The organism is Arcobacter sp. CECT 8989 (assembly GCF_004116715.1).
Taxonomy (GTDB): domain Bacteria; phylum Campylobacterota; class Campylobacteria; order Campylobacterales; family Arcobacteraceae; genus Halarcobacter.
Window position 1 is genome coordinate 172432 of sequence record NZ_PDKE01000004.1, and the last position, 49129, is coordinate 221560.

At 30.4% G+C, this 49129-nt stretch carries 43 protein-coding genes (1 of these 43 cut by a window edge); 15 read left to right on the plus strand and 28 right to left on the minus strand.

Annotation, left to right across the window (positions count from 1 at the left end; all coding sequences use genetic code 11):
* Positions 1-288 carry the beginning of a glycosyltransferase gene (locus CRV02_RS05695; protein ID WP_129089515.1) on the minus strand. It extends 825 nt beyond the left edge of the window, so only the first 288 of its 1113 coding nucleotides appear in the window; it begins with the start codon at positions 286-288; its stop codon lies off the left edge, out of view.
* A 242-nt stretch (positions 289-530) separates the two neighbouring features.
* On the opposite strand from CRV02_RS05695, the gene CRV02_RS05700 reads away from it, so the two are divergent.
* From CRV02_RS05700 to CRV02_RS05740, 9 genes are all read left to right on the plus strand, one after another.
* Positions 531-1259, plus strand: a complete 729-nt coding sequence (locus tag CRV02_RS05700; RefSeq protein WP_129089552.1) for an amino acid ABC transporter ATP-binding protein — start codon at positions 531-533, stop codon at positions 1257-1259.
* A gap of 12 nt (positions 1260-1271) precedes the next feature.
* On the plus strand, positions 1272-2087 hold the full coding sequence (locus CRV02_RS05705) for a transporter substrate-binding domain-containing protein (RefSeq protein WP_129089516.1): 816 nt from the start codon (positions 1272-1274) through the stop codon (positions 2085-2087).
* A gap of 3 nt (positions 2088-2090) precedes the next feature.
* Positions 2091-3059 (plus strand): amino acid ABC transporter permease, encoded by a 969-nt coding sequence (locus tag CRV02_RS05710; protein WP_129089517.1) that lies wholly within the window; start codon positions 2091-2093, stop codon positions 3057-3059.
* 1 nt (position 3060) lies between these two features.
* Positions 3061-3681 carry a MarC family protein gene (locus tag CRV02_RS05715; RefSeq protein ID WP_129084647.1) on the plus strand — a complete coding sequence of 207 codons (621 nt, stop codon included), beginning with the start codon at positions 3061-3063 and terminating at the stop codon, positions 3679-3681.
* Positions 3681-4295: a LysE/ArgO family amino acid transporter gene (locus CRV02_RS05720; RefSeq protein WP_129089518.1), complete on the plus strand. Its 615-nt coding sequence runs from the start codon at positions 3681-3683 to the stop codon at positions 4293-4295. Before CRV02_RS05715 ends, CRV02_RS05720 begins: the two co-directional genes overlap by 1 nt.
* 159 nt (positions 4296-4454) lie before the next feature.
* Positions 4455-5513 (plus strand): FIST N-terminal domain-containing protein, encoded by a 1059-nt coding sequence (locus CRV02_RS05725; protein ID WP_129089519.1) that lies wholly within the window; start codon positions 4455-4457, stop codon positions 5511-5513.
* Positions 5504-6682 carry a sensor histidine kinase gene (locus tag CRV02_RS05730; RefSeq protein ID WP_129089520.1) on the plus strand — a complete coding sequence of 393 codons (1179 nt, stop codon included), beginning with the start codon at positions 5504-5506 and terminating at the stop codon, positions 6680-6682. Before CRV02_RS05725 ends, CRV02_RS05730 begins: the two co-directional genes overlap by 10 nt.
* Positions 6683-6734: 52 nt before the next feature.
* Positions 6735-7484 carry an NUDIX domain-containing protein gene (locus tag CRV02_RS05735; RefSeq protein WP_258239237.1) on the plus strand — a complete coding sequence of 250 codons (750 nt, stop codon included), beginning with the start codon at positions 6735-6737 and terminating at the stop codon, positions 7482-7484.
* A gap of 22 nt (positions 7485-7506) precedes the next feature.
* Positions 7507-7893, plus strand: a complete 387-nt coding sequence (locus tag CRV02_RS05740; RefSeq protein ID WP_129089522.1) for a RidA family protein — start codon at positions 7507-7509, stop codon at positions 7891-7893.
* Between the two features lie 11 nt (positions 7894-7904).
* Here the strand turns inward: CRV02_RS05740 and CRV02_RS05745 are convergent, their stop codons facing one another.
* Positions 7905-10031 carry a helix-hairpin-helix domain-containing protein gene (locus CRV02_RS05745; protein ID WP_129089523.1) on the minus strand — a complete coding sequence of 709 codons (2127 nt, stop codon included), beginning with the start codon at positions 10029-10031 and terminating at the stop codon, positions 7905-7907.
* Positions 10024-10758: a phytanoyl-CoA dioxygenase family protein gene (locus CRV02_RS05750; RefSeq protein ID WP_129089524.1), complete on the minus strand. Its 735-nt coding sequence runs from the start codon at positions 10756-10758 to the stop codon at positions 10024-10026. The genes CRV02_RS05745 and CRV02_RS05750 overlap by 8 nt, the downstream gene beginning before the upstream one ends.
* A gap of 177 nt (positions 10759-10935) precedes the next feature.
* On the opposite strand from CRV02_RS05750, the gene CRV02_RS05755 reads away from it, so the two are divergent.
* Positions 10936-11361, plus strand: a complete 426-nt coding sequence (locus tag CRV02_RS05755) for a hypothetical protein (protein WP_129089525.1) — start codon at positions 10936-10938, stop codon at positions 11359-11361.
* A gap of 12 nt (positions 11362-11373) precedes the next feature.
* Here the strand turns inward: CRV02_RS05755 and sucD are convergent, their stop codons facing one another.
* Both sucD and sucC read right to left on the minus strand, forming a co-directional pair.
* Positions 11374-12243 carry a succinate--CoA ligase subunit alpha gene (gene sucD, locus CRV02_RS05760; protein WP_129089526.1) on the minus strand — a complete coding sequence of 290 codons (870 nt, stop codon included), beginning with the start codon at positions 12241-12243 and terminating at the stop codon, positions 11374-11376.
* Positions 12243-13412 (minus strand): ADP-forming succinate--CoA ligase subunit beta, encoded by a 1170-nt coding sequence (gene sucC / locus CRV02_RS05765; protein WP_129089527.1) that lies wholly within the window; start codon positions 13410-13412, stop codon positions 12243-12245. Before sucC ends, sucD begins: the two co-directional genes overlap by 1 nt.
* A 177-nt stretch (positions 13413-13589) precedes the next feature.
* Between sucC and CRV02_RS05770 the strand changes: the two genes are divergently transcribed.
* Positions 13590-14936 carry an MBL fold metallo-hydrolase RNA specificity domain-containing protein gene (locus tag CRV02_RS05770; protein WP_129089528.1) on the plus strand — a complete coding sequence of 449 codons (1347 nt, stop codon included), beginning with the start codon at positions 13590-13592 and terminating at the stop codon, positions 14934-14936.
* 30 nt (positions 14937-14966) lie between these two features.
* Here the strand turns inward: CRV02_RS05770 and CRV02_RS05775 are convergent, their stop codons facing one another.
* From CRV02_RS05775 to CRV02_RS05880, 22 genes are all read right to left on the minus strand, one after another.
* A complete protein-coding gene (locus tag CRV02_RS05775; protein WP_129089529.1) occupies positions 14967-16358 on the minus strand; it encodes an aldehyde dehydrogenase family protein in 1392 nt (463 codons plus the stop codon).
* 29 nt (positions 16359-16387) lie between these two features.
* Positions 16388-18043: an acetolactate synthase large subunit gene (locus CRV02_RS05780; RefSeq protein WP_129089530.1), complete on the minus strand. Its 1656-nt coding sequence runs from the start codon at positions 18041-18043 to the stop codon at positions 16388-16390.
* Between the two features lie 217 nt (positions 18044-18260).
* The gene (locus CRV02_RS05785; RefSeq protein WP_129089531.1) at positions 18261-20279 is read right to left on the minus strand and encodes a dynamin family protein; all 2019 of its coding nucleotides are present in this window, start codon (positions 20277-20279) and stop codon (positions 18261-18263) included.
* A complete protein-coding gene (locus CRV02_RS05790; protein WP_129089532.1) occupies positions 20279-22612 on the minus strand; it encodes a dynamin family protein in 2334 nt (777 codons plus the stop codon). The genes CRV02_RS05785 and CRV02_RS05790 overlap by 1 nt, the downstream gene beginning before the upstream one ends.
* Before the next feature lie 90 nt (positions 22613-22702).
* A complete protein-coding gene (locus CRV02_RS05795; protein ID WP_129084664.1) occupies positions 22703-23437 on the minus strand; it encodes a fumarate reductase iron-sulfur subunit in 735 nt (244 codons plus the stop codon).
* Complete coding sequence (locus tag CRV02_RS05800; RefSeq protein WP_129089533.1) at positions 23437-25422, minus strand: fumarate reductase flavoprotein subunit; 1986 nt, start codon at positions 25420-25422, stop codon at positions 23437-23439. Before CRV02_RS05800 ends, CRV02_RS05795 begins: the two co-directional genes overlap by 1 nt.
* 1 nt (position 25423) lies before the next feature.
* Positions 25424-26212 carry a fumarate reductase cytochrome b subunit gene (locus tag CRV02_RS05805; protein WP_129084666.1) on the minus strand — a complete coding sequence of 263 codons (789 nt, stop codon included), beginning with the start codon at positions 26210-26212 and terminating at the stop codon, positions 25424-25426.
* Between the two features lie 217 nt (positions 26213-26429).
* Positions 26430-27938 carry an NADH-quinone oxidoreductase subunit N gene (locus CRV02_RS05810; protein WP_129084667.1) on the minus strand — a complete coding sequence of 503 codons (1509 nt, stop codon included), beginning with the start codon at positions 27936-27938 and terminating at the stop codon, positions 26430-26432.
* The gene (locus CRV02_RS05815; protein ID WP_129089534.1) at positions 27935-29416 is read right to left on the minus strand and encodes a NuoM family protein; all 1482 of its coding nucleotides are present in this window, start codon (positions 29414-29416) and stop codon (positions 27935-27937) included. Before CRV02_RS05815 ends, CRV02_RS05810 begins: the two co-directional genes overlap by 4 nt.
* 1 nt (position 29417) lies before the next feature.
* Positions 29418-31304 (minus strand): NADH-quinone oxidoreductase subunit L, encoded by a 1887-nt coding sequence (nuoL, locus tag CRV02_RS05820; protein ID WP_129089535.1) that lies wholly within the window; start codon positions 31302-31304, stop codon positions 29418-29420.
* Positions 31304-31618 carry an NADH-quinone oxidoreductase subunit NuoK gene (gene nuoK, locus CRV02_RS05825; RefSeq protein WP_129008480.1) on the minus strand — a complete coding sequence of 105 codons (315 nt, stop codon included), beginning with the start codon at positions 31616-31618 and terminating at the stop codon, positions 31304-31306. The genes nuoL and nuoK overlap by 1 nt, the downstream gene beginning before the upstream one ends.
* Positions 31615-32133, minus strand: coding sequence for an NADH-quinone oxidoreductase subunit J (locus tag CRV02_RS05830; protein WP_129084670.1), 519 nt, complete (start codon positions 32131-32133; stop codon positions 31615-31617). The genes nuoK and CRV02_RS05830 overlap by 4 nt, the downstream gene beginning before the upstream one ends.
* The gene (locus tag CRV02_RS05835; protein ID WP_129089536.1) at positions 32126-32632 is read right to left on the minus strand and encodes an NADH-quinone oxidoreductase subunit I; all 507 of its coding nucleotides are present in this window, start codon (positions 32630-32632) and stop codon (positions 32126-32128) included. Before CRV02_RS05835 ends, CRV02_RS05830 begins: the two co-directional genes overlap by 8 nt.
* A 1-nt stretch (position 32633) precedes the next feature.
* Positions 32634-33917, minus strand: a complete 1284-nt coding sequence (locus tag CRV02_RS05840) for a complex I subunit 1 family protein (protein ID WP_129089537.1) — start codon at positions 33915-33917, stop codon at positions 32634-32636.
* Entirely contained in the window at positions 33914-35350 is a 1437-nt protein-coding gene (locus CRV02_RS05845; protein ID WP_129089538.1) for a 2Fe-2S iron-sulfur cluster-binding protein, read from the minus strand. The genes CRV02_RS05840 and CRV02_RS05845 overlap by 4 nt, the downstream gene beginning before the upstream one ends.
* Before the next feature lie 29 nt (positions 35351-35379).
* The gene (locus CRV02_RS05850) at positions 35380-36666 is read right to left on the minus strand and encodes a citrate synthase (RefSeq protein ID WP_129089539.1); all 1287 of its coding nucleotides are present in this window, start codon (positions 36664-36666) and stop codon (positions 35380-35382) included.
* Between the two features lie 20 nt (positions 36667-36686).
* On the minus strand, positions 36687-37946 hold the full coding sequence (nuoF, locus tag CRV02_RS05855; protein ID WP_129084675.1) for an NADH-quinone oxidoreductase subunit NuoF: 1260 nt from the start codon (positions 37944-37946) through the stop codon (positions 36687-36689).
* Complete coding sequence (nuoE, locus tag CRV02_RS05860) at positions 37946-38422, minus strand: NAD(P)H-dependent oxidoreductase subunit E (protein WP_129084676.1); 477 nt, start codon at positions 38420-38422, stop codon at positions 37946-37948. Before nuoE ends, nuoF begins: the two co-directional genes overlap by 1 nt.
* Complete coding sequence (locus CRV02_RS05865; RefSeq protein ID WP_129089540.1) at positions 38422-40056, minus strand: NADH-quinone oxidoreductase subunit D; 1635 nt, start codon at positions 40054-40056, stop codon at positions 38422-38424. The genes nuoE and CRV02_RS05865 overlap by 1 nt, the downstream gene beginning before the upstream one ends.
* Entirely contained in the window at positions 40049-40564 is a 516-nt protein-coding gene (locus tag CRV02_RS05870; protein ID WP_129084678.1) for an NADH-quinone oxidoreductase subunit B, read from the minus strand. The genes CRV02_RS05865 and CRV02_RS05870 overlap by 8 nt, the downstream gene beginning before the upstream one ends.
* Positions 40555-40917, minus strand: coding sequence for an NADH-quinone oxidoreductase subunit A (locus CRV02_RS05875; RefSeq protein WP_129084679.1), 363 nt, complete (start codon positions 40915-40917; stop codon positions 40555-40557). The genes CRV02_RS05870 and CRV02_RS05875 overlap by 10 nt, the downstream gene beginning before the upstream one ends.
* Positions 40918-41047: 130 nt before the next feature.
* Positions 41048-42196, minus strand: coding sequence for a MalY/PatB family protein (locus CRV02_RS05880; RefSeq protein WP_129089541.1), 1149 nt, complete (start codon positions 42194-42196; stop codon positions 41048-41050).
* A gap of 84 nt (positions 42197-42280) precedes the next feature.
* On the opposite strand from CRV02_RS05880, the gene CRV02_RS05885 reads away from it, so the two are divergent.
* Positions 42281-44095 carry a menaquinone biosynthesis decarboxylase gene (locus tag CRV02_RS05885; RefSeq protein ID WP_129089542.1) on the plus strand — a complete coding sequence of 605 codons (1815 nt, stop codon included), beginning with the start codon at positions 42281-42283 and terminating at the stop codon, positions 44093-44095.
* Between the two features lie 13 nt (positions 44096-44108).
* Here the strand turns inward: CRV02_RS05885 and CRV02_RS05890 are convergent, their stop codons facing one another.
* The gene (locus tag CRV02_RS05890; protein WP_129089543.1) at positions 44109-46385 is read right to left on the minus strand and encodes an ABC transporter substrate-binding protein; all 2277 of its coding nucleotides are present in this window, start codon (positions 46383-46385) and stop codon (positions 44109-44111) included.
* Between the two features lie 93 nt (positions 46386-46478).
* On the opposite strand from CRV02_RS05890, the gene CRV02_RS05895 reads away from it, so the two are divergent.
* Genes CRV02_RS05895 through CRV02_RS05905 form a run of 3 tightly spaced genes read left to right on the plus strand, consistent with a single transcriptional unit; the run spans position 46479 to position 48860 of the window.
* Complete coding sequence (locus CRV02_RS05895) at positions 46479-47048, plus strand: aminodeoxychorismate/anthranilate synthase component II (protein WP_129089544.1); 570 nt, start codon at positions 46479-46481, stop codon at positions 47046-47048.
* Positions 47045-48250 (plus strand): glycosyltransferase family 39 protein, encoded by a 1206-nt coding sequence (locus CRV02_RS05900; RefSeq protein WP_129089545.1) that lies wholly within the window; start codon positions 47045-47047, stop codon positions 48248-48250. The genes CRV02_RS05895 and CRV02_RS05900 overlap by 4 nt, the downstream gene beginning before the upstream one ends.
* Positions 48240-48860 (plus strand): type II secretion system protein, encoded by a 621-nt coding sequence (locus CRV02_RS05905; RefSeq protein ID WP_129089546.1) that lies wholly within the window; start codon positions 48240-48242, stop codon positions 48858-48860. The genes CRV02_RS05900 and CRV02_RS05905 overlap by 11 nt, the downstream gene beginning before the upstream one ends.
* Positions 48861-49129: the final 269 nt, after the last annotated feature.

The window sequence follows — 49129 nt, forward strand, 5'->3', positions numbered from 1 at the left end:
ACTTTGTTGTAAAACTGCTTTTAAAATATCCGCATTATTTCTAACTATAATATAGTCATATTCACTTGGACTAATACCTGCATTTTCAAACAAATTTAAGATTTTTGTCTCTTCTTGTTTTGGTAAAACAAAACGTCTATCATCTTTTTTTTCTAGTTCAGTTTTAAATTCACTGAAGTAAACTATATCAGTATGGATATAATTATTTAAATGTTTTTCAAACAAAGGGCCAATAAAACTGTGGTCAGTGTACTCATCTTGGTCTGTAATATAAAGAAGCCTATTCATAACTACTCCTTGCTAGAAAATTGTAACATTCTATCATAAACAAGTAGCATTAAAGAAGCACTAATATTATTTTTTTAAATAACTAGTTTAATGGGAGTTTAATTTAAATTTTAAGTATTTGTTTTTTTAATGTAAAACAGTTAATTGTACTAAAATTATACATTAATTTTTATTTAATTGGTATTATTATAATATAATAGCTTGAATCTAAAAAAAGAGAGATAATGGGTAATAGTAGTAACATTATTAATATGAATAAAATTAATAAATTTTATGACGACTTTCATGTTTTAAAAAATATTAATTTTTATGTAAAGAAGGGTGAAATTGTTGTTGTTTGTGGACCATCAGGTTCTGGTAAATCAACACTAATTAGATGTATCAATGGACTAGAAGACATCGATGAAGGTGAAATCATAGTTGATGATATCGACATTCATAAAAGTAAAAAGAACCTACAAGAGATTAGAGGTGAAGTTGGAATGGTTTTTCAGCACTTTAATCTATTTCCTCATTTAACTATTTTAGAAAATATTACACTAGCTCCATCTTTAGTTAAAAATGTAAATAAAGATGAAGCAAAAAAGATTGCTTTAGAACTACTTGATAAAGTAAAACTAAAAGATAAAGCTAACTCATATCCTGCTGATTTAAGTGGTGGACAAAAACAAAGAGTTGCCATAGCAAGAAGTTTAGCAATGAAACCAAAAGTTATACTTTTTGATGAGCCTACATCAGCTCTTGACCCAGAAACAATTGGTGATGTACTTGCAGTTATGAAAGATTTAGCAAAAGAGAACTTTACTTTAGTTTGTGTTACTCATGAGATGGGTTTTGCAAAAGAAGTAGGGGATAGAATTGTATTTATGGACCAGGGAGTTATCGTTGAAGAGAATACTCCAGAAGAGTTTTTTGCACACCCAAAAAGTGATAGAGCAAAGAAATTCTTAAAAGAGATATTAACACATTAATAAGGAGAGAGAGTGAAGAAATTAGTATTAGCTTTAATGGTATTTGCAACTATGAACTTACTTGCAGATGACATTAATCTTTGGAAGAAGTCTACGTTAAATGAGATTGTTAAAAGAGGGGAATTAAGAGCTTGTTTAGACCCAGGGTATATGCCTTTTGAAATGAAAGACAAAAGAGGTAGAATCATTGGTTATGATATTGATTTTGGTAAAAAAATGGCAAAAGAAATGGGTGTGAAATTTGTACCTGTATCAACTGCATGGGATGGAATTATTGCATCACTTTTAACAGGAAAATGTGATATTATCATGTCTGCAATGACTATTACTCAACAAAGAAACTTAAAAATTAACTTTGCTGACCCATATGTTGTAATTGGACAAACTGTTTTAATTGACAAAAAATTACAAGGTAAAATTACTGATGCTAAACAATTAGACAAAAAAGGTTATACGATAGTTACTAAACTTGGTGTAACTGGTGAAATCGTTGCAAAGAAATTCTTCAAAAATGCAAAAGTTGTTACTTTTGAAACAGAAGCAGATGCAGCAGCAGAAGTATTAAATGGAAAAGCAGATGCATTTATCTATGATCAACCATATAATATTCTATTTATGTCTGATAAAGGTAAAGGTAAATTAGTACATTTAGATACTCCATTAACTTATGAGCCATTAGGGTGGGCTATTAGAAAAGGTGACCCTGATTTCCTTAACTGGTTAAACAACTTCTTAAGACAAGCAAAAGAAGACAAACTTGTTGATTTCCATGGAAAATTAAATAAGAAATGGTTACAAGATACAGATTGGTTAAAAAGAGTTCAATAATATATGAGTAAAAAACATCAATCTTGGGCACAAAATAAAAATCTAGGGCATTTAATTGCTCTAGCTTTTTATATAGCAGTTGGATATTTCTTTTATCTAGCAGCAGCAAACATGAACTATGTTTGGAAATGGAACTCTATCCCTAAATACTTTGTTTATGAGCAAAGTGTAAATATTGAAGCTCCTATAGATGGAAAACTAGTATTAAAAGATGAAAACTATTTTATTGAAGGAACTGATACAGTTCAGTTAGAAAATTTAGATAGTAGTTTTTTATTAGAGTATAAAGTAGGAGAATATGTATATCAGTTTGATATTGTTGCATCAAAAAGTGAAACTAAAATTGGTCCTGTATTAGAAGGACTTTGGGTAACACTTAAGATATCATTCTTTGCCGCAATTCTTACTTTTATAATAGGTATTATAGTTGCACTTATGAAACTATCTACTTATCAGTTCTTAAAAGATATTGCGACGGTTTATATTACACTAGTTAGGGGAACTCCTTTACTTGTGCAAATCTTCTTATTCTATTTTATAGTTGCAAATATTTTTGAGCTTGATAGATTTATTGCTGGTGTATTAGCCCTTGGGATTTTCTTTGGTGCTTATATGGCAGAGGTTTTAAGAGGTGCTATTCAATCTATTGATAAAGGACAACTTGAAGCTGCTAGTTCATTAGGTATTTCTAAAACTCAGGCTATGAGATATATTATTTTACCTCAAGCATTTAAAAGAGCTTTACCAACATTAGTTGGTGAAATGATTGCTTTAGTTAAAGATTCATCTTTAGTTTCTGTAATTGCAATTACAGATTTAACTAAAGTAGGTAAAGAAATTGTTGCAAATACTTTCTCTCCCTTTGAGACTTGGATTGTGGTTGCTTTAGTTTATCTAAGTATTACTTCTTTATTAAGTTTCATAGGACATAGATTAGAGAAAAAAATGGCTTTAAAAGGCGGAATGAGTTAACTTGGAAATATTATCTAATTTTATCCAACAAACTATTACTATCTTTGCTATTATGGACCCAATAGGGATTAGTGCATTAGCACTATCTTTATTGAGTCCAAATATTACAAAAACACAAATATCTACAATTGCTAGAAAATCTACATTTACTATTATTATCGCATTTTTTGTAGTTTTAATTACAGGTGATGCTATCTTAAAGATTTTTGGTATTGGTGAAAATTCACTTAAGGTTATGGGTGGAATTATTCTACTTATGATGGCAATTTCAATGGTAAATGGTAGTGCAAAAGAGGGTAAAAAAGATGATGACAAAAGTGACGAAGAACTTTCTGTTATTCCAATAGGTATTCCTATTGCTTTTGGGGCTGGATTATTTACTACTATTATTATTTTTAAGCATGATGCTGAAACATTTGTTGATTTAGTATCTATTACTCTTGCGTTTTGTATAAATGCATTTTTATTTTATCTGATATTAAAAAACTCAATTTATATTAGAAAATTCTTTGGTGCTACAGGACAAAATGTAGTTACTAAACTTATGGGATTGATTGTTGGAGCTATTGCAGTACAATTTATAATCTCAGGAATTGTTAGCCTAACTAAACTCTATTTATAATGTTTTTAGATGTCTTCTTAAAAGGTTTTATTGTAACAATATCTTTGATTGTTGCAATAGGAGCTCAAAATGCATATATTTTAAAACTTGGGCTTTTAAAACAACATGTTGGAAAAGCTGTACTATTTTGTATTCTTTCAGATATTTTACTTATTTCATCAGGGGTATTAGGTTTAGGCTTTTTTATAAAAGATAATCAAATTCTTATAAACTCTATTGCAATTTTTGGAATCATATTTTTATGTTATTACTCTTTTTTATCTTTTAAATCTGCACTTAAAAATGAGAGTTTAAAAATTGACGATGAAGTAAAAACAAATCCTTTAAAACAAGTATTAACTTTACTATTTATTTTTACATATTTAAATCCACATACTTATCTTGATACTATTTTATTAATAGGTGGAATTGGAGCAAATATTGAAGACAATCTAAAACTATATTTTCTACTAGGTTCTTTATTAGCTTCATCTTTTTGGTTTTCTACTTTAGGTTTTGGTGCAAGATTTTTAATTCCATTATTTAAAAAGCCAATTACATGGAAAATATTAGATATTTCAATTGGTCTATTTATGTTATTTATCGCATATTCATTGATAGATATAATTAAATAAAATATATTTTAAGGTTAGATTAAAGCCATCAACTAAAATTATTTTAAATAATAAAACTTAATATAAGAAATTATAATTTAAGTCACCTGATAAAAATACTCCCTAAGTAATTGTTTTTGAAAGGTTCTCTAAAAATTATTTAAAAAGTGGGTCTTAACTATGAATGTAACAGTTGCCTTTTTAGAAACATCTAAACAGTTAGAAAACTTCAACTTTTCAAATAAAAACAAATACTTAATTTTATGTACTCAAAATAGTAAACTTGATTTAGAAAAACTCAATAGTTTAAATATAGAATATTATGGTGCAATCTTTCCTAAACTAATATTTAAAAATAAAATATTTGAAGATGGTTATTTGATTTGTATTTTGAAAAACAATGTTCATATTGAGTTTATTGAAGATATGAATACCCATGAGTTTGATAACTCAACACTAAGTAATTATAATACTTTGATTACGATTATTGATGGACTATCAGATTATAATACAGCTTTCTTAGAAAATATGTATGAACATACAAATATCAATTCAACTATTATTGGTGGTGGAGCTGGAACATTTGAAGAGAATAAAAAACATCTTTTTAACAATAATGGCTTTTATTCAAACTCTTCTATTATAGTGATGATTGATAATATTATAGATATTGGTGTAAGTGGAGGGTGGCAAGTTTTAGATGGACCTTTTGTTGTTACATCATCTAAAGGAAAACTTCTTAAAGAGTTGGATTATAAAAGTGCTTTTGAATTGTACAAAGCTGCAATAGAAAAAGACCTTGGCAAGAAGGTTGAAGTAAAAGATTTTTATAGTTTAATGAAAGATTATCCTCTTGGAATAGTAAAAAATGATGAGAAATATATATTAAGAGACCCAATCTCTTTTCAAAAAGATTTTTTACATTTAGCAGGAGATATTGAAAACAATAGTGTAATCAATATCTTAAAAGCAAAAGAGAGTGATCTTTTAGAGTCAACAGCAAGTACAAGAAATCAAGTACTACAAAAAGGTGCTAAACACTTAATGATATTTGAGTGTGTATCAAGACTAGAATACTTAACTGTAAATAGCTACTCTAAACAATTAAGAGAGCTAAACAAGTGTGAGTCAATAAAAAGTGTCTTTGGTGTGATTAGTATAGGAGAAGTAGCAAACTCTGGTGAAAAATATATTGACTTACTAAATAAAAGTTGTGTAATAGGTGGAATATGTCATTAACAAAACTGTCTGTATCTTATAAGTGTGTAAACTCTATAGGAAATAGTTTAAATCTTGAAGAGATGATGGAAGAGTTCTTAAGAACTTTTATTAAAGAAACAGGTGCGATAAGTGGTTCTTTTTTTGTAAATAGAAGTTTAGATTTATGTGAAGAAGTTGCCTCATTAGGAAAGAAGAATCTTTTTAATATAGAAAGTATTAAAAAAAGACTAGAAGATGAGACTCTTATTTTAGAAGAAGTGGATAAGAGTATAAAACTATTAGCATATAAGGTAAAAAAAGGCTGTTTGATTTTTCTTTATTCTTGTGAGAATGATTTTGATTTTATTACTTCTATTTTAGAGAGTCTAAAAAACAAAATAGAGATAAATATTGACTCATGTTTAAATGTTGAAAATCTAAAAGAGCAAATAGAAGAAGCTACAAAAGAGAACTTAGAAAAAGAGAGACAACTATTTGAACAACTAAAAATGTCACAAATGGGTGAACTAATAGGAAATATTGCCCATCAATGGAGACAACCATTAAATATCATCTCAACTGCAACAAGTGGAATGCAAATCAAAAAAGAGCTAGATATACTTACTGATGAAGATTTTAAAGAGTACACAAAAAGTATTTTAGAAAACTCAAGTTATCTGTCTGGAACAATAGATGAGTTCAGAGACTATATAAAAGATAGTAATAAAGAAAAAGAGATAATCGTACAAGATAGATTAAAAATGGCAACTGAGATGTTAAGGTCATCTTTTAGTTTAGAAAGTATAAATATCATAGAAGAGTTTGTAGAAGAAGAGAAACTACACTTTAAACTTGTATTAGGTGATTTACTACAAGTACTAATTACTATTTTTAACAATGCAAAAGAAGCCTTAGTAGAAAAAGATGATTTAGAATACAAATGGATAAAGTACAGTTTACGAAAAACAGACTATACGATAAAGATAACAATAGAAGATAACGCAGGTGGAGTAAATGAAAAGATAAAAGATAAAATCTTTAATCCATACTTTACTACAAAACATCAAGCAAGGGGAACAGGGATTGGTCTTTACTCTGCATATGGTATAATCGTAAATAAACTAGATGGTAAGCTGTATTTAAAAAACACTGAATTTGGAGCGAAATTTTATATAGAGTTACCACTAAATGTAAATTATATTATATAAAGGTAATCCTATCTTACAAAATTCTGTAGAGACAATTGGCTATTTTAATGCCATCTTAGACCCATACAATGGAATAACTATTAATAAAGAAAACCTTCCTGATACTAAAGAAGAGTTTGAATTAAATCTTGATTTACTAATAGATGAAGTTAAATCAAGAAGAAATCTTATTTGGATGTATATAGATATAAAAGATTCGCAGTTTATTCCTCTTGCTACACAAAGAGGTTTTTTCTTTCACTCTTGTGATGAAGATTATGTATTAGTAGTAAAAAGATTAAAAGAGAATGCAATAGTTCCAACACCTGCAAATCATACTTTAGGAGTAGGGGCAGTTGTAATAAATGAAAACAATGAAATACTTGTAATAAAAGAAAAAATATCAACTGTAGGATATAAACTACCAGGTGGACATGTAGATAACGCAGAGATGATTTCTAATGCACTTGCAAGGGAAGTTTATGAAGAAACAGGGATAAGAGTAGAGTTTGAGTCAGTTGTGTCTTTAGGGCACTTCTATCCTCACCAATTTCATAAATCAAATCTTTATGTACTGTGTTTAGCAAAACCTCTTACCCATGAAATAAATATTTTTGATACAGATGAGGTAATAGATGCTAAATGGGTAGATTTAAATGAGTATCTAAATGATGAGAATGTATTAACTTACTCAAAAGCGATAGTAAATGCTGCATTAAGTACTAAAGGTTTTAAAATAGATAATGAACCTCTTAGTCATATAAAAAAAGAAATGGAATTATTCTTTCCTTTAGGAAAACAGAGTATAATCCAAAAAAAATAAATTATAATAAAGGAAATTAAAAATGAAAGAAATTATCTCAACACCAAATGCACCTTCAGCAATTGGACCATATAACCAAGGAACATCTTTTGGAGACTTAGTATTTTTATCTGGACAAATTCCATTAGACCCAGAAACTATGGAACTAGTTGGAGGAGATGATGTACAAGCTCAAACAAAACAAGTAATGGAAAACTTAAAATCAGTATTAGAAGAAGCAAACTCATCTTTTGATAATGTACTTAAAACAACTTGTTATTTATCAGATATGGATAACTTTGTAGCTTTCAATGAAATCTATGCACAATACTTTAAAGCTGAAACAGCTCCTGCAAGAGCTACAGTTGCAGTTAGAACTTTACCTAAAAATGTATTAGTTGAGGTAGATGTAATAGCTCATAAAAACTAGAAGATTTTCTTCTAGTTTTTTAAACTTAGACTCACTCTTTGTTTCTCTAAATCAACACTTAGAACTTTTACTTTTTCTAAATTCTGATTGATACTTAAAACCTCACTTGGATGAGAGATTCTTTTATTTGATATTTGTGAGATATGAAGTAGGGCATCATTTTTTAATCCCACATCAATAAAAGCTCCAAAGTCAGTTATGTTTCTAACTATTCCAGATAAAACAAAACCTTCTTTTAAATCCTCAATTGAACTTACATCACTAGCAAATCTTACTTGATTGAAGTTTTCTCTAATATCAAACCCTGGTTTTTTTAGTTCTTCAATTATATCTTTTAGTTTTAGTAAAGAAGAGCCAAGTTCATTTGCTATAGTTTGTATTTGTGAATCTTTTATATCTTCTATCTTATAGTTTTTTTGCAAGTTTTTTGTTACTTCATAATCTTCTGGGTGAATAGCAGTATTATCTAAAATAGATTTGCCATCTTTTATTCTTAAGAAACCAACTGCTTGTTCATAAGCTTTTGCTCCTATTCCTTTTACTTTTAGAAGTTCTTCTTTTGAAGTAAATTTTCCTATCTTTTCTCTATGTTCTACAATATTTAATGCTAATTTTTCAGTAATACCAGAAACAAAAGATAGTAGTTTATATGAAGCTGAGTTTAAATCAACACCTACTTTATTTACTAAGTCAATTGTTGTGTTTTCTAATTTTTGTGCTAACTCTTTTTGATTTACATCGTGTTGATATTGTCCAATACCAAGTGATTTAGGGTCTATTTTTACTAAGGCTGCCATTGGGTCACGAAGTCTAGCTGCAATAGAAATAGCACCTCTAATAGTTACATCAAGATCAGGGTACTCTTTTTGTGCGATTTTAGAAGCAGAATAAACACTTGCACCTATTTCACTAACAATTGCATAATTTATATTATAGTCTACATCAAGATTTTTCTCTTTGATTAAAGTTGCTATAAAATCAGCAGTTTCCCTTGAAGCAGTTCCATTTCCAATAGCTATTGCTGTGATATTATATTTTTCAATTAAAGAGCAAACTACTTTAGAAGAGTTTGCGAAGTCCTCTTTTGGTTTTGTAGGATAAATCACATTTGAGTCAAGGTATAAACCATCTTCATCTATAACAGCTAATTTACAACCAGTTTTATACCCAGGGTCAACTCCTAAAATAACTTGATTTACTAATGGAGCTGTTTGAAGTAACTCTTTTAAGTTTTTACCAAAAAGCTCAATAGCTTCGCTACTTGCTTTTTCTTTTAAAGTTGTAAGAGCCTCTCTTTTTAAACTAGGAAGTAAAAGTCTTTTTAGTCCATCTTTATAGGCATCAAAGACTATCTCTTTTGAAGTATTTGCCCAAGAAGGGATTTTATATTTTTTAATATTCTCTAAAATATGTTTTTCATCAATATTTACTTTTATAGCTAGTTGTTTTTCATTTACAGCTCTTAATATTGCTAAAGTTCTGTGAGATTTGATATATTTTATTTTCTCTTCTTTTTGAATAAAGCTTGAATAAAGACCATCTTTTTGAAACTCTTCACCTTCTTTTATCTCTATAGTTCCCCAGTTTGAGATTAGCTTTCTTATTATCTCTTTTGATTTAAAATCATCGGCATATCTTTGAGCTATAATATCTTTTGCACCAGTTATAGCATCTTCACAAGATGTAACTTCTTTATTTAAAAACTGTTTTGCTTTTTGTGAAACTTCTTCTTTAGTATATTTTAGACTTTGAATAATATTTGCTAATGGTTCTAAACCATTCTCTATAGCCTTACTTGTTCTTGAAGATTTTTTATCTTTAAAAGGTGTATAGATATCTTCTACTGCTTGTAGAGTTGTTGCTTCACTTAACTGTGATAAAACTTTGTCATTTAAAAAGTTCTTCTCTTTTAAAATAGAGATTATCTCTTCTTTTCGTGAGAGTAGTTTTTGCGAGTAAGAATAAACTTCTTCAAAAGCTCTTAGTGCCTCATCACTTGCATTGTTTGTTAAATCTTTTCTATACCTTGCAATAAAGGGAATAGTACAGCCTTCATTTAAAAGATTGATAATATTTTCTATAACTTTAGATGGAAGTTGCGTTTTCTCTTGTAGTAAGTTTAATAAATCGTTAGTCAAGAACTATTTCCTTCTCATCACTTCTTGTATTTTCAAGTGGTTTATTGTTTTGTGCTCGTACAGTATACACAAAAGATATTTTTGCACTATCAGTTGCATTTTTACTTGCATGGTGTAGTGTTTTACAGTGAAATAGTACAATATCACCTTTTTCTAGGTTTTGGTGAGTTCTTTTCTCTATGATTTTTTGGTTTTCTTCATTTTCATCAATAAAATTATCTACTTCATCAAAAGAAGACTTATCAAACTTGATTTTATGTGTTCCTGGAATAAACTCTAAAAGACCATTTTCTAAAAACTCATCTCCTAAACTTAACCAAACTGATACTAAATCATCATTTTCAAAATGCCAATATCTTCTATCTTGGTGCCAATAAGTTCTTGTACTTTCATGGGGAAGTTTAGTCATGATTGAGTTGTGGTGAGCTAAAGTTAAAACAGGAGTATCATTTAATACTTGTTTTAAAATTGGTCTTATCTCTTTATTTGTCATCCACTCTTGAAATACTTCTTCTCTATCATATACTTGTCTTAATCTTCTAACTGTGATTTTATCTTCTTCAAGGCTCATATACTCTTGTTCTGTTTCTATTGGAGCTTGTTTTTTTGTAAGATGTTCTTTCGCTTTTTCTAAAATTTTATCGCATAATTCATTGTCAGCAAAATTTTTTATTATTAAAAATCCGTCACGATTAAATTGCTCTAATTGTTCTTTTGATAATTCCATTGATAGCTTTCTTATAAATTTTTCGTATTATACATCAAAATCGATTTCTATTTTATTATCTAAATGTTTACTATAATAAAATCTTATATTAATATTATAATTTTTTATTATCTATTAAGCCATTAAGTTTTATACTTAGCTTCTCTAGATTTAGAGAAAAATTATTTAGGAGAAATGATGAAAAAACTAGTTTTATTAGTAGGAATTTGTTTATCATTACTTGTAACAAACTCTTTTGCAAGTGATAAAAAAGGATTAAATGTTGTTTTAACTGCTTCAGATGCACAAACTCAACAAATGGCAATGGTTTTATCTATGATGACTTTAAAGCAAGGGAAAGAAGTAAATATGACTCTTTGTTCAAGTGCAGGGGATTTAGCTGTTAAGGGTATGAAAAGTGAAATTTTAAAGCCTATGAATAAAAGTCCAAAAATGATGATGAAAGCTATTATGAAAAAAGGTGCGAAAGTAGAAGTTTGTCCTTTATATTTACCAAATGCAGGTAAAGATGAATCTGTATTAATAAAAGGAATCACTGTTGCAAAACCACCAAAAGTTGCAGCACAACTTTTAAATGATGATTTTACAACATTAAGTTACTAAGACTTAAATATTTTATGGGTGAACAGCCTTTAGGGCTTCACCTATAGAAGTAATAGTTCTAACAGTAGTAACACCAGCTCTTTCTAAAGCTGCATATTTCTCATCTGCTGTTCCTTTACTTCCATCAATAATTGCTCCTGCATGTCCCATTCTTTTACCCTTTGGAGCTGTAACTCCTGCGATATAAGAAACAACAGGCTTTGTAATATTTGATTTGATAAATTCAGCAGCAGCTTCTTCTTTAGCTCCACCAATTTCACCAATCATTACAATTGCTTTTGTCTCTGGGTCATTTTCAAATCTTTGTAAGATATCAATAAAGTCACTTCCTGGAACAGGGTCTCCACCAATACCTACACAAGTACTTTGACCAAATCCAGCGTTTGTAGATTGATTAACTGCTTCATATGTTAAAGTACCAGATCTTGATACAATTCCAACACTTCCTGGTTTGTGAATTGCTTCTGGCATAATTCCCATTTTACATTGACCTGGAGTTATAATTCCTGGGCAGTTTGGACCAATAAGAGTTGAACCATTTAAATCAACTGCTGCTTTTACATCAAGCATATCAATTGTTGGAATACCTTCTGTGATACAAACAATTGTTTCAATACCGTTTTCACTTGCTTCAATAATCGCATCTTTACAAAATGGAGCTGGAACATAGATAATAGAAGCATTTGCTCCTGTTAATCTTTTAGCACACTCTACTGTGTTGTAAATTGGTAAGTCTAAGTGAGTTTGCCCTCTTTTACCTGGAACTACACCACTAACTACTGTTGTTCCATATGCAATTGCACGCCCTGTATGGAAACTTGCTTGTGCACCTGTTAGACCTTGAACTAATACTTTCGTATTTTTATCAATTAAAATTGCCATTAGTTAGCCCCTTGTGCTAGTTCAATAATTTTTTGTGCAGCTTTATCTAAGTCTGCTTCTTCATAAATTTCAATTTCAGAGTTTTTGATTAGTTCTAATCCTTCTTTGGCATTAGTTCCTTCAAGTCTTACTACAATAGGTACTGTTATTTCCATTTTTTGAGCAGCAGCTATAATACCTGAAGCTATGATGTCACATCTTACAATACCACCAAAGATATTTACTAAAATACCATCTACTTTTTCATCTGAAAGAATAATTTCAAAGGCTTCAATAACTCTACCTTCATTTACACTTCCACCTACATCTAAGAAGTTTGCAGGATCTCCACCGTGAGTTTTAATTAAATCCATAGTAGCCATTGCAAGACCTGCACCATTTACCATACAACCAATGTTTCCATCTAAGCTTACATAGTTAAGGTCTAGTTTTTCTGCTTTTAATTCTCTAGCATCTTCTTGAGATTCATCTCTAATCTCATTCATTTTAGGCTGTCTGTAAAGAGCTGAGTTATCTACTTGAATCTTTCCATCAAGACATACTAAGTAACCTTGTTTTGTAACAACTAAAGGATTTACTTCTACAAGTGATAAGTCATTTTCGATAAACATTTTATACATTTTTTGCATTAAATCAATCATTTGTGCAGAAAGAGTTCTATCTAGTTTTAAGTCATCACAAATTTGTCTACACTGAGCAGGCATAATTCCCACAACAGGATTAATAGGATTTCTTAAAATTTTTTCAGGTGATTTTTCTGCAACTTCTTCGATTTCCATACCACCTTCACTTGAAGTGATAATCATAATTCTTTGAGTAGTTCTATCAACTGCAAAAGCTAGATATATTTCATCTACAACCTCACATGGCTCTTCAATAAAAATAGAGTTTACTGCTTGACCCTCTTTAGTTGTTTGGTGAGTTACTAGTCTACTTCCAAGTAATCTTCTAACTTCGTCATTTGCTTCTGTTTTTGATTCAGCAACAACAACTCCACCAGCTTTTCCTCTTCCACCTGCGTGAACTTGGGCTTTAATTACCCATCTATCTTCACCAATAGTTCTTAAAATATCATCTAATTGTGAAGGGTGAGTAAGTAGTTTCCCTTTTGTAGTTGGAATATCATATTTTCTGTAAAGGTTTTTTGCTTGATATTCATGAAGATTCATAAAGTTCCTTTTAAAGTGGTTCCACTTTTATTAGGAACCTATTATTTAATCTTATAAAATGTTTTAAAATAAAAACTTATATCAAAACTATGTTGTAATAGTGCTTAAGCTCAATAATATCTAACCAAAAATCAATGCAATTGATAGTATCATATTTTATAAATATAAAGGATTTTTATGGCTTATTATTCATCATTTGGTGCAGCTCAAGGAGTAACAGGTTCTTGTCATCTTCTTGAAATAGGATATTTAAAGATTTTGGTTGATTGTGGACTTTTTCAAGGTAGAGATGAAGAGTTAAATATAGAAGAGTTTCCTTTTGACCCTAGTGAAATAGATTATGTAATTGTTACCCATGCACACTTAGATCATATAGGAAGATTACCATTACTTGTAAAAGAAGGTTTTGCTAAAAAAATCATCTCTACAAAAGTAACTTATGAAATAGCAAAATTGATGCTAGCAAATGCAGCTGGAATTATTCAAGAGAGTAAAAACCCAATTTATGATGAAAATGATGTAGAACCAACTTTAAAATGTTTTGGAACTTTTTTAGAGTATGGTGAGAGCATAAATTTAGCTGATGATATAAAAATCTCTTTTAAAAATGCAGGACATATCTTAGGTTCAGCTAGTTTAAAAATTGAGTATAAAGAAGATGGTATGGATAAGAGTGCTATTTTCTCTGGGGATTTAGGACAACATTCAAGAATAATAACTTCACCTTTGCAAGCTTGGGAAAAAGGTAATTATATATTTTTAGAATCAACTTATGGGGATAGACTTCATGAAGATTTAACTATCTTAATAAATAGTTTTAAAGAGAATATTTTAAATACCATAAAAAAAGGTGGGGTTGTACTGCTTCCTTCTTTTGCTTTAGAAAGAACTCAAGAGATATTATACTTATTAAAGCAGATGAGTGAAGAGGGACTATTATCAAATATTCCTGTTTATTTAGATGCTCCATTAGCAATAAATGTTACTAAGGTATTTAAAAAGTTTCCACACTTAATGAATGATGAAATAAAAGCAGTCTTTGAAGCTGGTCAAGACCCATTTAATTTTAAAGAGTTAATTACTACTTCATTAAAAGAAGAATCAATTGCAATAAATGAAGTTGCAGCTCCTAAGATAATAATTGCAGGTTCTGGGATGTGTGAAGGTGGAAGAATAAAATATCATTTAGTAAGATATTTGCAAAATCCATTAAATAAAGTAATCTTTGTTGGTTTTCAAGTTCCTGGAACTTTAGGAAATAAAATATCTACAATGCACAATAAAACTATTAAAATAGATGACTCTTATATTGATGTAAAAGCAGATATTGAGATTATAAATGGTTTTTCTGCTCATGCAGATCAAAGTGATTTAATTAATTTTGTAAAAAATTTAGAAGATATTTATTGTATTTATTTAATTCATGGTGATGAACAAAAACTGAAAATATTCAAAGAAAAAATAAATGATGAATTAGAAAGTAAAGTGCATATTGTGAAAAAGAAAGAGAGAGTTTATATTTAAAAGAGGAAATCCTCTTTTAAATACTAACGATTATAATACTGGTGATTTAATAACCATCATTTTTTGGTTTTGCATTTCATTCATAGAATCAGGAATTCCACCTAATCCAAGTCCTGAAGTTTTTGCACCACCAAATGGCATCCAGTCAACTCTAAATGCAGTGTGGTCATTTACCATTACAGTAGTACCGTTTAATCTTTTAACTGCTTTTAAAGCTGTATCAATATTTTTAGTAAATACTGCTGCTTGGAATGAAACATCAAGAGAGTTTGCTCTTGCAATTGCTTCATCAATATTTGAGTAAGAGTAAACAATTACTACTGGTCCAAATACTTCTTTAGTAGATACTAAAGCATCATCAGCAGGGTTTAAAATTACTGTTGGCTCATAACAAGAATCAGAGATTCTCTTACCACCAGTTAAAATTTTTCCACCTTTTTCTACTGCTTCATTAACCCACTCTTCAACTCTGTTTACTTCGTTGTTATTAATAAGTGGACCAACTTCAGTTTTAGGGTCTAATTGATCACCTACAACTAATTTAGAAGCATAGTCAGTTAATTTTGAAGCTACTTCATCAACAATTGATTCATGTACATAAACTCTTTGTACTGATACACAAACTTGACCAGCGTGGTAGAAACCACCTTTTCCTAAGTCTGGAATCATAGCATCGATATCTGCATCTGGCTCAACGATAACTGGTGCAACTCCACCATGCTCTAATGCAGCTCTAGTTCCTGGGCTTGACTTAGAGTTTAAGTACCAACCAACAGGTCCTGAACCAATAAATGTAAAGAATGCAGTTTTAGGAGAAGTAACTAATAATTCTCCTCCTTGTCTATCACAAACTACAGCTTGTGCCCAACCATCAGGAAGACCAGCTTCTTTTAGTAATTCTACTAATCTAACTGCTGACATTGGAGTTTGAGTTGCAGGTCTGATAATTACAGGGCATCCAACAGCTAGTGCTGGAATTACTTGGTGAACTGCTAAGTTAAATGGGTGGTTGAATGCTGAAATTGCAGCAACTACACCAATAGGTTCTTTCATTGTATAAGCCATTCTATTTGCACTTGATGCAGTGTGACCCATAGCAATTTCTTGACCTTCTTGAACTGCAAGTTGCTCAATTGCAATTTTTACACCATTGATAGCTCTTTGAATTTCAACTTTAGAGTCCATGTATGGTTTTCCACCTTCAGAAGCACAAAGAATAGTTAATTCTTCTACTTGTGAAGACATGATTTCCATTAGGTTTTCTAAGATTTCAATTCTCTTATACTTTGGAAGCCAGTTATCAACGTCTAAAAATTTCTCATATGCAACGTCGATTGCTTTTTCTACACCTTCTACACTTGTAAAAGGTACAGTTCCAACTACTTTTCCGTCAAATGGTGATGTTACTTCAATTGTACTCATTTATATCCTTTACTTTGGTTTTGTTTGTATTATACCATACAAGTTTTATTTGCTAATAAGTCATTTAAAATTGAATGATTTAATGAATAATCAACTGCTAAGTCGATTAAGTGTACACCTTTAGAGTTTACACATTTTTCTAATGTTTCTTCAAACTCTTCACAAGATTCTGGTCTATAACCTTTAGCACCAAATGATTCTGCAAATTTAACAAAATCAGGGTTACCTAAATCAAGTCCGAAAGTATCGAATCCCATACCTGTTTGTTTCCATTTAATCATTCCATATGCGTTGTCATTTAGAATAATTACAGTTAAATCAAGTCCAAGTCTTACAGCTGTTTCCATCTCTTGGTCATTCATCATGAATCCACCATCACCACAAACTGCAACAACTTTAGAATCAGGATTTACCATTTTAGCTGCCATACCAGAAGGAAGTCCAGCACCCATAGTAGCAAGAGCATTATCTAATAATAGTGTGTTAGGCTTAGCACATCTATAGTTTCTTGCAAACCAGATTTTATAAACACCATTGTCAAGTGTTACGATATCATCATCACTAGTTAATGTTTGTCTAATAGTTCTAACTGCTCTTTGTGGTAAGATTGGGAATCTTGTATCACCAAAGTATTTAGAAAGTCTAGTTCTAATTTCATCTGCTAATCTTACATAGTAATCAAAGTCCCAGTGCTCTTGTTTAGAAATAGCATTTGTGATTTTTTCTATACTTGAAGAGATATCACCAACAACGTCTAATTGTGGGAAATAAGTATCATCTACTTCTGATGGGAAGAAGTTTACGTGTAATACTTTAGTAGCTCCTTCTTCATTTTCCATAAAGAATGGTGGCTTTTCAATTACATCGTGACCAACATTGATAATTAAGTCAGCTCTTTCAATTGCACAGTGAATAAAGTCATCTTTAGATAATGCAGCAGTTGATAAACATAATTTGTGGTTTTCATCAACAACACCTTTACCCATTTGAGTAGAGAAGAAAGGAATTCCAGTTTCATTAACGAACTCAGTTAATGCAGTAGAAATTTCATCTCTATTTGCAGCATTACCAATACATAATAATGGTCTTTTTGCTTTTTCAATCATTTTAACTGCGTCAGCAATAGCTTTTTTATGAGCAGTTGGGTATTGGAACTCTTGAACTGGATAGATGTTATCATCAATATCTTCTTCAGCAGAAATATCTTCAGGGAACTCAATGTGAACTGCACCTGGTCTTTCAGTAGTTGCAATTTTGAATGCTTCTCTTACAACTGAAGGAACATTGTTACCATTAACAATTTGCTTAGCATATTTTGTCATTGGTCTCATCATTCTAACGATATCAATAATTTGGAATCTACCTTGCTTAGATTTTTTAATTGGTTTTTGACCAGTAATCATAAGCATTGGCATAGCACCTAATTGTGCATATGCAGCAGCAGTAGCGAAGTTAGTAGCACCAGGCCCTAAAGTTGATACACATACACCAACTTTTCCAGTTAATCTACCATAAGTAGCAGCCATGAAACCTGCACCTTGCTCGTGTCTAGTTAAGATTAATTTGATTTTGTCTGATTTTCTTAGTGCTTCTAGTAAGTCTAGATTCTCTTCTCCAGGAATACCAAATATGTACTCAACACCTTCATTTTCTAACGCCTTAATAAATAAATCTGATGCGTTCATCTTATCTCCAATTTTTTTAATTAAATATTTATGAAAGTTTCCCACATTTTGATTTAAACAGTTGTTAATCATTATGATTATTTCTTAAGTTTCACATTTTTTTTTATAAGTGCGAATATTCGACACAATCGTTTCTGTATTATTATAATAAGTTTAAAGAAAGAGATTAGAGTAGTATTATAATTCTTTGGAGGAAAAAGCCTAAAAAGATGAGATATTAAATCTCACCTTTAATGCTTTTAAGGTCTTCTATCTTGTTTAAGTAATTGGCTTTTTTAGAGCTTACGAACTCAATTCTATCTTCATTGATTTCTAAATATTGATTTTTTGAATATTGGATGATTTTATAAAGATAGTTTCTTTTTGAAGTTAAGAAATCTTCAATTTTTTCAAATCCAAAATTTGCTTTTAATTTTGTAAGAATTTCATCTTCCCTTGGATGATATACATTAAATCTTGCAGGTTCTTTTTCATATAAAGCAACTGATTCTGCAATTTGCTGTTCAAAGTGTGCAATTGTAGCTTGTGTTGTTTGGATATATGAGTAAGATAAAGCACCATTAAAGTATGCGAATTTTTTTCTTAGAGCTGAAATGTTTTCTAAAATTGCACGGTGGAAAGACCTTAATACATTTTCATAAACTTTAGCTGCAAAGTGTCTAGTTGTTGAAAACTCAGAGTCTGAAGCAATTTCTCTATGCTTTTTAATAAGTTCATATGGCTCTTGCCATCTATGAATTCTTTGTTTAATTTCTCTATAAACATTTCTAAATGCTTCATCACTTGCTAACTCAACTTCTTTTAACTGTTTGATTGCCCTTTTAAACATTTTATCAATTGTTTGGTCATCATAGAAAAGGTTTTTATAAACATTATCACTATCAATCCAGTATGTTTCATACTCGATTTTTTCAAAGGAGTCTTTATTTAAAAAACCACCTTTTTCTTCATATCTATATGCTTTTTGTTTTTTGATATTTTTAAATGTTTCATGGGCCATTTTTTCCATAATTGATTCAAGTGAGTTGTAGATTGTAAATAACTCTTTTGAATAAGTTTTATGAATATTTTCAAAGGCATCAAGAATATCAGTTTCTGCTTCTTTTAAAATCTCACATAAAGAGTCATAAACTCCAATAATAGTCTCATACTCTTTTACTAAAATATCGCAGATACCTTTTAAATCTTTTTTAATAGCATACTCTTTAGCCTCTGCTGCTTGGGGTCTAATAGTGTTTTCAATAAAATCAAGAACCTCTTGAATATTTGATTCTTCAAGTAGTTTTGTATTATCTGTATTATCAACAGCATTGATTTTATCAATAGCTTCTTGGTACTTGTTAAACTCTTCTTCAAAGCTTCTTAGAGTTTGAATTCGGCTATCTTTTAAGTCTTTTTTGAAGTTTTCTATTAGCTTTTCTTGTTGAGTTTCTACTAAAATATCTTTGTGTGCAGCCCTTGATTCAAGTGCCATTTTAGCTGAGATTGGAGTAACTTGTGCAAAGTATTTAGAGAACTTATCTTTAATATAGTTCGTGGTAGTTTCAATTTGCTCTTGGCTAAATTTATCTTTTTGATTAAGTACACAAAGAGATTTATTTTTAAAGTGCTCCATATACTCTTCAAGTACTTCTGCTTCAGACATTTTTCCTGCATTATCAATAAGTGTAAGCCAAATAATTCCACCAACATCTCTTAATACTCTTCTTGTCGTGTCTGTATCACTTTGAGATTGAGAGTTTAGGCCTGGAGTATCAACAAAAGAGATATCTTTTAAGATATCCATTGGAGCATAAAGTGTTAGATATTTAATATCTGCCATTTCATGTTGTCTTTGGTCTGTAAAGTCTGCAATTGACTCAATAGGAGCATACTCATGAGCTCCTGAGTAGTAAGTGATTTTTAATTTATATTCATCACCATAATTAATAAAGTTTACTTTAGAAGTAACAGGAGTGATACCTGTAGGTAAAATATTTCTTGAAAGTAGGGCATTTAAAAATGTTGATTTACCAGAAGAGAATTGTCCAGTAATAGCAACTTCCATTGGATATCTTGACCTTCTAATTTGCTTATCTAAAATACTTTTTAGCTGAATAGATGGGTGAAACTTTTCATCTAAAAGTCTATCTTTAACTTTTTTTATATCACCAACTAGACCTTCTTCATATTCAATCTCAATTGATTTGTTATATGTATCATTGAATTCTTTTACAAAACTACTTAATATACTCATTATTTAAGTCCTTTGTTTATAGCATCTAGCTTTTTGATTTTTTTGTGAATTTCAATTGTTAATTCATCTTTATTAGCTTCATTCTCTTCAAAGTTAGCAATTCTATCTTGAAGTGATTTTTCATCTTTTTTTAGTTTGTGTTCAAATACTTTAAGAGGTTCTTCAATTTGTGCAAAGAAGTTTTCAATTAGTGTTTGAGATACATCTTTTGCTTTATGAAGAATATTTGTTTCTATTGAAGAAAACTCTTCTTTTATAAATGATTCAATATTAGTGTTTAAGTCATTTAATTTATTTGCTTTACTTTTTGAAACTTCATTTGTGATTTTTGAAACTAAAACTTCATTTGAAGAAGTTAAGAATCCAGCTTTAAAGTCATCTTGGAAAAACCCTCTTGCATCAAAGTTATCATTTTTGTGACCAATAACAAAACCTAGGTCTTGATATTTTTGCTCACAAACTTCACCAATACTTTGAGATTTTTTGATAAATTTATATCTATAATCTCTGATAATATCAATAATCCCATCTTTAATTGCAGTTTCAACTATTGTTTTTACCCTTGAACTTGGAGGTCTTTTTTTAGTTTTTTCAAAAGAGTATTTAACATCATTGTAAACTCTTTGTCTAATTACATTTTGAAGCTCTATTAGTTCAGTATTTAAAAAAGTTTCTAAAGTTTCTAAATATGATTTTGCATCATTTTTATATAAAGATATATCCTCTTTTAAACTTGTAAAGATTCTTTTATTTGTGTCTTTTTTCTGATTAAACTCTTCTAGGTCAGCTTCAAGTTCTTCTTTTGACTTTGAAAGTAATACTAGTTCATAATTAAAAGATTTAATCTCTTTTTCTATTGTTTTTTGAACTTGTGATTTAGCACTTTTTATAATAAGTTCTGATTTATTTGAACCAGTTCCAAATAGTGTTTCATGCAGATAATTTTCAATCTCTAAAATACCAGTATCTTCAATATTATATCCAGCATTAATTGCTTCTTGTGCTCTTCCTGTTCTATGAAGTAGAGCCATTTTCCCTGAGATAGGAATAAATTTAATACTATTTAAAATATAGTCTAGCTTACTATCTTTATTTTGAGCTCTTAATTGATTCTCTATAGAAGTTTTTGTGTAGTTAATAACTTCTTCAAGTTGCTCTTTAGAAACTGTATCAGCTCTTGTAATTACAACTAATAGTTTTGTAACATTTTGGTAAAGTAGGGCATCAATAATAAACTCAACATCTTTTAGTGTAGCACTTTGAGATACATTCATAAGGTGAAGCATTAAATCACACTGAGATAAATACTCTTTAGTAATCTCTTCCCTTTGAATAACTGGGTCATCTAATCCTGGAGTGTCAACAATTTCTATACCTTCTTTTAAAAAGTCTAAGTCTGATTTTAACTCTACATATTTTACAAGATTACATTTTTTACCACTAGCTTCTGCTGATGTGAATTTTGCAAGATTATTTATATCAACTTTTTCACTTACTGATTCTTCTTTGATTAAATTATCTAACTCATCTTTGAAAATAGATTTTGTCTCTTTTACAAAATCTGCAATTGATTCTATTTGTTGAGCTGATGATTCAATTCTATCCCACTCATTTTTATTCCAATAAAATACATTTGCTTCTGGTTTCCCATGTTTTACAATAGTTAAGTTTGCTGTTTCAGGAACAACTGCACTTCCAAGAATCTCTTGTCCCATAAGTGCATTTAACATTGTAGATTTACCAGCATTCATAACACCAGTAATTCCTATAGAGAACTTTTGATTTCCTAGGTAGTCTTGTGTACCACTTAACTCATTTATAAAGTCATCAGTTTTAAATAGTTTTTTTAAATCACTAATTGTATTTTCTAAAATAGATTTAGCTTCTTTAAATGGGATTTTTTCTTTTTCCAAAGAGTCATCTAAATTATCAATCTCTTTATTTTCAGCAAGTTCTTCAGGGTCAAAAAGTGAAATTAAAATTTTACAAGAAGATTTTTCAATAATGTTTTCATCTTTTAAATATTCAAATGCTCTATGTAGTTTTTCTAGGTGAACATTTTTTGTATCTACTTTAAGTGAATCAAGTAAGCAGTGTTGTAGTTGGTAGATGTCATCTAAAGTTTTAACTTCTTTGTTTGTAACTTTTGCAACAAGTTCATTAAAACTATCTAGTGAAATATATTTTTCATAATCTTTTCTAGTAGCACAAAGTACTAAAGCAGTAATATCAAAAAAATCATCTTGGCTTTTATTATCAATGGTTCCAAAAGTAGTTGTTTGCTCTATATGTTTCCCATGATAAAGTAAGAAGTAATCATTTGCTAATCCCATGCATATCTCCTAAAATATAAAAAGTTAATTACTCCAACGAATAATTAACTTTTTATAGGGGGATTAAAAAGAGGGAAGACCCTCTTTTTATTATCTTAGTGCTACTAGTTTTCTTCTTAAGTAAGCAATTTTATTTTGTAGTGGTAAGTGTTTTGGACAGTGGTCTTCACAAGCCATTAATGACATACAACCAAAGATACCATCATCATCACCAATTAATTCATAGAAATCTTCTGCAGTTCTCTTATCATGAGGGTCAACTTCAAATCTTGCAACTCTGTTTAATCCAACAGGTCCAACGAAGTTTGGTCTCATAAGCATAGTACCACAAGATGCAACACAAATACCACACTCAATACATCTATCAAGCTCAAAAGTTTCATTTGCTACATCTGGATCGATTCTTTCTTCCATTTTAGAAATATCAGTTTCTTCACCATTATCAACAATCCAAGATTTAACTCTCTTAGACATACCATCCATCCATTTACCAGTATTAACTGATAAATCTTTGATAAGTTCGAATGCTGGCATTGGCATTAATTTAAGTGATCCACTTGGGTAGTTAGCAGTAAGTGTTCTACAAGCAAGTGCAGGTTTACCATTTACTACCATACCACAAGAACCACAAATACCAGCTCTACATACGAAGTCAAAAGATAAATCTGGGTCTAACTCTTCTCTAATTTTAGTAAGAGCAATAAAAAGAGTCATTCCTGGAGTCTCTTCTAATTTATAATCTACGAAGTGAGGTTTAGAAACCTTACTTCTTGGATTAAATTTAAGAACTGATATAGTTATTTCTCTACCTTTTTCAACGCTCATTATTTATCTCCTAATCTTTCGTTTTTCTCTTTATAGTTCATAGGTAATTCAAATGGCATTAATGCGTCTTGAATTTCATGTCTATCTTTACCTTCTGCTTCAAGTTTTTCTCTTATTGAGTCAACTTCATCTTGTCTTTTTGCAGAAAGTTCATTTTCAATAATCATACCCTTAGCACCATAACCTCTAAATGCTGGAGGCATTTCCATTGTCATAATATCTAAGTCAGCATACTCAATTGTAGGCTCAATATCATTTGCATTTGGCCAAGTACATAAAGTTCTGTTCATCCAGTTAGCATCATCTCTTTTTAGATAATCTTCTCTATAGTGTGCACCTCTAGACTCAGTTCTATCTCTTGCACCTTTAGCTACACATAATGCAACTTTTAACATTTTTGGAACTCTATATGCTTCTTCAAGTTCTGGGTTACCAGCTCTTTCTTTAGATTTAACAGTGATTTGTTTAGTTTTAACTAATAAATCTTTTAACTCTTCAACAGCTTCTGCTAAAGGTTCACCAGATCTAAAGATACCAACTTTCTCATCCATTAATTCTTGCATTCTTCTTTTAATTTTGAAGATGTCTTCATTTCCAGAGTAAGCTAAAATTTCATCTAAATATGCATCTTGTGCATCTAAGAATTTTTGAACTGTAGCTGTAGGGATTGTAACATCATTAGCTAAACAGTAATCAGCAAAGTAGTTACCAATAATCATACCAGCAACAACTGTTTCAGATACTGAGTTTCCACCAAGTCTGTTGAATCCATGCATATCCCAACAAGCAGCTTCACCACAAGCAAATAAACCATTTAATCTTGTAGACTCACCAGTTGGTTTAGTTCTAATTCCACCCATTGAGTAGTGTTGCATTGGAAGTACTGGAGCCCAACCTTTTTTACCTTCGTCAGCTGGATCAATACCATTAAAGATTTGACAAATTTCTTGTACATCTCTTAAGTTCTTTTCAATATGCTCTCTACCAAGAATAGAAATATCTAACCACACGTGATAACCATATGGAGAAGGTACACCTTTACCATTTCTAATGTGCTCAATCATTCTTCTAGAAACAACGTCTCTTGATGCAAGCTCTTTTTTCTCTGGCTCATAATCAGGCATAAATCTGTGACCGTCAACATCTCTTAGGATACCACCATCACCTCTACATCCTTCTGTTAATAAAATACCAGATGGAACAATTGGAGTTGGGTGGAACTGTACAGCTTCCATATTAGAAAGTGTTGCAATACCAGTTTCAAGTGCAATAGCAGCACCTGTACCTTCACAAATTACAGCATTTGTTGTTTGTCTAAATACTCTTCCATATCCACCAGTTGCAATACAAGTTCCCTTTGCAACATAAGCTTCTAATTCACCAGTAATTAAATCTCTAACGATAGCACCATAACATCTTCCATCTTCGTGGATTAATGATAATGCTTCTTTTCTATCTCTAATGTCAACATCATGTTTTAAAGCTTCATTTGCAACACCAAATAACATTGTATGTCCTGTTGCATCAGCTGTATAACATGTTCTCCATTTTTTAGTACCACCAAAGTCTCTTGAGTGGATTAATCCATGTCTCTCTTCTTCTTCAGTAATAGTTGTTTTCTTAGCATTAATAATAGCTTCTCTTGAACCTGCTTTAACTCTAGTCCAAGGCACACCCCATGATGCTAATTCTCTAATTGCTTTTGGTGCAGTATGTACGAACATTCTTGCAACAGTTTGATCACATCCCCAGTCAGAACCTTTTACAGTATCTGCAAAGTGTAAATCTTCATTATCTCCATCAGACATCTTTGAGTTACCTAAAGAAGCTTGCATACCACCTTGAGCAGCAGCACTATGAGATCTTTTAACAGGAACTAATGATAAAACGATAGTACTTAATCCCTTTTTTTGTGCAGCAACAGCAGCTCTAAGTCCAGCTAATCCTCCACCAATAACTAATGAATCACAGTAATTAATTTTCATATTATGCTAGCCTCCCTGTATTATCTAATTGCATAACTTGTGCAGTTGGAACATATCTTTCTCCAACTTTTCCAGCTTGTGCATTTTCATAACCTATTTTCATGTATGCTGCAAGTGTAGCAAATCCTAAAATTAAGAAGAACCATGTTAATGATTTTTTCCATGCTTTCAGTTTTTTTCTAGTTGCTCTTGGATCATCACCATCGAACCATCCCCATTTAACAGCTAATCTATATAATCCAATTGTTCCATGGAATTCAACAGCTAATAATAGTAAGATATATAATGGCCACATCCACTCAGACCATACTCTATCCGCAGATGCGTAAGGACCAATCTCCGCAGAGTGTGTCATAATGATATATAAGTGTACAGAACCTAAGAAGAACATAGCAAAACCAGTAAATGCTTGGATAAACCAAAGCTTAGTATCTTCATGTCCCATGTTATCAGCGTGAGCTTTCATAACTTGGTATTGTTTGAAGTTACCTGGTAACTTTCTCATACCTAAAGCAGCGTGTGTAATAAATACTACAAATATTACAAATGCAGCAATTGAAACTAAAATTGGGCTTCCTCCCTCAATTATGAAGCTAGCCTCTAAAAATTTAGTTACAGAGTACATAAAGTCTTTACTAATTAAAATAGAAGACACAAGTAACATATGTCCCCACATAAAAAGACCAAGGAAAAGTCCAGTTGCACTTTGAACATAGTCAAGTTTTGCTGGTACTCTACTTTTCTTTCTCTCTACAGTCTTCCCTAAATAACCTTCTATTAGGTCACTCATTTGACATCCTTTCTAGTGATTTTGATTTTATATGAATAGCATTATAATAGCGAAAATGTCCTTATAGTGGGCTACAGCGTAGTTGTTTGGAATGTACAATTATTGTGCAAAATATATGGGGTAGAAATAAAAAAGCCCTATTTCTAGGGCTTTTCATTTTTTTGTTGAAAGAAGTAGAATTTTAAAAAATCATACGAGTATGTTACCTATTAACACATCATGATTTAATAAATAATGATTGAATCGCAATTTGCGTCATTTCAATCAGTGTATCGATATTCAATGCTGGAATAAAGAACACAATTGCTGAACCAATACCACCAACAATAGTAATAATAGCTAAGAATGCGATTGCATAAGTAGATACTCTTTTATCGTTGAAGTCATTGTCCATACACTCTTCTTTAGTAGGGTAGAAGTACATCATTGCAATAAGTTTAAAGTAGTAGTAAACTGAAATAAATGTTGCAACAATTGCAAGTACTGCTAATAAAATATATCCTGCATTAATAGCTTCTGTAAATACATAGAATTTACCGATGAAACCAATTGTTGAAGGAATACCAGCAAGTGAGAATAAGAAAATAGTCATCATTGCTGCTAAATATGGTCTTTCTTTTGCTAAACCTTTGAAATCATCGTATGTAACTCTTACTTTAGTCTCAGAGATAATATGAGAGATGATACCAAATGACCCAAGTGCAGATAAAAGGTAAGCAATTAGATAGAACACTGTTGCATATGCTGCATGAATGTTTTGTCCAAGAGCAATAAATGCTAATAATAAATAACCTGTATGTACAATCGAAGATGCTGCAAGCATTCTTTTAACAATATTTTGTGTAATTGCAAGCCATGTACCAAATACAAGTGTAAAGATAATAATAACATACATGATTGAATCCCAGAAGTCAATCATTGGTGCGATATCTTGTAATACTGCTCTTAAGAAGAAAGAGAATATAGCAATTTTAAATGTAGATGCCATATATGCAGTAATAATCATTGGCGCACCTCTATATACATCTAGTACCCAAGATTGGAATGGGAAGGCTGCAATTTTAAATAGGAATGTAAATAAAATTAGCGTTAAACCAATGTATAATAAAGCCATATCTTCATTTGAGTGAGCTGAAATATAAGCTGCAATTTCTGTTAAGTTTGTAGTAGCAGTTGCACCATAAACTAAAACAACACCTAATAAGTAGAACGCTCCAATGAAAGAACCTAACACTAAGTATTTGAAAATTGCTTCAACCCTTTTGCTATCTTCACTATTGTAACCAACCATTACATATACAGCAAATGAAGCAATTTCAAGTGCGATAAATGCAGTTACAAGTTCATTAGCATTTGCTAATAACATCATACCAAATAGAGCAAATAGAAGGATTGAGAAGAACTCACCTTTAAAGTACTCTTTTGATCTGAAATAGTTTTCACCAATTAATAGTGTTAATAATGTACCTAAAATAAGTAAGATGTTAAAGAAGTTTGAGAACGAGTCAAAAATTAAAACATCATTGAAAATATTATTGTACGGTCTTAATGCAAATGAATCACCTAATGGAATTAAGCTTAAAATTAATGCAATAATTAATAAAACCGACGAAACAGTGATGTATTGTTTCGTATTAAACTTTTCTTCGTACATACTCATAAACATTACACCAACAGCTGATAGTAAAATTAATGAAACTGGTAATATGTGTATTAATTCATTCATTTTGCTGCTCCAATATGTAAAATGTCATTTAAGTAGTGAGTTACAGTTGGCTCAAACTTATCAATGAAAATATCAGGGTAAATACCCATTAAGAATACAAGAATAACCCATGGAGCTAAACCAACAATCTCTTTGATTTTTAAATCTCTGAATTTAAGAGCTTCACCTTCTCTATCTTGTAAAATTGCTCTTTGGAACATCCATAACATATATGAAGCACCAATAATAACTGTAAGAGCTGAAATATATCCTAGTGTATGGTTAAATTCGTAAATACCAAAGATAATTAATAACTCTGATACGAAACCATTTGTTCCAGGAAGCCCTACGTTTGCAAATAACATAATTGCAAAGATAGTTGTAAAGATTGGAGACTGTTTTGCTAATCCACCTAAATCTTTAATTGTTTTGTATCCTGTTTCATCATGGATAATACCAACAAGTAAGAATAGTGCACCAGTTGCAATTGCGTGAGCAATGATTAAATATAATGCACCATTAATACCAAAGGCATTTAATGAGAAGATACCTGCTGCAATGAAACTTAAGTGTGATGCAGAAGAGTATGCAAACATTCTTTTAATATCATCTTGCATAAGTGCCGCAACACCAAAGTAAACAAGACCAAATAAACCAATAAATACAAACCATGATGAGAACTCAACATAAATCTCTGGGAAAATAGGAATTAAGAATCTAACGATTGCATAAACACCTAATTTTGCCATGATTGATGATAATAAGAATACTGCACCAGTAGGAGCATTTTTATATGTTTCCATAATCCATGTATGTAATGGGAAAATTGGAATCTTAATAGCAAACGCAGAAAGGAATGCTAAAAATAACCAAATCTTTTCGTTATATGATAATGATGTAATTTGAGTTAATGAATCATATTGGAATGACCAAGAACCAAATTCAGCATGATATGTAACTCCTAGGTAAAGCATTGCAACAAACATAAAAAGTGAACCAAGCATAGTATATACTGTTACTTTAATTGTTGTGAATACTTTATCTCCAAATCCATAAATACCAATCATTAAGAATACTGGTAATAACATAACTTCCCAGAAGAAGTAGAATAAAATTACATCTAATGCTAATAGTGAACCAGTAACACCTGCTTGTACTAATAGCATATTAATCCAGTAACCTTTAGTTCTACCTTCCCATAATAGAAGATATGCTGTAGGAATTAAAATAGCAATCATCATTAAAATAGTTAAAGAGAAACCATCAACACCAATGTAGTAGTTAATACCATAAGAAGCAATCCATGGAACATTTGTAACGAACTGCATACCTGCACTTGGTTCAAACTCAATATAAAGTTTTAATACAAGTGCTAAGATAACTGTTGTTGTTAAAAATGCAATGTTTCTAACTGTTTCTACATGCTTAGTAGTAATCATTAAACCAAATGCTACTACTGCTGGTAAAAATATAATAAACGATAAAATATCTGCACTCATATTACAATCCTAAAGAAATATATAAATAGATAAACACAGCACTCATACCTACAAGCATGAACGCAGCATAAAATCTTACATTAGCATTTTGAATAGTTGCAACTTTTTTACCAAACTGAACAAATTGTTCACAAGTTGACATGATAAATCCATCAATGATTTTGGAATCTAAGATTTTATCAATGAAAGATGATATTTTTTTAGAGAATTGAACAAATACTAAGTCATAGAATTCATCTACATAGAATTTATTAGCAATAATACCTTTTTCATCTTCTGGTTTGTAAACATCAAAGTTTGCGTATTTTTTGTATGCAACAAAAATACCTGTTACTGCTACTAAAATAGATGCAGCCATTAAAATGTACTCAGTTGTGTGAGACATATGAATTTTTATAGAGTTAGTTTGTGCTAACCACGTATCAACTAAATGTGAACCACCAAAGATAGCTGGGAAGTTTAAAAACCCTGCAAATACTGCTCCAACTGCTAAAACTAATAGTGGGAAAGTAATTGTTTTTGATGTGTAAACATAAGGAACTGTTTCTTTATTTGGTGCAACGAATACAACAAAGTAAAGTCTAAACATATAGAATGCTGTTAAGAATGCAGTAAACATTCCAATTCCCCAAATTAAGTATTCACCCTCTTGGAAAGCTGCAGCTAAAATTGCATCTTTAGAGAAGAAACCTGAAAATGGTGGGATACCAGCAATAGCAATAACACCAATTAAGAATGTAAACTTAATAATTGGAAGTTGTGCTCTATGTTGTGCAATTTTAAAGATATTTTGTTCGTGGTGTAAGGCAATAATAATACCACCAGCACCCATGAATAACATAGCCTTAAAGAATGCATGTGTAAATACGTGGAATAGTCCTGAACTATAGAATCCTAAACCAACTGCAATAAACATATATCCTAATTGAGACATAGTTGAGTATGCAAGAATCTTTTTAATATCTTGTTGTCTTGTTGCAATAACTGCTGCAAGTAATGCAGAGAATGCACCAATATAAGCAATAAAGATACCAATCTCTTCAACTCCTGCATATAAGAAGTGGAATCTTGCAACCATATATACACCAGCTGTTACCATTGTAGCTGCGTGAATAAGTGCTGAAATCGGAGTTGGTCCTGCCATCGCATCTGGAAGCCATACATATAATGGAACCTGTGCTGATTTACCCATAGCACCAACGAATAATAAGAATCCAGATAATGCTAATAATCCAGTTGAAGCATTTGCAATGTTAGCTTCAAGTGAAGAGAAGCTTAAATCTACTTGTCCAAGTGCAAAGAATAAAGTAACGATACCTAATAAGAATCCAAAGTCACCAACTCTATTTGCAATAAATGCTTTATTACCAGCAATAACATTTTCTTTATCACCATAGTAGAATGCAATTAGTAAGTATGAACAAACTCCAACACCTTCCCATCCAATGAAAAGAATTACTGGGTTATCTGCAAGTACTAAAATTAACATTGATGCTAAGAAAAGGTTGAAATAAGCAAAGAATTTACCAAAACCTTTATCTCCTGTCATATAACCAATTGCATAGATGTGAATTAACCATCCAACAAAAGTTACAAACATTGACATAAAGATAGCTAGGTTGTCACCTAAGAATGCCATAGTAATATTTAAATCACCAATATTTACCCAAGTAAATAGTTCTTGCTTAAATGTTACACCACCATCTACCATATCTAAGAATAGACTTAGTGTAATTAAAAATGCAATTAGTGGAGTACCTGTACCAATAATTGAAAATAGTGTTTCAGATACTGGCTTTCTTTTTACATGGTAAAAATATAATCCACCATTTAAGATTGCACCAACTAATGGAGCAATAATAATCCAAACTAACAGTGAAGTATCCATCATGACTTCTCTCCTTGTGTTAGTGTTGTAAAGATATCAGTATCTAGAGACTTCTTAGTTCTAAATAATAAAATGATTACAGATAAGAAAATTGCTGCTTCTGCTGCTGCAATTGAGATAACCATAACTGTAATAATTTGTGGGTCCATATTAAAATGATATCTTGCAAATGTTATAAGGAAAAGTGCAATTCCATTTAACATAAGTTCTATTGACATATAAATAACAAAGATATTTCTTCTAGCAATTACACCTATAACACCAATAGAAAAAAGAATCATAGAGACAAAAGCATAAGATGTTAAACTAATCATGCATTCTCCTTATTCGATTTTTTTCTTTTTGCTAAAACAATTGAACCAACAAGCGCAACTAATAGAAGAATTGAAATCAATTCGAATGCTAAAATCCAATCATTATATAAAAGTTGTCCAATTGGTTTAATATCACCAAAAGTACTATCCGCAACAATATTCATATCTGCTTCTGGAAGCTTTGATACTGCTTTTAAAATAACTACATTAAAAGGAATCATTATTGCTGCACCAATTCCTATTAAAAGATACTTCTTAGGTTCTTTTGGAAGATGCTCATCTTTAATGTTAAGAAACATAAGTAAGAATAGAATCAGTGTCATAATTGCACCAGCATAAACAATAATTTGTACCATAAACAAGAATGTTGCATTTAATAGTGCAAATAGACCAGCTACAGCTAAAATAGAAATTAATAGTCCAAGTGCTGAGTACATTGGTTTTCTAAAAAAAAGCATCATTACTGCACCAAGTACAGCAAAAATACTAAGTGCTACAAATATTAAATCACTCATCATCAAAATCCTTTGATCTTTCATTGCTCATTAGGTACTTTTTATCAACAACGAAATCTTCTCTTTTATCACCTGTAAAACTAAAGATTCCAGTATCCATTCTAATAGCATCGCAAGGACAAGCTTCTACACAATATCCACAGTATACACACTCAAGAAGGTCAATTTTGAATTCTTTTGGTCTTTTTTCTGCAACACCGTCAAATCTCTCTTCTGCATCAATAAAAATACATTGAGCAGGACAAGCAGTAGCACACATATAACAAGCAACGCACTTTTCACTTTCGTCAGCCCATTTAGTTAGCCTATGAACTCCTCTGTATCTATCAGTGATATCATCAGGTTGAACTTCAGGGTACTGCATTGTTTTAAGATTTGAAACATCGCTCAAATTTTCTTTAAAGTGTCTAAAAGTAGTCTTCATACCACCCATAATAGCTGGGATATATAATCTATCTTTTAGAGACTTTCCGTGTCTTTCTACAATTTTAATTCCCATATTAACTTCCTGTCACAACAATAAATGTTGCTGTAATTACAATATTTAATATCGCTAATGGAATAAGAACTTTCCATCCTAACATTTGTAATTGGTCATATCTAAATCTTAATAGAGTCCATCTAATCCAGATGAATACTAAGTTCATAAGTAAGAATTTAACTACAAATGTACCAATTTGGATAACAGCAGTTGCAATATTTACACCATTTTCACCAAGTCCTGTAACTAAGAACATAATTAAAACAGCAGAGATAACAATTGCAATTAACCAGAATCCTCTAATTAAAATATTCTTTTCTCTATGTCTTTTGTCATTAGCATCTAACCAATCATAGTTCTTGTTCATCCATTTAGCAAAAAGGTATGCTTTGATTGGTAATAAAATAACGATAGCTAAAATTACATAGTTGATGTTACTTTGAATTGTTGCTGTATCCATCCATGGAATATGATATCCACCTAGGAATAAAGTTACAATAATTGCAGACGATGCAGACATTGCAGCATATTCACCAACTTGGAAAAGACCAAATCTCATAGCAGAATACTCAGTATGATAACCAGCAACAATCTCAGACTCACCTTCAGCGATATCAAAAGGTGTTCTATTTGTTTCAGCAAATGCTGTAACAATAAAGATTAGTGCTGCTAATGGTTGCATAAAGATACCCCATGCTGGAATAACACTAAAGATTGTTCCACCTTGAGCTTGCACCATATCATTTAAATTAATTGAACCATATGTTAATAAAACAGATATAATAGATAATCCCATTGCTGCTTCATAAGAAATAACTTGTGCAGAAGCTCTAATACCACCTAATAAACCATATTTATTTTGAGATGAATATCCACCTAAGATAATACCAAATACAGATAATCCAGCAAATGCTAAGAACCACATAATTCCAAGTTGAGTTGGAATAGCTTGCATCATAAAACTTTCACCATCAATAACTAAGTTATCAGCGAAAGGAATAACTGCCATTGTTAAAAATGAACAGATAAATACAAGAGCTGGTGCAATTGTATAAAGGAACTTTTCCTTAATATGTGAAGGAGTGAAATCCTCTTTAAATACAAGTTTTAGCATATCTGCGATTGCTTGAATTAGACCACCAAGTCTAATTCCACCAATATCACATCTGTTTGGTCCTGTTCTATCTTGAATAAAACCAGCAACTCTTCTTTCCCACCAAACCATAATTGGAGTTGTTCCAACTGAAAGGATTTTAGCAAGAAGAATGTTTACTATAATAATTACTATTGCAGCTGTACTCATAGGCTACCTTTTTCAACCATAGATTTAATATGTTCAATAATTGAAGATACTGATTCCATTGGGTTATCTTTTTTAAGTTTAGAAATAACTTTTTGATTCTTACCTTCAAAGTTAATATAAGTACCACTTTTTTCATAGAATGATGAAATAGGAATAGCAACTTCAGATTTTGAAATTGTTAAACAGTTGTGTGAGAAACAACTAATTACAGTTTTACCTTCTAATAACTCTAAGTTTTGATCGAAGTAATTGTTATTTAATACAATTACTGTTTTAGCTTTTGCAATTTTATTTTTGAAGTCTTCTTCTGTTTCAATAATATTTAATTCTTTAAAAGATGCTCTGTTTGGACTTCTATCACTTTTTCTTAAGTAATCATCACCAAATGATTCATCAATATACTGTGGTGAATAACCAGTAATTTCACCTTTTACAGCTTGTGCTAACTTAATAGTATTTTGCATCTCTTCTAAAGAAAGTGATGGGTCTAATACAAAAAGAATATCTTTTTGCTCTGTTAAAGTTTTATATACTTTAGTAATTGTATTACTAAATTCTGTTTCTGTTGAGTCTACTAATGGAGTAGTAAATCTGTTTTCTTCTTCATTTTTATATGAAAGTCTACCTTCATCACAAATGAACCAACCGTTTACATCTCTATTTACTCTTGGTCTAAATCTAAAGATTTGGTCATCTTTATATTTCTCTTTTCTATGGTCAACATGGATATTACAACCCATTGAACAACCATTACAAATAGCATCAAAAGATTCCATAAACCAAACTCTTTGTTTAAATCTAAAGTCTTTAGATGTAAGTGCACCAACAGGACAAATATCTACAACATTCATTGCATATGGATTGCTAAGTGGTTTTCCTGGGAATGTACCAATTACAGAGTGGTCTGCTCTAGAAATAACACCAAGCTCATTTGTACCTGTGATTTCTGAACAGAATCTTACACATCTTGTACAAAGAACACATCTTTCTTGGTCTAACATTACGTTAGCACCTAGATCTACTCTTTTTCTTGCTGTTACTTTTTGATTTACATTTACTCTTGATTCATAGAAACCAGATTCCATGTAATAATCTTGCAGTTTACATTCACCTGCTTGGTCACATGTAGGGCAGTCAATTGGGTGATTGATAAGTTCAAGTTCTAGAATATCTCTTCTTACTTTTTCAATATTCTCACCTTTTGTTCTTACAATCATACCTTCTTTAACTGGAGTATCACACGCAATTTGAGGTCTTTTTTGACCTTCAATTTCTACCATACACATTCTACAGTTACCATCTTTACCTAGGGCTTGATGGTAACAAAAATGAGGAATATGGATATCTCGGTCTAAAAGAGTGTCTATCAAAAGACTCCCTTTTTCTGCCTCAATCTCATCCCCATTTACTGAAAATTTAACTAATTCACTCATAGTGCGTCATCTCCTTTTTTTGACACTTCTTACTTACCTGTATATAGCTGTCTTGGTCTAGCAATTTTAGCTGTTGGATCTTGCTTTAATTCAGACCATTGTGAAATCCATCCTGGAATTCTTCCGATAACAAAAATAGGAGTAAACATCTCTACAGGAATTTTAAGTGCAGTTAAAATAACACCTGAGTAGAAGTCAATGTTTGGATATAATCCTCTATCTTTGAAGTAATCATCACTTAATGCTGCTTCTTCAACTGCTGCAGCTACATCTAATAATTTAGAGTCTAAGTTTAACTCTACTCTTAATTGATCTTGTAAACCTTTTAATGTTTCAGCTCTTGGGTCTCTGTTTTTATAAACTCTGTGTCCGAATCCCATTAATCTGAATGGGTCATTTCTATCTTTAGCTTTTGCAATATAAGTTGGTACATTTTTAACATCACCAATTAATCTTAATTGATCCATAACTTTTTCATTTGCTCCACCGTGAGCAGAACCCCATAATGCAGAGATACCAGAAGCAATTGCAACATAAGGGTGAGCTTCAGTTGAACCAACATTTCTAACTGTTGTAGTTGAAGCATTTTGTTCGTGGTCAGCATGTAAAGTTAAGATAGCATCTAAAGCATCTACTTCAACTTGCTTGATTTCATCATTTTTACCATCACCTAAGTATTTCATACTTCCACCTGGATAAGCTCTTAACATATATAAGAAGTTTTCAGTAAAGTATTTATTTACATCTGGATAAATTAATGGAGTACCAATTGAGTTTCTATAAGCCATAGCTGCAATAGTAGGCATTTTAGCTAGGATTCTTCTTCTCATAGTTTTGAATTGTTCTTCATCTTCTAAGTGTAAGTGATCTTTATAGAATGCTGATAATGCCATAGTTGCAGCACCCATAGTTGCCATTGGGTGAGCTCCATCTGGTAATGCATCAAATAATCTAATAATACCTTCATTTAAGAAAGATCTATGTCTGATTTCTAAATCAAAATCTTTTGATTCTTCTTCATTTGGAAGTCTTCCCATCATAAGAAGGTGACAAACATCTAGGTAAGATTTTTTACCAGCAAGTTCTTGAATAGGGTAACCTCTATATCTTAACTCAGAGTTTTCACCATCAATGAATGTGATTTTTGATTCACAAGATGCAGTTGAAGTATATCCTGGGTCATAAGTGAACATTCCAGAATCTTTATAAAAAGATCTAATATCTAATACATCTGGTCCTCTTGTACCACTTAAAACATCATACTCATAAGATTTACCATTTCTGTTATCCGTTAGTGTAAAAGTATTCTTTGCCATCTTTCATATCTCCTTGTATTTTAGCTTTTAAAGTATTCAACGAATTCGTGTCTATATTTTTCAACAATGCTTTGGATAATATCTTTAACTGCTGGTGCAAATACACAAATAGTTTTTCCATTCATTGTTCCACAAACATCAATAATAGTATCTAGATCTGCATCTGTACCATTACCTTCTAAAATCTTCTTAATAGTTTTATCAATCCAACCAGTTCCCTCTCTACAAGGAGTACATTGTCCACAAGACTCGTGGTGATAGAACTCAATTAAGTTTTTTGCAACTTCAACCATTGATGTACCTTCTGGAATAATCATCATTCCACCAGTACCAAGTGTTGAACCAATGTCCCACATAGATTCATAATCTAAATATGCTTTTTCTACTTCTTCAGCAGTTAAAATTGGACATGAAGCACCACCTGGAATTAAAGCTTTTAATTTTAATCCATCTTGCATACCACCACCGATGTCATTAATTACATCGATCATCTTTTCACCATATTGAAGTTCGTAAACTCCTGGGTTTTTAACAGGACCACTCATAGCAAAAAGCATTGTTCCTGGTGCTCTTTCAGTTCCCCATTTTGTATATGATTCATAACCATTTAATACAATATTTGGAACAGATGAAATTGTCTCAACATTGTTTACTGTTGCAGGCATTCCATAGAACCACTCACACTCTTTACCATGTGGTTTAAGTCTTGGGTGTCCTCTTTTACCTTCAATTGATTCAATTAAAGCAGATTTTTCACCACAAATATAAGCTCCACCACCTCTGTGAACAGTAATGTCGATTCTATAATCGTATTTGTTCATTACTTTTTCACCAATGATTCCAGCTTCATATGCTTCTTCAATTGCTGCATTTAATCTATCGATGAACCATTTATATTCACCTCTGATATAAATATATGCATCATGTGCACCAATTGCATATGATGAACAAATAATTCCCTCAATTAATAAATGTGGGTCATATTGGAAAATTTGTCTATCTTTAAATGTTCCAGGTTCAGACTCATCACCATTAACGATTAAGTATCTTGGTCTTTCATCAATAGGTGGCATAAGTTTCCATTTAGGACCGCAAGCGGCACCACCACCACCTTTTCCTCTTAACCCTGATTTACAAACTTCTTCTGTAATCTCATCTGGTTGCATAGAAAATGCTTTATCAATAGATTCGTATCTTCCATTTTTTAAAGCTACTTCAAGTTTATGAGAATCTGGAATGTCAAAGTTTTTACTAACAATTTTTACTAATTCAACTGCCATTACTTACACTCCTCAATAATCTTCTTAAGTTTGTCAACAGACATGTGTTCGTGGTACTGATTATTTAATGCAATCATTGGTGCACCACCACAAGCTCCTTGACACTCAACTTCTGAGAAGTGGAATTTACCATCTTCACTAGTTTCACCTGGACCAATACCTAAAGTATCTTTTACAAACTTTTTAAGTTCAGGTGCACCCATTACCATACAAGATAGAGTTTTACATAACTCAATGTGGTATGTACCAATTGGTTTTAAGTTGAACATTGTATAGAATGTTGCAAACTCATAAACTTCAATTGGTGTTTTTCCTAATTTATCAGCTACAAAAATCATTGCATCAGGACTTACCCAACCTTCTTGCTCTTGAACAAGCCATAAAGCAGGTAACATCATTGCATCAATTTTTGGATACTTTTTAGCAATTCTTGCAAACTCTTTTTCATTTGCTTCTGTATATTTAAATTTGCTCATTATCTATCAAACTCCCCTGCAATAAAGTTCATACTAGCCATTGTTACAACAGCATCAGCTAACATATTACCTTCTACAATTCTTGCATAAGCACCTAACGAGTAGTAACAAGGTGGTCTACATTTAACTTTGTATGGATTACCAGAACCATCACTTACGATGTAGAATCCTAACTCACCATTTGCACCTTCAGTGTAACCGTAGTATTCACCTTTAGGAACTTTAATACCTTCAAATGTTAATTTAAATTGGTTCATTAAACCTTCAATATTTCCATAAACATCTTTTTTGTCTGGAAGAATAATTCCTTGATGGTCAACATTAAGTGGTCCATCTGGAAGCTCTTTCATTGCTTGTTTAATGATTCTAATTGATTGTCTCATCTCTTCAAACTTAACCATTATTCTGTCATAAACATCTCCATGAGAACCTACAACAACATCAAAGTCAAAGTTTTCATATCCATAATAAGGAGCATCTTTTCTTAAGTCGAATGCAACACCAGTAGCTCTTAAGTTAGGACCAGTAATCCCAGCATTAATAGCAAACTCTTGGTCAATTACACCAACATCTTGTGTTCTATCATGGAAAATTCTGTTGTGCTCAATTAAAGATAAAGAGTCTTCAATTGCTTTTTCAATATCTTTAATTACTGCATCTAAATCTTCAGCAAATCCATCATAAAGATCAAACTCTAAACCACCAATTCTAGTATAAGAGTTAGTTAACCTTGCTCCAGTTAGTTTTGAAAGAATATCATAAGCTTTATCTCTTGGTGCGAAGATATACCAGAAGTTTGTAAGTCCACCAAGGTCAACCATGTTTGCAGCATTACAAACAATGTGGTCAGTAATTCTTGAAAGCTCACCAATGATAACTCTAATCATCTTTGCTCTAGCAGTAATATCAATTCCTAACATATCTTCAACAGCTTTTGAATAACCAATGTTATTTAAAATTGCTGAACAGTAGTTAAGTCTATCAGTATAAGGAATGATTTGAGAGTAGTTGTGAGTTTCACAAGATTTTTCAAAACCTCTGTGTAAGTAACCAATTTCAGTTACACAAGCTCCAATTGTTTCACCTTCCATTGCAACGAAGTTTCTAATTGTACCGTGAGAAGCAGGGTGAGAAGGTCCAACGTTTAGCATCATTAGATCTTCCATATCAGCTTCACTGTAACCTTTTCTTTTTAATAGAGGAAGCATTTCATCCATTAAGTCTTCAGTTTCAGTACAAATTTGACCTTTAGTGATTTCATAATCTTTTCTTAAAGGATGTCCAACAAATTGGTGGTGATTTAAAACTCTTTTTAAATTTGGGTGACCTTTGAATCTAATACCATATTGGTCAAAAGTTTCTCTTTCTCCCCAGTCTGCTGCGTAGTATAAATCAGTAATTGAATCAACTTCTAAAGTATTATCATCTACATATGATTTAATAGAAATTTGTTTTTTAAAGTTACTAGTTCTTAAAACATAAATAACTGCAAATCTAGATGGAGTAACATCTGGGTACTCTAAATAGTCAACAGCAGTAATATCTAAAAGAAGAGTGAAGTCTTCTTCATTTTTTAGTCTAGTAATTGTTGATTTAATATCTTGTGCATCAATAAGCATATCAGTTTTAAGCATCTAAAATCCCTTTGAAGTTTCTATCTCTTTCTTTGATAATAGATTCATTATAAGATTTTTTCTGAATATTCATAATTGCATCTAAAACCGCTTCTGGTCTTGGAGGACAACCTGAAATATATTCATCTACAGGAATAACTTCATCAATTCCTTGTAATGTTGTATAGTTATCATAAAAACCACCAGAACATGCACATGCTCCCATAGAGATAACCCATTTAGGCTCACACATTTGATCCCAAATTCTTTTTAATACAGGAGCTTGTTTATAAGTAATAGTTCCTGCAACAATAAGTAAGTCTGCCTGTCTTGGCGAGAATCTTACAACTTCTGCACCGAATCTTGATATATCATATTTCGCTGCTGCAACTGACATGAATTCAATACCACAACATGCAGTACCAAACGCCATTGGCCACATTGAATATGATCTAGCCCAGTTAACAGCTTCATCAAGTTTTGTAGTGATTATAGAATCACCTAAGTTAGCTTCAGCTCCTAATCCCATGATAACGCCTTTTTCTTATACATATAAATAAGACCAGCAAAAAGTAGTCCAATAAAAATAAACATTTTTACTAAACCTGCATAGCCAAGGTCAACTAAGTTAACAGCCCATGGAAACATAAAGATTATTTCTACGTCAAATAATAAGAATCCAATAGCTACTAAGTAAAACTTAATAGAAAACCTAATGTTTGTAGTTCCAACAGGGTTGGAAACACCACTCTCGTAAACTGTGTTTTTTAATTTATCTTGTGTATTGTTTGGCCCTAAATACTTTGTTAGTAAGAAAACTCCTACTAATATTAAAGCAATAGAGACAAAAATCACAGATGAAAGAACTAAATGTGTCGACATAATCTATCCCATTTATTAGAATGTTTAAGAAATTGTACTATAAATTGAGTTACTATTTGGTCATATGTTAAAAATTCTTAGAAGTTTAGAATTTAGTGAGAAGATTTGTAATACTAAGGGGGGAACAGGGCTAAAAATATGTAACTATTTTACCCAGTCCCTCTTCAAGCTGTGATGTTGGAAGTGCGCAGTTTAGCCTAAAATACGAGTCTCCTTCAACTCCAAAGCTTCGCCCATCATTAAGTGCTACCTTCGATTTTTCGAATAACATATTTTTTATTTCCTTATGTTTTAGCTCTGTATTTTTAAAGTTTAGCCATAACAAATATGTTGCTTCTGGCTCCAAGAATTGTACTTTTGAGTTACTTTTTGCTAAATATTCTTTAGTAAATTCAATATTCTTTTTTAGATATTTTTTTAACTCTTCTAACCATTCTTCACCAAATTCATAAGCAGCTTCTAATGCTGTATATCCAAATACATTTACTGAAGCAATTTCTCTTTTTGCAAGTTCTTTATCAAATTTTTCTTTTATTTCTTTATTTTCACTGATTGAATATGAACAATTTAATCCAGCAATATTAAATGTTTTTCCAGCAGAGTTTAAAGTTAAAGTAATATTTGAAATTTCCTTTGATAAGGAAGCCATAGGAGTAAATTTTTTAAATACTAAATCAGCATGGATTTCATCACTTATTATTAGAAGATTATGTTCTATACAAATTTTAGCTAATTCTTCCAGCTCTTCTTTACTCCAAACTCTTCCCACTGGATTATGAGGTGAACATAAAACTAAGATTTTGGATTTAGAAGTAATCTTACTTTTTAAATCTTCTAAATCCATAGTGTAGTAGCCATTTTCTTCTTTAAGTGAATTTCTAACTACTTTTCTATTATTGTGTTTAACTGAGTTAAATAGTGGAAAATAAACAGGAGTTTGAACAATAATCTCATCACCTTCCTCACTAAAGGCTTCAATAGCAGCACTATATGCTGGAACTACTCCATTACAAAAAGATACCCATGATGTATCAATTTCCCAATTATGTCTTTTTTTCATCCACTCTTTTACAAGGTTATAAGTTTTTGTAGTAGGTTTTGCATATCCATATACTCCATGAGTTGCTCTTTTAATGATTGCATCATTTATTACATCAGGAGTTTTAAAATCCATATCAGCTACCCAAAGTGGTTGTAAATCAGAATATCCAAAGTATGTTTCTAGTGCATCATATTTAGCACAAGATGTTCCTTTTCTATTTACTATCTCATCAAACATATATATTACCTCTACTATAAACTATTTTTTAATGATAAAATGATATAAAACTTATACTAACAATTAGTTTACTATGAGGAAGAAATGAAAGAAGCTATTGAAATTTTAAAAAAGAATGATCTTTTAAGAATCATTGATGATGAGTTGGATATATATTTAGAGATACCACACATCGCTTATGTTGAAGTAAAAAAAGAAGACTCTAAGGCATTATTATTTACAAATGTTGTAGATAGAAAAAACAATAAAAAATTTGATATTCCAGTGTTAATGAATGTATTCTGTAATGAAAAAGCGGTAAAACTTTTCATTGGAGATGGAGATAAGATTGGAAAAGAGATTGAATCTTTATTAAAAATGAAGCCACCTACAACATTAAGTGAAAAACTTTCTACTTTTGGAAAACTATTTGCACTTAAAAATACAATTCCTAAAAAGAATAGGGGAAAAGGTGAGTGCCAAGAATTAATAAAACTTGGAAGTGAAGCAAAACTTTCAGACCTTCCTATTTTAACTACATGGGAACAAGATGGTGGTCCTTTTATTACAATGGGACAAGTTTATACTACATCTTTAGATGGTGAAATGAAAAATGTTGGTATGTATAGACTTCAAGTATATGATGATAATACATTAGGGATGCACTGGCAGATTCATAAAGATTCGAATCATTTCTTCCATGAATATAAAAAAGCTGGAAAGAAAATGCCTGTTTCAATTGGAATAGGTGGAGATCCGATGTATATTTGGTGTGGACAAGCTCCATTACCTATTGGTGTATTTGAATTAATGTTATATGGTTTTGTAAAAAATAAAAATGCACAACTAGTAAAATCAATTACAAATGATATTTATGTACCAAAAGACAATGACTTTGTAATAGAAGGTTTTGTTGACACAAGCAAAATGAAAATTGAAGGACCATTTGGAGATCATACTGGATATTATACTTTAGAAGAAGAGTATCCATTTATGGAAGTAACTGCAATTACTCATAAAAAAGAACCTACATATTTAGCAACAGTAGTTGGGAAACCACCATTAGAAGATAAGTATATGGGATATGCAACAGAGAGAATTTTCTTACCATTACTTAAAACAACTGCTCCTGATTTAATTGATTATTGTATGCCAGAAAATGGAGTTTTCCACAACCTAATTTTAGCAAAAATCAAAACACTTTACCCTGGACACGCAAGTCAAATGATGCATGCTTTCTGGGGAGTAGGGCAAATGTCATTTGTAAAACATGCAATTTTTGTAAATGAAGATGCACCTGATTTAGAAAATTTTGATGCAATTACTGAGCATATACTAAATAGAATTGATATTGAAGAATTCCTTGTATCAAAGGGAGTTATTGATGCGTTGGATCATACAAGTCCTAAGTTTGCAGTGGGTGGAAAACTTGGTCTTGATTGTACAGGTGAAGAAGTAAAAGAGCTTGGAATTACTTTATTAAGTGATGATGAACTTTTAAAGAAAGTAAATGAACTTACAGATGAAGTTAAACAATTAAAACAATACTATACTCATACAAAAAATCCTGTAACTGTTGTAGCTGTTAATAAGAAAAGAAATCAAAAAGAGATTTTTGAATTATTAAAACCTTTATATAAAAATATAAAAATATTAATCATAATTGATGATGCAAACCAAAATGATGTAAATAATCCATATATGTTAGTTTGGAGAGTTACAAATAATATAGATTCAAATAGAGATTTATATATTGAAGATAATACTATTTGTTTAGATGCAACAAATAAAAATGACTATGATAACTTCAAAAGAAGATGGCCTGATGATGTTGATTGTTCGAAAGAAGTAATTGATAGTTTAAGACAAAGAGGTATTTTAGATATTTCAGATGAGTTTATAAAGAAGTTTCAATTATAAAAGTTAAAGTAGTTTAAACTACTTTAACTTCATCTTTTCCGTTTCTTTTTACATAATACATTGCATTATCAGCTCTTGTTAATAAAGAGTCTGCACAATCTGTCTCTTCAAATTGAGATACTCCAAAACTACAAGTAACTTTTCTATCTATTTCAAAATCAAAGTTTGCAATTTTCTCTTTTAGTAAGTATGCAATATTTTTTGCTTGTACCTTATTTGTTTCAGGTAGGATAATAATAAACTCTTCTCCTCCCCATCTTCCAAAAAAGTCAGTCTTTCTCATTGTATTATTTACTAAAGAAGATATTTTCTCTAAAACATTATCACCAGTTGAATGTCCAAGTTGGTCATTGATTAATTTAAAGTTATCTACATCAAAGAAAATCAAAGATAAACCTCTATTATATCGCTTTTCTTTTAGCTCTAATTCTAAAATAGATTCAATCTTTCTTCTACTAAAGGCATTTGTTAAGCCATCAATATGAGCTATTTTACTTAACTCTTCTTCAGCAAGTTTTCTTTTTTTTATCTCTTTATTTAGTTTTCTATTGTTAATTACAACTATAATAATTAGAACAGAAAGAAAGGCAATTATTTTATAAACCCATGAGTAATCTTTTTCTGGTTCATAGATAATAGAGTTATATTTATCTCGAATAAGTTTTCTCTCTTCATCAGTAATTGTAGAGATTGCTTTATTTAATATATTAAGAAGAACTTTGTTTTCTTTATTTACATGAAGTTTAAGTTCATAATTTTCATTATAAATCCCAGAAATTTTAGCATTTGAGATTGTTTTTTTAGTGATATTATATGATAAAGCAGGAAGTTTACCTAAAATCCCATAAACCTTATTTTTTTGAAGTAAGTCAAAAGACTCATTTATACTAGCTGTTTCTACAAAGTTAATTTTTGGGTATTTCTTTTTTAAATCTTTATAATATGAAGCATATTTTGTAATAGCAATCTTTTTATTTGCTAATTCTGTTATTGATGTTGTATATGGTTTATCTACTAAAGTAGTTAGTGCAAGTTTAATTTTATCTACACTCATACTCATGTTTGAGTTTATATTTTCATAATCTACAGTTCCAAATGCATATTTTAAATTATTTGCATTTGTATTTATCTTTTCATTTGCTTCTTGATTATTGTTGATTACTTCAATTGCCGAGATTAGATTTAGTTTTTTTCTTACAAGGTTCCAATAATCAATCTCTATTCCTGAAAGTTTATTATCTGTTTCAATTGTAAAAGGTGGAAAGTTAGAGTTTGAAATAAGATTTATTTGATAATTTCTAATATATTTTTTTTCTTCTTGAGTTAAGTTTATTTTTTTAGGATTGTAAATTATATCTTCGAGTTTAAAATTTATTGCACTATCACTTAATCCAAGTAATAAATAAAGTCTTTTTATCTCTTCAACTTTTTTATAATCAATATTTCCTAAGTTTCCTTCTTCAAACTGCGCAAGTTCTTTTAAGATTTTAGCTTCATATTTTAAAGCTTCAAGAGATTTGTTTTGTGTATTATATTTCTCATAGATAATTTTTACTGTTTCATCAATATTTTCAAAAGCATATTTCCAACCTTTTAAAACAGCTCTATGCATTTTTCTAACTCTAATTGGATTTTGTCTTAACTCTTCTTGTGAAGTGAAAAAAAGACCTCCATAAAACTCAAAGCCATATTCACTTGGATTGTGAATTTTAAACTCTATATTTTTAGAGTCTAAAATATAAGGTTCATTAGATAAATAACATCCCATAGCGTCAGTTTTACCACTTATTAAGTCTTCAAGTTTAAAAGAGTGTTGTTGAAAGTTTATATCTTTTAAATTTAAACCTTGAGATATAATCATAGAGTTAATAGCAGCAGCTGACCTAGCATCAGGGGTTAGCATAACTTTTTTATTTTTTAAGTCTTTAATTTTTTTAATATTTGAATTGTTAAGTGATATTAAGACCATTGGTGAGTTTTGATAAATAGCGGCTAAAAGAACTACTTTTTTGCCTTCTAGTCTATCAATTATTAAAGATGATTTCCCTACAGCATAACTAGCTTTAGAGTTTAATACTCCATTTACTAAATCTACATCGAAGTCAAACTCTTTAATTATCACATCTAAGTTTTCTTCTTTGAAGTAACCCTTTTCTTTTGCTATATAATAACCTGCAAATTGAAACTGATGTAACCAATCCAATTGAATTGAAATTTTTTCTTCTTTTGCTTGAAGTACTAAAGTATTAAAAAGTAAAGATATTAGTAAAAATATTTTGTAGATATTCATGAAAAAAGTATATCTAAATAATATAAAATATAATCCATATGGATTTAATATATTTGTTGCTATAATACATGTTCTAAAAATAGGAGAAAGTTAATGATTTTAATGATCGATAATTACGATTCATTCACATACAATATTGTTCAGTACTGCTTAGAGTTAGGAGCAGACTTAAAAGTAATTAGAAATGATGAGTTAAGTGTAGAAGAAATAGAAAAATTAAATCCTGAAAAAATTATAATCTCTCCAGGACCAGCAACTCCTGATGATGCAGGTGTTTGTTTAGAAGCAATAGAATATTTTGCTGATAAAAAACCAATTTTGGGTATTTGTTTAGGTCACCAAAGTATTGCTCAAGTATTTGGCGCAAAGGTTATAAGAGCAAAAAATATGATGCATGGTAAAACTTCAAATATTAAAATTGAAAAAGATACAAAGATTTTTAACGAATTACCAAGTGAATTTACACAAACTAGATATCACTCTTTAACTGTTGAAAAGGAAACTTTACCAGCTGAGGTGATTCCTACATCATATAGTACAGATGATAATGAAATTATGTCTTTAGAGATTAAAGACAAAAATATTTATGGAGTTCAGTTTCACCCAGAATCAATTATGAGTGAATATGGACATAAGATTATTGATAACTTCTTGAAGATATGAAAACAGTAGCTAGTGCATATAAATATTTATTCTTACTATTCTTTTTTGTAGTTTTATCTGCACTAGTTTACAATATTCTTAACCTTAGTATTTCATACAAAGAGGCTTTAAACTTTTTTATTAATAACTCTTTATTGAGTATTATTACAAATGCCTCAACTATTATCTTAGGTCAAAATGACTTTGGTCTGAGATTTCCTTTTTTACTTTTTTATATTCTTTCTGTTTTTTTAATGTATAAATTAACAGAAGACTTTTTTAAAAAAGAGTCTGATAGATATATAAATTTAGCTATCTTTTCTATTTTACCAGGACTTTTAAGTGCCTCAATACTTGTAAATAGTGCTATTATAGTTACTTTTTTTACTCTTTTATATATATTCATATTCAAAGTAACAAGTAAACACTCCTATATATTATTGGTATTGTTTTTATTTTTAGATAATTCATTTGCTATATTTTTTCTAGCACTATTCTTTTATTCCCTTAAAAAAAGAGATACAAATTTACTTGTAGTTTCATTAGTTCTATTTGGTATTTCAATGGGAATATATGGATTTGATAGTGGAGGGAAACCCAAAGGTTTCTTAATAGATACTTTTGCTATTTATGCATCTATCTTTTCACCTTTATTATTTATATACTTTTTTTACTCAATATATAGAATAGGAATAAAAGAGAACAAAACACTTACGTGGTATGTATCTATGACCTCTTTATTCTTCTCTTTATTAATATCATTTAGACAAAGAATATATATAGAAGACTATGCACCTTTTGTTGTTATCTTTTTACCTTATATGGTAAGACTATTTTTTAACAGTATTAGAATTAGGCTACCAAGATTTAGAAAGAAACATTATAATATAACTATTGCCACATTAGTAGTTCTTTTATTAAGTGTATTTTTAACACTATTTAATAAACCTTTATATTTATTAGTAAGTGAACCTAAAAAACATTTTGCTTATAAATATGATTTTGTGGAAGATATTGCAATAGAGTTAAAAAAGAGAAATATTAACTATATTAGTTCAGAAGATGAAAAACTATTATTAAGACTAAGGTTTTATGGAATAGAGTCTGGAAAAAAATATTACATTACTACGAAAGAACAATTTTTCTATGATTATAAAATAGATGTAAAATATTTTAATAAAACATTATATAGTACATATATAATAAAAGAAAATGAAAAATAGCTTTTCAATCCTTGAACTAATTCTAGTTCTTTTTATTCTCTCTTTAGTTATAACTACTTTTTATTTTAAACCATATGAAAACAAACTATTAGATGCTACAAATAGAATAGAACTGTATTTAAAGCAAACAAGATATCAAGCTTTAATAGATAACAAAGAAAATAAAGAAGATTCCTTATGGTTTAGAAAGAGATGGACTTTTAAATTTTTCAATTGTGCAAATGATAAAGGAATATACTATGTAATATATAGTGATGAAAATAAAAAGGGACATCCAAATGAAAATGAAAGTTTATTAGATCCACTTACAAAAAAAAGAGTTTATTCAAGTAATAGTTGTGAATATGATGAAAATAGAAGTAAATATGTATTATTAACAAAAGAGTTTGATATTGTAGATACAAATATCACTTGTAATAGTACAAAAGGATTAGGACAATTATCTTTTGGAAATGATGGAAAAGTATATAGCAAACTATCAACATATGAGAATAGAAGTGAAGATTATGAGATTAAAAATAGTTGTTATATAGAATTAATAAATAAATTAGGTCAAAAGAAAACTATAAAAATAGAGCCAAATACGGCTTTTATAGAAATAAATAAGTAAAAAAACCAAAAACATCGAAAACTTTCAAAATTTAAGCTTCAATTAAGAGAAAACCCTTGACAAGAGGAGAAAAATCTATTATAATTCCCGTCCAATTTCAGAGGAACGACATCAAAAATGGTTGAAAGAGTTGCGAAGGAATGGGAGATCTTTTAAAATTTAGAAGGTTTGTAAATAACTTTTATAAACCGAATATGAAATTACAACAAACAAGAATATATTGTAAATATATCCTTGTCTATTTTAATAACAAAGCTTATGCTTTTACA

Excerpts from the sequence above, each read along its gene's own strand:
- CRV02_RS05710 (WP_129089517.1), top strand. The coding sequence starts at position 2,091 with ATGAGTAAAAAACATCAATCTTGGGCACAAAATAAAAATCTAGGGCAT.
- CRV02_RS05720 (WP_129089518.1), top strand. The coding sequence starts at position 3,681 with ATGTTTTTAGATGTCTTCTTAAAAGGTTTTATTGTAACAATATCTTTG.
- CRV02_RS05725 (WP_129089519.1), top strand. The coding sequence starts at position 4,455 with ATGAATGTAACAGTTGCCTTTTTAGAAACATCTAAACAGTTAGAAAAC.
- CRV02_RS05730 (WP_129089520.1), top strand. The coding sequence starts at position 5,504 with ATGTCATTAACAAAACTGTCTGTATCTTATAAGTGTGTAAACTCTATA.
- CRV02_RS05740 (WP_129089522.1), top strand. The coding sequence starts at position 7,507 with ATGAAAGAAATTATCTCAACACCAAATGCACCTTCAGCAATTGGACCA.
- CRV02_RS05750 (WP_129089524.1), bottom strand. The coding sequence starts at position 10,758 with ATGGAATTATCAAAAGAACAATTAGAGCAATTTAATCGTGACGGATTT.
- CRV02_RS05755 (WP_129089525.1), top strand. The coding sequence starts at position 10,936 with ATGAAAAAACTAGTTTTATTAGTAGGAATTTGTTTATCATTACTTGTA.
- sucD (WP_129089526.1), bottom strand. The coding sequence starts at position 12,243 with ATGGCAATTTTAATTGATAAAAATACGAAAGTATTAGTTCAAGGTCTA.
- sucC (WP_129089527.1), bottom strand. The coding sequence starts at position 13,412 with ATGAATCTTCATGAATATCAAGCAAAAAACCTTTACAGAAAATATGAT.
- CRV02_RS05770 (WP_129089528.1), top strand. The coding sequence starts at position 13,590 with ATGGCTTATTATTCATCATTTGGTGCAGCTCAAGGAGTAACAGGTTCT.
- CRV02_RS05775 (WP_129089529.1), bottom strand. The coding sequence starts at position 16,358 with ATGAGTACAATTGAAGTAACATCACCATTTGACGGAAAAGTAGTTGGA.
- CRV02_RS05780 (WP_129089530.1), bottom strand. The coding sequence starts at position 18,043 with ATGAACGCATCAGATTTATTTATTAAGGCGTTAGAAAATGAAGGTGTT.
- CRV02_RS05785 (WP_129089531.1), bottom strand. The coding sequence starts at position 20,279 with ATGAGTATATTAAGTAGTTTTGTAAAAGAATTCAATGATACATATAAC.
- CRV02_RS05790 (WP_129089532.1), bottom strand. The coding sequence starts at position 22,612 with ATGGGATTAGCAAATGATTACTTCTTACTTTATCATGGGAAACATATA.
- CRV02_RS05795 (WP_129084664.1), bottom strand. The coding sequence starts at position 23,437 with ATGAGCGTTGAAAAAGGTAGAGAAATAACTATATCAGTTCTTAAATTT.
- CRV02_RS05800 (WP_129089533.1), bottom strand. The coding sequence starts at position 25,422 with ATGAAAATTAATTACTGTGATTCATTAGTTATTGGTGGAGGATTAGCT.
- CRV02_RS05805 (WP_129084666.1), bottom strand. The coding sequence starts at position 26,212 with ATGAGTGACCTAATAGAAGGTTATTTAGGGAAGACTGTAGAGAGAAAG.
- CRV02_RS05810 (WP_129084667.1), bottom strand. The coding sequence starts at position 27,938 with ATGAATGAATTAATACACATATTACCAGTTTCATTAATTTTACTATCA.
- CRV02_RS05815 (WP_129089534.1), bottom strand. The coding sequence starts at position 29,416 with ATGAGTGCAGATATTTTATCGTTTATTATATTTTTACCAGCAGTAGTA.
- nuoL (WP_129089535.1), bottom strand. The coding sequence starts at position 31,304 with ATGGATACTTCACTGTTAGTTTGGATTATTATTGCTCCATTAGTTGGT.
- nuoK (WP_129008480.1), bottom strand. The coding sequence starts at position 31,618 with ATGATTAGTTTAACATCTTATGCTTTTGTCTCTATGATTCTTTTTTCT.
- CRV02_RS05830 (WP_129084670.1), bottom strand. The coding sequence starts at position 32,133 with ATGAGTGATTTAATATTTGTAGCACTTAGTATTTTTGCTGTACTTGGT.
- CRV02_RS05835 (WP_129089536.1), bottom strand. The coding sequence starts at position 32,632 with ATGGGAATTAAAATTGTAGAAAGACACGGAAAGTCTCTAAAAGATAGA.
- CRV02_RS05840 (WP_129089537.1), bottom strand. The coding sequence starts at position 33,917 with ATGAGTACAGCTGCAATAGTAATTATTATAGTAAACATTCTTCTTGCT.
- CRV02_RS05845 (WP_129089538.1), bottom strand. The coding sequence starts at position 35,350 with ATGAGTGAATTAGTTAAATTTTCAGTAAATGGGGATGAGATTGAGGCA.
- CRV02_RS05850 (WP_129089539.1), bottom strand. The coding sequence starts at position 36,666 with ATGGCAAAGAATACTTTTACACTAACGGATAACAGAAATGGTAAATCT.
- nuoF (WP_129084675.1), bottom strand. The coding sequence starts at position 37,946 with ATGGCAGTTGAATTAGTAAAAATTGTTAGTAAAAACTTTGACATTCCA.
- nuoE (WP_129084676.1), bottom strand. The coding sequence starts at position 38,422 with ATGAGCAAATTTAAATATACAGAAGCAAATGAAAAAGAGTTTGCAAGA.
- CRV02_RS05865 (WP_129089540.1), bottom strand. The coding sequence starts at position 40,056 with ATGCTTAAAACTGATATGCTTATTGATGCACAAGATATTAAATCAACA.
- CRV02_RS05870 (WP_129084678.1), bottom strand. The coding sequence starts at position 40,564 with ATGGGATTAGGAGCTGAAGCTAACTTAGGTGATTCTATAATCACTACA.
- CRV02_RS05875 (WP_129084679.1), bottom strand. The coding sequence starts at position 40,917 with ATGTCGACACATTTAGTTCTTTCATCTGTGATTTTTGTCTCTATTGCT.
- CRV02_RS05880 (WP_129089541.1), bottom strand. The coding sequence starts at position 42,196 with ATGTTTGATGAGATAGTAAATAGAAAAGGAACATCTTGTGCTAAATAT.
- CRV02_RS05885 (WP_129089542.1), top strand. The coding sequence starts at position 42,281 with ATGAAAGAAGCTATTGAAATTTTAAAAAAGAATGATCTTTTAAGAATC.
- CRV02_RS05890 (WP_129089543.1), bottom strand. The coding sequence starts at position 46,385 with ATGAATATCTACAAAATATTTTTACTAATATCTTTACTTTTTAATACT.
- CRV02_RS05895 (WP_129089544.1), top strand. The coding sequence starts at position 46,479 with ATGATTTTAATGATCGATAATTACGATTCATTCACATACAATATTGTT.
- CRV02_RS05900 (WP_129089545.1), top strand. The coding sequence starts at position 47,045 with ATGAAAACAGTAGCTAGTGCATATAAATATTTATTCTTACTATTCTTT.
- CRV02_RS05905 (WP_129089546.1), top strand. The coding sequence starts at position 48,240 with ATGAAAAATAGCTTTTCAATCCTTGAACTAATTCTAGTTCTTTTTATT.